General features: G+C 49.8%; 63 protein-coding genes (2 of these 63 cut by a window edge). All 63 read right to left on the minus strand.

The window, feature by feature from the left end; genetic code table 11:
- Nucleotides 1-713: the 5' portion of an RIP metalloprotease RseP gene (gene rseP / locus AC6RNO_RS03130; RefSeq protein ID WP_497104527.1), read on the minus strand. The gene continues 547 nt to the left of window position 1, outside the view; only the first 713 of its 1,260 coding nucleotides appear in the window; the start codon lies at nucleotides 711-713; the stop codon falls past the left edge of the window.
- Between the two features lie 231 nt (nucleotides 714-944).
- Entirely contained in the window at nucleotides 945-2,093 is a 1,149-nt protein-coding gene (locus AC6RNO_RS03135; RefSeq protein ID WP_497104529.1) for a 1-deoxy-D-xylulose-5-phosphate reductoisomerase, read from the minus strand.
- A gap of 19 nt (nucleotides 2,094-2,112) precedes the next feature.
- Nucleotides 2,113-2,910 carry a phosphatidate cytidylyltransferase gene (locus AC6RNO_RS03140; RefSeq protein WP_474683194.1) on the minus strand — a complete coding sequence of 266 codons (798 nt, stop codon included), beginning with the start codon at nucleotides 2,908-2,910 and terminating at the stop codon, nucleotides 2,113-2,115.
- Between the two features lie 80 nt (nucleotides 2,911-2,990).
- Complete coding sequence (gene uppS, locus AC6RNO_RS03145) at nucleotides 2,991-3,767, minus strand: undecaprenyl pyrophosphate synthase (protein WP_497104532.1); 777 nt, start codon at nucleotides 3,765-3,767, stop codon at nucleotides 2,991-2,993.
- A gap of 65 nt (nucleotides 3,768-3,832) precedes the next feature.
- Nucleotides 3,833-4,387, minus strand: a complete 555-nt coding sequence (gene frr, locus AC6RNO_RS03150; protein WP_474683196.1) for a ribosome recycling factor — start codon at nucleotides 4,385-4,387, stop codon at nucleotides 3,833-3,835.
- Between the two features lie 3 nt (nucleotides 4,388-4,390).
- A complete protein-coding gene (pyrH, locus tag AC6RNO_RS03155; RefSeq protein ID WP_497104534.1) occupies nucleotides 4,391-5,116 on the minus strand; it encodes a UMP kinase in 726 nt (241 codons plus the stop codon).
- Between the two features lie 96 nt (nucleotides 5,117-5,212).
- Complete coding sequence (gene tsf / locus AC6RNO_RS03160) at nucleotides 5,213-5,863, minus strand: translation elongation factor Ts (protein ID WP_497104536.1); 651 nt, start codon at nucleotides 5,861-5,863, stop codon at nucleotides 5,213-5,215.
- Between the two features lie 102 nt (nucleotides 5,864-5,965).
- Entirely contained in the window at nucleotides 5,966-6,664 is a 699-nt protein-coding gene (gene rpsB / locus AC6RNO_RS03165) for a 30S ribosomal protein S2 (protein WP_474683199.1), read from the minus strand.
- 240 nt (nucleotides 6,665-6,904) lie between these two features.
- Nucleotides 6,905-7,435 carry a hypothetical protein gene (locus tag AC6RNO_RS03170; RefSeq protein WP_474683200.1) on the minus strand — a complete coding sequence of 177 codons (531 nt, stop codon included), beginning with the start codon at nucleotides 7,433-7,435 and terminating at the stop codon, nucleotides 6,905-6,907.
- Nucleotides 7,428-8,060, minus strand: coding sequence for a hypothetical protein (locus AC6RNO_RS03175; protein ID WP_497104540.1), 633 nt, complete (start codon nucleotides 8,058-8,060; stop codon nucleotides 7,428-7,430). The genes AC6RNO_RS03170 and AC6RNO_RS03175 overlap by 8 nt, the downstream gene beginning before the upstream one ends.
- Nucleotides 8,061-8,124: 64 nt before the next feature.
- Nucleotides 8,125-8,448: a hypothetical protein gene (locus tag AC6RNO_RS03180; protein ID WP_497104542.1), complete on the minus strand. Its 324-nt coding sequence runs from the start codon at nucleotides 8,446-8,448 to the stop codon at nucleotides 8,125-8,127.
- A gap of 24 nt (nucleotides 8,449-8,472) precedes the next feature.
- Entirely contained in the window at nucleotides 8,473-9,882 is a 1,410-nt protein-coding gene (locus AC6RNO_RS03185) for a FapA family protein (RefSeq protein WP_497104544.1), read from the minus strand.
- A gap of 33 nt (nucleotides 9,883-9,915) precedes the next feature.
- Complete coding sequence (locus tag AC6RNO_RS03190; protein ID WP_474683204.1) at nucleotides 9,916-10,704, minus strand: FliA/WhiG family RNA polymerase sigma factor; 789 nt, start codon at nucleotides 10,702-10,704, stop codon at nucleotides 9,916-9,918.
- A 19-nt stretch (nucleotides 10,705-10,723) separates the two neighbouring features.
- Nucleotides 10,724-11,125 (minus strand): hypothetical protein, encoded by a 402-nt coding sequence (locus tag AC6RNO_RS03195; protein ID WP_497104546.1) that lies wholly within the window; start codon nucleotides 11,123-11,125, stop codon nucleotides 10,724-10,726.
- Nucleotides 11,126-11,128: 3 nt separating this feature from the next.
- A complete protein-coding gene (locus tag AC6RNO_RS03200; RefSeq protein WP_497104548.1) occupies nucleotides 11,129-11,623 on the minus strand; it encodes a chemotaxis protein CheD in 495 nt (164 codons plus the stop codon).
- Complete coding sequence (locus AC6RNO_RS03205; protein ID WP_497104641.1) at nucleotides 11,620-12,207, minus strand: chemotaxis protein CheC; 588 nt, start codon at nucleotides 12,205-12,207, stop codon at nucleotides 11,620-11,622. Before AC6RNO_RS03205 ends, AC6RNO_RS03200 begins: the two co-directional genes overlap by 4 nt.
- A 36-nt stretch (nucleotides 12,208-12,243) precedes the next feature.
- Nucleotides 12,244-12,705 carry a chemotaxis protein CheW gene (locus AC6RNO_RS03210; RefSeq protein WP_474683207.1) on the minus strand — a complete coding sequence of 154 codons (462 nt, stop codon included), beginning with the start codon at nucleotides 12,703-12,705 and terminating at the stop codon, nucleotides 12,244-12,246.
- 67 nt (nucleotides 12,706-12,772) lie between these two features.
- Complete coding sequence (locus tag AC6RNO_RS03215; RefSeq protein ID WP_488437568.1) at nucleotides 12,773-14,836, minus strand: chemotaxis protein CheW; 2,064 nt, start codon at nucleotides 14,834-14,836, stop codon at nucleotides 12,773-12,775.
- 52 nt (nucleotides 14,837-14,888) lie between these two features.
- Entirely contained in the window at nucleotides 14,889-15,992 is a 1,104-nt protein-coding gene (locus AC6RNO_RS03220) for a chemotaxis-specific protein-glutamate methyltransferase CheB (protein WP_497104551.1), read from the minus strand.
- 52 nt (nucleotides 15,993-16,044) lie between these two features.
- A complete protein-coding gene (locus AC6RNO_RS03225; protein ID WP_474683210.1) occupies nucleotides 16,045-16,914 on the minus strand; it encodes a MinD/ParA family protein in 870 nt (289 codons plus the stop codon).
- Complete coding sequence (gene flhF / locus AC6RNO_RS03230; RefSeq protein WP_497104553.1) at nucleotides 16,911-18,236, minus strand: flagellar biosynthesis GTPase FlhF; 1,326 nt, start codon at nucleotides 18,234-18,236, stop codon at nucleotides 16,911-16,913. Before flhF ends, AC6RNO_RS03225 begins: the two co-directional genes overlap by 4 nt.
- Nucleotides 18,233-20,266, minus strand: a complete 2,034-nt coding sequence (gene flhA, locus AC6RNO_RS03235) for a flagellar biosynthesis protein FlhA (protein WP_497104555.1) — start codon at nucleotides 20,264-20,266, stop codon at nucleotides 18,233-18,235. Before flhA ends, flhF begins: the two co-directional genes overlap by 4 nt.
- 23 nt (nucleotides 20,267-20,289) lie before the next feature.
- A complete protein-coding gene (gene flhB / locus AC6RNO_RS03240; RefSeq protein ID WP_497104557.1) occupies nucleotides 20,290-21,384 on the minus strand; it encodes a flagellar biosynthesis protein FlhB in 1,095 nt (364 codons plus the stop codon).
- Between the two features lie 15 nt (nucleotides 21,385-21,399).
- The gene (fliR, locus tag AC6RNO_RS03245; protein WP_497104560.1) at nucleotides 21,400-22,197 is read right to left on the minus strand and encodes a flagellar biosynthetic protein FliR; all 798 of its coding nucleotides are present in this window, start codon (nucleotides 22,195-22,197) and stop codon (nucleotides 21,400-21,402) included.
- Between the two features lie 12 nt (nucleotides 22,198-22,209).
- Nucleotides 22,210-22,479, minus strand: a complete 270-nt coding sequence (gene fliQ / locus AC6RNO_RS03250; RefSeq protein ID WP_497104562.1) for a flagellar biosynthesis protein FliQ — start codon at nucleotides 22,477-22,479, stop codon at nucleotides 22,210-22,212.
- A 23-nt stretch (nucleotides 22,480-22,502) separates the two neighbouring features.
- Nucleotides 22,503-23,276, minus strand: coding sequence for a flagellar type III secretion system pore protein FliP (gene fliP, locus AC6RNO_RS03255; RefSeq protein ID WP_497104564.1), 774 nt, complete (start codon nucleotides 23,274-23,276; stop codon nucleotides 22,503-22,505).
- The gene (locus AC6RNO_RS03260) at nucleotides 23,273-23,905 is read right to left on the minus strand and encodes a flagellar biosynthetic protein FliO (protein WP_497104566.1); all 633 of its coding nucleotides are present in this window, start codon (nucleotides 23,903-23,905) and stop codon (nucleotides 23,273-23,275) included. The genes fliP and AC6RNO_RS03260 overlap by 4 nt, the downstream gene beginning before the upstream one ends.
- Before the next feature lie 46 nt (nucleotides 23,906-23,951).
- Nucleotides 23,952-24,314, minus strand: a complete 363-nt coding sequence (locus tag AC6RNO_RS03265; RefSeq protein ID WP_474683218.1) for a response regulator — start codon at nucleotides 24,312-24,314, stop codon at nucleotides 23,952-23,954.
- Nucleotides 24,315-24,342: 28 nt separating this feature from the next.
- Complete coding sequence (gene fliY / locus AC6RNO_RS03270) at nucleotides 24,343-25,644, minus strand: flagellar motor switch phosphatase FliY (protein ID WP_497104568.1); 1,302 nt, start codon at nucleotides 25,642-25,644, stop codon at nucleotides 24,343-24,345.
- Complete coding sequence (gene fliM / locus AC6RNO_RS03275) at nucleotides 25,634-26,632, minus strand: flagellar motor switch protein FliM (RefSeq protein ID WP_474683220.1); 999 nt, start codon at nucleotides 26,630-26,632, stop codon at nucleotides 25,634-25,636. Before fliM ends, fliY begins: the two co-directional genes overlap by 11 nt.
- Before the next feature lie 35 nt (nucleotides 26,633-26,667).
- Nucleotides 26,668-27,150, minus strand: coding sequence for a flagellar basal body-associated FliL family protein (locus tag AC6RNO_RS03280; RefSeq protein WP_474683221.1), 483 nt, complete (start codon nucleotides 27,148-27,150; stop codon nucleotides 26,668-26,670).
- On the minus strand, nucleotides 27,151-27,372 hold the full coding sequence (locus tag AC6RNO_RS03285; protein ID WP_474683222.1) for a flagellar FlbD family protein: 222 nt from the start codon (nucleotides 27,370-27,372) through the stop codon (nucleotides 27,151-27,153).
- An 82-nt stretch (nucleotides 27,373-27,454) separates the two neighbouring features.
- A complete protein-coding gene (gene flgG / locus AC6RNO_RS03290; RefSeq protein ID WP_474683223.1) occupies nucleotides 27,455-28,270 on the minus strand; it encodes a flagellar basal body rod protein FlgG in 816 nt (271 codons plus the stop codon).
- 91 nt (nucleotides 28,271-28,361) lie between these two features.
- A complete protein-coding gene (locus AC6RNO_RS03295; protein ID WP_474683224.1) occupies nucleotides 28,362-28,748 on the minus strand; it encodes a TIGR02530 family flagellar biosynthesis protein in 387 nt (128 codons plus the stop codon).
- Complete coding sequence (locus AC6RNO_RS03300) at nucleotides 28,745-29,188, minus strand: flagellar hook capping FlgD N-terminal domain-containing protein (protein ID WP_497104571.1); 444 nt, start codon at nucleotides 29,186-29,188, stop codon at nucleotides 28,745-28,747. Before AC6RNO_RS03300 ends, AC6RNO_RS03295 begins: the two co-directional genes overlap by 4 nt.
- 34 nt (nucleotides 29,189-29,222) lie before the next feature.
- On the minus strand, nucleotides 29,223-30,653 hold the full coding sequence (locus AC6RNO_RS03305; protein WP_497104573.1) for a flagellar hook-length control protein FliK: 1,431 nt from the start codon (nucleotides 30,651-30,653) through the stop codon (nucleotides 29,223-29,225).
- A 32-nt stretch (nucleotides 30,654-30,685) separates the two neighbouring features.
- On the minus strand, nucleotides 30,686-31,603 hold the full coding sequence (locus tag AC6RNO_RS03310; RefSeq protein ID WP_474683227.1) for a MotE family protein: 918 nt from the start codon (nucleotides 31,601-31,603) through the stop codon (nucleotides 30,686-30,688).
- Between the two features lie 25 nt (nucleotides 31,604-31,628).
- Nucleotides 31,629-32,072, minus strand: a complete 444-nt coding sequence (gene fliJ / locus AC6RNO_RS03315) for a flagellar export protein FliJ (RefSeq protein WP_474683228.1) — start codon at nucleotides 32,070-32,072, stop codon at nucleotides 31,629-31,631.
- Between the two features lie 9 nt (nucleotides 32,073-32,081).
- Complete coding sequence (gene fliI / locus AC6RNO_RS03320; protein WP_497104576.1) at nucleotides 32,082-33,407, minus strand: flagellar protein export ATPase FliI; 1,326 nt, start codon at nucleotides 33,405-33,407, stop codon at nucleotides 32,082-32,084.
- Complete coding sequence (locus AC6RNO_RS03325) at nucleotides 33,404-34,246, minus strand: FliH/SctL family protein (protein ID WP_497104578.1); 843 nt, start codon at nucleotides 34,244-34,246, stop codon at nucleotides 33,404-33,406. The genes fliI and AC6RNO_RS03325 overlap by 4 nt, the downstream gene beginning before the upstream one ends.
- Nucleotides 34,239-35,255, minus strand: a complete 1,017-nt coding sequence (gene fliG, locus AC6RNO_RS03330; protein ID WP_474683231.1) for a flagellar motor switch protein FliG — start codon at nucleotides 35,253-35,255, stop codon at nucleotides 34,239-34,241. Before fliG ends, AC6RNO_RS03325 begins: the two co-directional genes overlap by 8 nt.
- Nucleotides 35,256-35,267: 12 nt before the next feature.
- Nucleotides 35,268-36,851, minus strand: coding sequence for a flagellar basal-body MS-ring/collar protein FliF (gene fliF / locus AC6RNO_RS03335; RefSeq protein ID WP_474683232.1), 1,584 nt, complete (start codon nucleotides 36,849-36,851; stop codon nucleotides 35,268-35,270).
- 54 nt (nucleotides 36,852-36,905) lie between these two features.
- On the minus strand, nucleotides 36,906-37,214 hold the full coding sequence (gene fliE / locus AC6RNO_RS03340; protein ID WP_474683233.1) for a flagellar hook-basal body complex protein FliE: 309 nt from the start codon (nucleotides 37,212-37,214) through the stop codon (nucleotides 36,906-36,908).
- A 25-nt stretch (nucleotides 37,215-37,239) separates the two neighbouring features.
- The gene (gene flgC / locus AC6RNO_RS03345; RefSeq protein WP_474683234.1) at nucleotides 37,240-37,689 is read right to left on the minus strand and encodes a flagellar basal body rod protein FlgC; all 450 of its coding nucleotides are present in this window, start codon (nucleotides 37,687-37,689) and stop codon (nucleotides 37,240-37,242) included.
- A 6-nt stretch (nucleotides 37,690-37,695) separates the two neighbouring features.
- The gene (gene flgB / locus AC6RNO_RS03350) at nucleotides 37,696-38,103 is read right to left on the minus strand and encodes a flagellar basal body rod protein FlgB (protein WP_474683235.1); all 408 of its coding nucleotides are present in this window, start codon (nucleotides 38,101-38,103) and stop codon (nucleotides 37,696-37,698) included.
- A 260-nt stretch (nucleotides 38,104-38,363) separates the two neighbouring features.
- Nucleotides 38,364-39,140 (minus strand): GTP-sensing pleiotropic transcriptional regulator CodY, encoded by a 777-nt coding sequence (gene codY / locus AC6RNO_RS03355; protein ID WP_474683236.1) that lies wholly within the window; start codon nucleotides 39,138-39,140, stop codon nucleotides 38,364-38,366.
- A 33-nt stretch (nucleotides 39,141-39,173) separates the two neighbouring features.
- Nucleotides 39,174-40,571 carry an ATP-dependent protease ATPase subunit HslU gene (gene hslU / locus AC6RNO_RS03360; RefSeq protein ID WP_474683237.1) on the minus strand — a complete coding sequence of 466 codons (1,398 nt, stop codon included), beginning with the start codon at nucleotides 40,569-40,571 and terminating at the stop codon, nucleotides 39,174-39,176.
- 90 nt (nucleotides 40,572-40,661) lie between these two features.
- Nucleotides 40,662-41,216, minus strand: a complete 555-nt coding sequence (gene hslV / locus AC6RNO_RS03365) for an ATP-dependent protease subunit HslV (RefSeq protein WP_474683238.1) — start codon at nucleotides 41,214-41,216, stop codon at nucleotides 40,662-40,664.
- A gap of 140 nt (nucleotides 41,217-41,356) precedes the next feature.
- Complete coding sequence (gene trmFO / locus AC6RNO_RS03370) at nucleotides 41,357-42,673, minus strand: FADH(2)-oxidizing methylenetetrahydrofolate--tRNA-(uracil(54)-C(5))-methyltransferase TrmFO (RefSeq protein ID WP_497104583.1); 1,317 nt, start codon at nucleotides 42,671-42,673, stop codon at nucleotides 41,357-41,359.
- Nucleotides 42,674-42,686: 13 nt separating this feature from the next.
- On the minus strand, nucleotides 42,687-44,789 hold the full coding sequence (gene topA, locus AC6RNO_RS03375; RefSeq protein ID WP_474683240.1) for a type I DNA topoisomerase: 2,103 nt from the start codon (nucleotides 44,787-44,789) through the stop codon (nucleotides 42,687-42,689).
- Nucleotides 44,790-44,859: 70 nt separating this feature from the next.
- Nucleotides 44,860-45,951 (minus strand): DNA-processing protein DprA, encoded by a 1,092-nt coding sequence (gene dprA, locus AC6RNO_RS03380; RefSeq protein ID WP_497104585.1) that lies wholly within the window; start codon nucleotides 45,949-45,951, stop codon nucleotides 44,860-44,862.
- Nucleotides 45,952-46,063: 112 nt separating this feature from the next.
- Entirely contained in the window at nucleotides 46,064-46,996 is a 933-nt protein-coding gene (sucD, locus tag AC6RNO_RS03385; RefSeq protein ID WP_474683242.1) for a succinate--CoA ligase subunit alpha, read from the minus strand.
- Nucleotides 46,997-47,048: 52 nt separating this feature from the next.
- On the minus strand, nucleotides 47,049-48,209 hold the full coding sequence (gene sucC, locus AC6RNO_RS03390; protein ID WP_474683243.1) for an ADP-forming succinate--CoA ligase subunit beta: 1,161 nt from the start codon (nucleotides 48,207-48,209) through the stop codon (nucleotides 47,049-47,051).
- A 319-nt stretch (nucleotides 48,210-48,528) separates the two neighbouring features.
- Entirely contained in the window at nucleotides 48,529-48,792 is a 264-nt protein-coding gene (locus AC6RNO_RS03395) for a hypothetical protein (RefSeq protein WP_474683266.1), read from the minus strand.
- Between the two features lie 201 nt (nucleotides 48,793-48,993).
- Nucleotides 48,994-49,407, minus strand: coding sequence for a hypothetical protein (locus tag AC6RNO_RS03400; RefSeq protein WP_497104588.1), 414 nt, complete (start codon nucleotides 49,405-49,407; stop codon nucleotides 48,994-48,996).
- Nucleotides 49,382-49,915: a MauE/DoxX family redox-associated membrane protein gene (locus AC6RNO_RS03405; RefSeq protein ID WP_497104590.1), complete on the minus strand. Its 534-nt coding sequence runs from the start codon at nucleotides 49,913-49,915 to the stop codon at nucleotides 49,382-49,384. Before AC6RNO_RS03405 ends, AC6RNO_RS03400 begins: the two co-directional genes overlap by 26 nt.
- 37 nt (nucleotides 49,916-49,952) lie before the next feature.
- Nucleotides 49,953-50,348 (minus strand): DUF6941 family protein, encoded by a 396-nt coding sequence (locus AC6RNO_RS03410; RefSeq protein ID WP_488438614.1) that lies wholly within the window; start codon nucleotides 50,346-50,348, stop codon nucleotides 49,953-49,955.
- Between the two features lie 280 nt (nucleotides 50,349-50,628).
- Nucleotides 50,629-51,075, minus strand: a complete 447-nt coding sequence (locus tag AC6RNO_RS03415) for a TlpA family protein disulfide reductase (RefSeq protein ID WP_488438613.1) — start codon at nucleotides 51,073-51,075, stop codon at nucleotides 50,629-50,631.
- Between the two features lie 27 nt (nucleotides 51,076-51,102).
- Nucleotides 51,103-52,872, minus strand: a complete 1,770-nt coding sequence (locus tag AC6RNO_RS03420) for an ATP-binding cassette domain-containing protein (RefSeq protein WP_497104592.1) — start codon at nucleotides 52,870-52,872, stop codon at nucleotides 51,103-51,105.
- Nucleotides 52,869-53,363 carry a hypothetical protein gene (locus AC6RNO_RS03425; RefSeq protein WP_497104594.1) on the minus strand — a complete coding sequence of 165 codons (495 nt, stop codon included), beginning with the start codon at nucleotides 53,361-53,363 and terminating at the stop codon, nucleotides 52,869-52,871. Before AC6RNO_RS03425 ends, AC6RNO_RS03420 begins: the two co-directional genes overlap by 4 nt.
- Before the next feature lie 202 nt (nucleotides 53,364-53,565).
- The gene (locus AC6RNO_RS03430; protein ID WP_497104596.1) at nucleotides 53,566-54,651 is read right to left on the minus strand and encodes a YrpD family protein; all 1,086 of its coding nucleotides are present in this window, start codon (nucleotides 54,649-54,651) and stop codon (nucleotides 53,566-53,568) included.
- Between the two features lie 109 nt (nucleotides 54,652-54,760).
- Nucleotides 54,761-56,362 (minus strand): response regulator, encoded by a 1,602-nt coding sequence (locus tag AC6RNO_RS03435; RefSeq protein WP_497104598.1) that lies wholly within the window; start codon nucleotides 56,360-56,362, stop codon nucleotides 54,761-54,763.
- On the minus strand, nucleotides 56,359-57,671 hold the 3' portion of the coding sequence (locus AC6RNO_RS03440; RefSeq protein ID WP_497104600.1) for a histidine kinase. The gene runs 541 nt beyond the window's last position; only the last 1,313 of its 1,854 coding nucleotides appear in the window; the start codon falls outside the window, past its right edge; the stop codon is at nucleotides 56,359-56,361. Before AC6RNO_RS03440 ends, AC6RNO_RS03435 begins: the two co-directional genes overlap by 4 nt.

Consider the following 57,671-nt stretch of genomic DNA (forward strand, 5'->3'; position numbering starts at 1 on the left):
AGCTTCTCCCGGTCGTCGCCGATAGGCTGATTATCGATCGAGATAATGATATCTCCGTTTTTGAGCCCCGCTTTATCTCCCGCCTTGCCGGCCACAACCGAATCCAGCTTCACATTCGTGAAGACGCCCATCATAATGACCAGGATCAAAAACAGGACAATTGCCAGCACAAAGTTCATCACAGGCCCCATTACGATGGCCAGAGCCCTTTGCCCTACCGTCTTGCTGCCGAACTGGCGGTCATAAGGGGCGATCTGCGTTTCCGTTCCTTTGGTCACGAGCAGCGCTTTCGGGTCGATCGGATACGTGACCGATTCCCCGTCAACGTCCAGCGTAACGCTCAGGCTGCGTTCCAGATCGATTTTGTCAACGACGCCGACGATCACGTTGGAGCGCCGATCCAGTTGATCGAGGTACAACGCGGAGACCTGGTTTTGCTTGTTCAAGTTGACGGCGATCGTCTGCCCGGCATTGATCTGGACAATTTCCGGATCTTCCCCGGCCATCCGCACGAACCCTCCGATCGGAAGCATGCGCAGCGTATACCTGGTTTCTCCTTTTTTATATGAAAAAAGCTTTGGCCCGAAACCGATCGCGAACTCCCTGACCAAAATGCCCGCGCGCTTGGCAAAATAAAAATGGCCCCATTCATGTATCGTCACGAGAACGAAAAACAATAAAATTACTTTTAATCCAACTTCAATGGCTGACAAGTCGTACCTTCCTCCTTAGAGCCTTTGTGCAAAAAGGCTTTCAACGTAAGCATGTGCCTAGCTTCGCAAATGGGCATTATTTTCAGAATAGCATGTTCTTAGATTACCATTATTGAACGACTGAATACAAGCTATCCCTACTTGCACAGTATACGGCAAAAGAGGACGGTTTAGACTCCGGCGTTATTCCAAAAAAGAGCCGAGCCAACGGATTGACCTGAGCTCCCCCGGCTAAAAATGAATCGACGATGCATGAGCCCTTGCCCAGGCATCCTGTTCCTGAATCGTTTCCAGCGACGGCGCGGAGACCGGCTCGTGCTTTCCGACGGTTTCCTCGATCACCCGCTCGATTTGCAAGAACGTGATTTCCCCTTGCAGAAAACGGGCTACCGCCACTTCATTGGCGGCATTGAATACCGTAGTCGACGTGCCGCCCTGCCGGCCGCACTCGTAAGCCATCCGCAGACAAGGAAAACGGTCGAAATCCATTTCGCTAAAATGCAATTTGCCGACGGCCGCCAGATCCAGCTTTTGAGTCGGGGTCGGCAGCCGATGCGGGTACGTAAGCGCATACTGGATCGGTACGCGCATATCCGGGTTGCCAAGCTGGGCGATCAAGCTGTTGTCGGCGAACTCCACGTAAGAATGGATGACGCTTTCGGGATGAATCAGCACGCCGATTTGGTCGTAGGATAATCCGAACAACCAGTGAGCTTCAATGACTTCCAGCCCTTTGTTCACCATTGTCGCGGAGTCGATTGTAATTTTGGCGCCCATGGACCAGTTCGGATGCTGCAGCGCTTGTTCGACCGTAACTCCTTCGAGTTCTTTGCGTGTACGGTCGCGGAACGAGCCCCCGGAGGCGGTCAGCGTGATCTTCGCGACGTCGCTGCGGTTTTCGCCGTTCAGGCATTGAAAAATAGCCGAATGCTCGCTGTCTATCGGCAGCATGTCCACACCGCTGCGCTTGACCGCTTCGGTCACGATATGCCCCGCGCTGACCAGCGTTTCTTTGTTCGCCAGCCCGATATGTTTGCCCGCGGCGATGGCCGCCAGCGTCGGTCTGAGCCCCTGGCTGCCTACCAGCGCGGTAACCACCATCTCGGCTTCCGTCGCCGCGGCGGCTTCCATCAAGCCTTCTTCGCCGTAGACGACTTTCGTTCCGGCCGGAACATGCAGCGCAACTTCGTCGGCCAGATGTTTGGCGGCAACGGACACAAGTTTCGGACGAAACTGCCGGGCTTGTTCGATAATAAGCTTGCTGTTATATCCGCCGGATAAGGCCTCAACCGAAAAACGATCCGGCGCGTGCGCAATAACGTCAAGCGTTTGCGTGCCAACCGATCCGGTCGATCCAAGGATCGCAATGCGTTTTGTCATCAATACACCTCGTAAACGGCTAGGATTGCGGGAGCAACCCTAACAATTGAATGAAAGGAAAAACAATTAGCCAGCTGTCGGTTCGATCGAGCACTCCGCCATGACCCGGAAGCAGGGTACCCGTGTCCTTAATGCCTTTGACCCGTTTGTAAGCAGACTGGATCAAATCGCCGATTTGACCGACCACCGCTATGACAAGGCCCAAATAAATCGCTCTCCCGTAGGAAAGCAGCGACGGAGCGTACCATGCGAACACGAGCGCGGCGATAACCGCAATGACGATGCCGCCGATGGAGCCTTCGATTGATTTTTTCGGACTGATTTGCGGCCATAGCGGATGTTTCCCGATTACGGATCCTACGAAATAGGCCCCGGAATCCGATGCCCAAATGCATACGAACACAAGCACCGCCCAAAACAAGCCATTCTCAGGCATCCGCGCCGAAATCATATAATGAAAGCCGAGGCCGATATAAACCGCACCTAATAAAATGACCGATATTTGATCGATCGTAATTGTATTCTTGGAAGCTACCGTGATGAACAGGAGGACAAACATTGCAAGCCATATGACAGCCGTAAAATTGACGGGAAGCTCCACATGCAGCATTTCCCAAGGAACGGCCAGCAGCAGCATAGCGGCCAAACCAATCAAGGAGGATAGCTTATATTTGCCGTAACCGTTCATTTGGATGTACTCCCGATAGCCGATTATCGAAAGAAGGACAATCAATCCGGCATACCAATAGCCGCCAAGCACTAACAAGGTAATGAATACGAGTCCGGCAATAACTCCTGTGATGATTCGTTGCTTCAAAGTGACTCCTCCTCAGAGTTTTGCGGGCAGGATGAACCGCCTTTGCAAGCATTCGCTGAGTGTTACGGCAGCTGCCAGCATTAAATACCGCCGTATCTTCTTCCGCGGCGTTGGTATTCGGCTACCGCCTGCAAAAACAACGATTCCGTGAATTCCGGCCAGTAAGCATCCGTGAACCAAAGCTCGGAGTAGGCCAACTGCCACAACAGGAAATTGCTCAGCCTCAGTTCCCCGCTCGTTCGAATCAAAAGATCGGGGTCCGGCAAGTCGGAAGTTAACATATAATTGGAAAAACGGGCTTCATCCAGTTCATCCGGGTTTAATTTCCCGCTCTGCACGTCGCGGATAATATCCTTCACGCCGGCGATCATTTCCTTGCGCCCGCCGTAATTCAGAGCAAAGTTAAGGATAAGTCCGGAGTTGTCTTTCGTGCGTTCAATCGCATCTTCGATCGCTTTGAGCGTGTAGTCCGGCAAACCTTCTTTCCAACCGGTCATGCGGATGCGGACATTTTTTTCGATGAGCTCTTCAATCTCCATTGGAAAAAACTCCTGAGGCAGTTTCATCAGAAACTCGACCTCTTCCTTCGGCCTTTTCCAATTCTCGGTTGAAAAAGCGTACATCGTCAGCACCTTCACGCCGATATCGTTAGCCGCCATCGTGATTTTCTTGACATTTTTCATGCCTGAATGATGTCCCGCTACACGTGGCAATCCCCGCTTTTTTGCCCATCGCCCGTTGCCGTCCATAATGATGGCAACGTGCGCAGGCACATTATCCAAATCAATGTCAGGAAATTCTGCCGAGGTCGCATCTCTTGAAGCACTTCCTAGCCATTTCTTTATCGGTTTGAGCATCGTTGTTCCCCCACCTATGGAAAGATGAAAAACCCCCAGCGAATACCCGGGGGGCTGGCTCTATGTTACACTTCCATAATTTCTTTTTCTTTGGCCGCCAATACTTTCTCAACTTCGGCAACGAATTTATCGGTAAATTTCTGAATATCTTCCTGATGCTTGCGGGATTCGTCTTCAGAAATGCCTGCTTTCTCCAGCTTCTTGATTTCGTCGTTGGCATCGCGGCGAATGTTGCGGATGGCAACCTTCGCTTCTTCGCCGTATTTCTTCGTCATTTTCACAAGTTCGGCGCGGCGTTCTTCCGTCAAAGCCGGAATAACGATCCGGATCACACTGCCGTCGTTCGATGGCGTCAGGCCGAGATCGGATTTCATAATCGCTTTCTCAATCGCGCCCATCGAGCTCTTGTCCCACGGCTGAATCAGAAGGGAACGGGAGTCCGGCGTCGTCAGATTGGCAAGCTGATTGACAGGTGTCATGGCACCGTAATATTCGACTTGAATGCGGTCCAATAACGCAGGAGTCGCGCGGCCAGCGCGCAGCGAAGTCAGATCTCTTTTCAAAGCTCCGATCGCTTTTTCCATACGGTCTTCTGCGTTCTTTTTAATAGATTGTGGCATAGGTTAGACACTCCCTTTAACTGTAGTCCCGATTTTTTCGCCAAGGACAACGCGTTTGATATTCCCTTTTTCCGTGATCGAGAACACCACTAATGGGATGTTATTATCCATACAAAGGGAGGAAGCGGTGGAGTCCATGACGCCCAAATTGTTGCTGATAACTTCCATATAGGTCAGCGTTTCAAACTTTTTGGCAGACGCATCCTTGAACGGATCTGCGGAATAGACGCCGTCGACTTTGTTTTTCGCCATTAAAATGACTTCCGCCTCGATCTCGGCGGCTCTGAGTGCCGCCGTCGTATCCGTGGAGAAGTAAGGATTGCCCGTACCCGCCGCGAATATAACGACTCTCCCCTTTTCCAGATGGCGCATCGCTCTTCTTCGGATATACGGCTCAGCGACCTGCTGCATCGTGATCGAAGATTGCACGCGCGTAGGAACGCCGATCGTTTCCAGCGCATCCTGCAGCGCGAGCGAATTCATAACGGTCGCAAGCATGCCCATATAATCGGCCGTCGCCCGGTCAATGCCCTTGGCGCTGCCGGCGATGCCTCTCCAAATGTTGCCGCCGCCAACGACGATAGCAACTTCTACCTTTAAATCGACAACTTCCTTCACCTGTTCTGCGATGGAGGTAATGACTTCAGAATCAATGCCGTACCCCTGTTGTCCAGCTAAAGCTTCCCCGCTTAATTTTAGTACGACCCTCTTATAATAAGGTTGCTCCAACTTGTATAACCTCCGTTTCAATAGGTGAGCAGGATACCCGAAATTCACTAAAAAAGAAGGAACACCAAGTGTTCCATTCTTTTAGGGAATTGCGTATTAGAGTTTTACTTGGGACATAACTTCTTCGGCAAAGTTTTCTTGCTTTTTCTCAAGTCCTTCACCCAGCCCGAAGCGAGCGAAACGACGGATTGTAATGTTTTCGCCGATGGTTGCGATTTTTTCTTTCAGCAGTTGCTCGATCGTTTTGTCCGGATCTTTAACGAATGGCTGTTCCATCAAGCAGAACTCTTCGTAGTATTTGCCGATGCGGCCTTCAACCATTTTATCAACGATTTTTTCCGGTTTACCTTCGTTCAAAGCTTGGTTGCGAAGAATTTCTTTTTCTTTTTCCAGCGCTTCGGCAGGAACTTCTTCGCGGCGAACGTAAGTAGGGCTTGCTGCAGCGATGTGCATTGCGATGTCTTTGCAGAATGCTTTGAATTGATCGGTTTTACCTACGAAGTCGGTTTCACAGTTGATTTCCACGAGTACGCCAACTTTACCGCCGGCATGAATATAGGACTCGACAGCGCCTTCGGTTGCAATGCGTCCCGCTTTGTTTGCAGCGGCAGAAAGACCTTTCTCGCGAAGAATTTCGCCAGCTTTCGTCAGATCGCCATTTGCCTCTTCAAGCGCTTTTTTGCAGTCCAGCATGCCTGCACCAGTTTTTTCGCGTAATTCTTTTACCATTCCAGCTGTAATAGCCATTGAAAGGTACCTCCCGATTGTAATTATGTAGATATTCTTTAAAAAAAGGGTGATGACAGGCTGTTACACCTTCCAACCACCCTTTTTTCTCATTCCTATTAATTAAGCTGTCGTTTGCTCGCCTTGGTGAGCTTCGATAACAGCATCCGCAATTTTGGCAGTCAGCAATTTCACAGCGCGAATCGCATCGTCGTTACCAGGAATAACGTAGTCGATTTCGTCCGGATCGCAGTTCGTATCAACGATACCAACGATTGGGATACCCAATTTGCGAGCTTCCGCAACTGCGATGCGCTCTTTGCGAGGGTCGATAACGAACAAAGCGCTAGGAAGACCTCTCATGTTTTTGATTCCGCCCAGGAACTTCTCAAGGCGATCTTTCTCTTTGCGGAGAATGATAACTTCTTTCTTAGGAAGCACGTCGAATGTGCCGTCTTCTTCCCATCTTTCGAGCTCTTTCAAGCGATCGATACGTTTTTGAATCGTTTGGAAGTTTGTCAGCGTACCGCCCAACCAACGTTGGTTGATGTAGTACATGCCGCAGCGTTCCGCTTCTTCAGCAACGGAATCTTGAGCTTGTTTTTTCGTACCTACGAAAAGAATCGTTCCGTTCTCTTCGGAAACGGATTTCACAAAGTTGTAAGCTTCCTCAACTTTTTTAACCGTTTTTTGCAGGTCGATAATGTAAATGCCGTTTCTTTCGGTGAAGATGTATTTGTCCATCTTTGGGTTCCAACGGCGTGTTTGGTGACCGAAGTGTACCCCAGCTTCTAAAAGCTGTTTCATGGAGATAACTGCCATCTCCAATCCCTCCTCTGATTTGGTTTTTGTGGTATCCTCCGCATGTCGCATCTTCGGGCAAAACTTACGAAAGTAAGCACCATTGCGCGAATTGACGTGCGTGCGTTTTTAACACCGAGAATAAATATACCATATCTCATATAAGCTTTGCAACCTTTTATCCTGTCCCATGCATTCCCTATAGAAAGGGCCGGCGGGAGACGACGGCAAACGCAAAAACAGACCTCACAAAGACCTTGTTCAGCCTGTTTGCTGTTTGCTGATTAAGTTTTTGACGATTTGCTCCATCGTGAGGACGCCCTGAAATTCGTGAAAGCCGATTTGAATTTTGTATGCCCCGCCCTGCTTGTCCAGCTCTGCGGCAAACGCCTTTTGATCGGTAATAACGCCCGATTGCATAAGCAGCTCGCTGACGGCCGTCGCATCCAGATGCGGCTGCACATAAAGAACGGTGCGGCTGGGCGCCGGAGGACTCGTCTGCTCAGCGGGTTTGTCGGACGGAATGGCGGCGGCAAGCTTGTCCGTCTCTTCCTTGGCTTTCTTTTGCACGCCGGCGTCGAATTCATCCTGCGTGTACACCTTCACGTTTTTCTCATACACTTGATAAAACTTCGCGGCTTGTTCCTTCAGCTTCTGGGGCTCCATCTCCTCGATCGGAGTACCGGCGGGGGCCGCAGCCGGCCTCTGGGCTGCCAGCATAACCTGCAGCAGCAGCGCTCCGACAATGATGCCTGTCCCTATCCCGTATACGTAAGAGCGGTTTCTAAACACGAGTCCGTTCCTCCTGTCTGGAGAGCTGCAGTATCAGGTTGACCTCTCCTTTATTCATGCCCAGCTTCCTGGCTATAGCTTCGACGCCTTTGCCTTGATCGTACAAAGCGAACAGCTCCGCATATCTGCTTTTCATGCTGAGACCTGTGTATGCGGGCGTCTCCGCAGCCGCTTCGGCAGCCGTCTCCGCCGGCGCGGGACCCGCTTCAGGCGTTTGCTGCGCCGGGGTCGGCGCTGTTCGCTCAACGTGCCGAACGAGTTCATCGGAAGCGCTGCCTGCTTCTTCAGCAGCCTGGAACGCGCTCATCGCTTTCAAATTCAGCTGCTGGTTTACATGCGCTTTGTTAAGCTCGTGCGACAGCTCGTTTCGCTGCTTTTCCAACGACTCCAGCCTGCCGGACAACTTGGCCAACTCGACCTCGTAATCCTGCTTCGTCTTGGAAAACAGATTGAGAATAGCCTGGTTCTGCTCGTCCATTTCGGACGCGAAGTGTTCAATCGTCTCTTCGATCTCCTGAACGACGTTGGCCTTGGAAGCGGACGTCTCTTTTTTCGGTAAAAATCGTGCATAAACAATGAGGAACAAACCTAAAAGCACGACGTACATCCAAGGATGCAAAGTCAAAAGGCATCACCTTTTTCAATATACTTTTTCGAAATATTTTCGATATATAATAAGGAAAGCTTTTTCACAGCGTCAAGTCAATATGATGACCTTTGTACGGATGCTCGTGCGAGGAAGCGGACTGGGAGACACCTTTCTCCGGCTCCTGCCTCTCCTTCGCGCTTCCGCCTTCCTCCCGCTGCTGCCGGTGGCCCTGGTCCCTGATCTCCGCTCCTGCGCTCTCCTCAACCTTCGCGCTTCGCTGCCTGTCTCTCTCCGTCGTTTGCGAAGCTTGGTTTTCCAACACAGCCTCATCCTGCCGCGGCTTCTGCATAAGTTGATTTTGCCGTATGCCCGCTTCATCGTTCTTATGAACCGCAAACTGCATATCTATCGCTTTCAGACTCATACGCGGCATCTCCTTCTCGGCTTGTTATACGTAAGCGATCATCGCGATATCGCCGCCGCTCAAGCGGAACGTCACTCGGCTCGTAGGGTCCTTAATGAATTTCGTATACCGGCCGATGACGATTTTCGCTCCGCCGTAAATGGTCGAAAGGATTTCGATTTTCGCCTGCTCGGAGTCTTCCAACGACTTCTCGATGTCCAAAATCCGCTCTTTAATGCCGTTCTGCTCTTCCAAAGCTTGTCTTTTCGTATGGTTCAGCTTGACCCGCATCGCCACTTTATCCGGTCCGAGCTGTCCGGCAGCAGCCAGTTGGTCCAACAAAGTCAGCGCTTTTTCGGTTTTATCCATATTTTCCATATGAACCTTCAATTGGCTGCGCAGCTGAAGCATTTCGTTTCTGAGCTCGGGCAGCACGCCGACTTCAATAACCGTTGTGGTCGACATGGAATTGCCGACGGTTCTGGCCGTAACCCGTTCCCCGGCTTGTATCGTGCCTCCGACGATCAACCCTTTGGCCCCGTTGCAATTGACGGCTTTCGCCGCCCTGATCGTCGAATGCATAATGCTCTGAGCTACGTGCAGTTCCTCGCCGACTTCCACGGTCGCATCCTGGATGAACGCGCTTTTGACGTCTTTCCCCGCTTTGACGAAAGCTTTGCTCTGCCCTACGATTCCGGCGTTGATTTCAATGGAACCGTCGGCTTCAAGCTCAGCGGCTTCGACGCCTCCTGTGACGCGGATGTCGCCGGCCGCGCGGATTTTAAAACCGGGCAGTACATTGCCGCGAATGACCACCGTTCCGATAAAATCGATGTTGCCGATGTTGTAATCGACATCCCCGTTAACTTCATAGACAGGGAAAACATTGACTTTGTCGCGGTCGGTTTTGACGACCATGCCGTCAATAGCGGCATAAAGGGCTAACTGTTCGGCATCTGCAATCACGTTTTTGCCGATTTTGAACCGCGCGTCTTTTCCCGCTTTGGCGAAAAGCGTTTCGCCTGTCACGGCTCTGCCCGGAGTTCCTTCCGTCGCGGCAAATCGCTGGCCGATCAATTGCCCCTTTTTCACATTGTTCAGCGAAATCACTTCTTTATAGTCTACCTTGCCGTCTTCCAGCTCCAGCGGTTTTTTTTCCGATTTATCGAGGTTGTAAATATATTTAATATAGCCGTTCTGACCTTCGATCGCTTTGGTCCCTTTGGCAATAACAACCTTTTGAAACAAAAAAGGGTTGGGATTAGCGGCAATCTGTACAAGCTGTACGTGATCCAATCCGTGTACGATATGATGGGCGTTCAACAGTTCTTCCAATTGATTCACACTGACTGTAAAGCCGTCTTCCACATTGCTAATTTCCATAAATGCCGATAGTTTATCATCGGAGACGGAGATCGTGATATAGAAGTCTAAAGGCATGTTCCTCTCACCCATTGACCTTACCACCTTTCGTTCTCTCTCATTAAATTATGTATCTTGAAAAAGCTGCGACTTAAAGCGGCCAAGCGCGCCTTTCAGACGAAGAATCGCCTTGGAGTGCAGCTGGGAAATCCTTGATGGAGACAGGCTCATCACTTCCGCGATTTCGCTAAGGGACAACTCTTCGTAATAAAATAAAGAAACTACAGTTCTTTCTTTTTCCGTCAAACGTTCAATCGCTCGCGCCAAAGATTCTTTGAGAAAAAATTCATTTACTTTTGATTCGGGATTTTTCGCCTTCTCATCGATCAGCAGCGATAGACGGGTTTCGGCATCTTCCTCGCGGATCGGGTCATCGATCGAACATATCGACGTAATCGAGATATCTTGAAGCATCTGCTGAAACTCTCCCACAGAAACCTGGAGGTAGCTGCTGATCTCCGAATCCGTTACAGACCGAAGATATTGCTGTTCCAGCTTTTGGTAAGCATCCTCCACTTTTTTGGCTTTTTCCCTTACGGAACGGGGCACCCAATCCCCTTGTCTGAGCCCGTCGATAATAGCCCCCCGGATGCGCCACGACGCATAGGTCTCGAATTGCAGACCTCGCGAGTAATCGAACTTCTCCACGGCATCGATAAGACCCATGACTCCATAACTCGACAGATCTTCTTTGTAAACATTTTTCGGCAGCCCTATGGCAAGACGTCCTGAAACATAATCAACCAAAGGTAGGTAGTTCTCGATGAGCGCTTGCTTCGCAGGTACCCAACCTTGCTCTTTCCACTGCTGCCAGAGCTCGATATTAGCCAGCTGAGGTTGCTTTTGTACGATCATGGATTACGTTTCACCATCCTTAATCTTCTGACATTCGCCTTAATGCACCAGCCAGTTGTTCAGGGTCCAAATTAGTTTTGGTAGCGAGCTTGGGCGGATTCAGCGGTGCGAACTGCAGCTCGTTCGGATCCGCCGGCCTGCCGGCCGCCTCGTCTTCTGGAGTTGACAAATCGAGATTGTTGCCAATGTGCGATTCCGACGACGCTACATCATCATGCGGGAAAACGGTTTTGGATTGTTCGAACTGGACCAACAGGCCAAGCACCCATCTGAATCCGAAAGTCAGGACAAACAGGATTACAAAACTGTACAAGCTTTTTAAACAAGTTGTCAGCAGCAAATTATTCGCAATAGACAATGCAAAAGTTACAACGGCCGCTGCGGCAGCGACGATCAGATTGATTCGAATTGTTCCTACCATGGCTTAAATTTCCTTTACTCCTTGTTGGACACTGCGGATCAGCAAAATGCCGGACTCGCAATTGAACTCAATCGTGCGTCCGAAATTTGCACCCGTGTCCTCAGCTTTAATAGGAATTGCGAACTTCTTCAACATTTCTTTGCAAGATTCTACATTTCTCGGCCCGATTCTCATCGTGTCGTTATTGCCCGCAAACGCGAACATTTGAGCGCCCCCGGCCAGCTTGGCTTCAAGCCGGCTAATGCTTGCGCCGAGCTTCTCCATTCTGGCAATGAGTTCCGGAATGGCGGTGTCCGCATATTTAGCGATGTTGACGGAGCCTTCGCGGGCGATTTCCGATGATGGAAGCATGACGTGAGCCATGCCTGCGACCTTGACGCGGTTGTCGAACAGGGTAACGCCCACGCAAGACCCAAGCCCTGTCGTCTTCAATACGCCCGTCAGGTGCGCGACGTTCAGGTCAGCCATTCCTACTTTGATCATATTGTCTTGAGTCATGGAGAGTCTACCCCTAAAGCTACGAATATTTTCCCAAACGATTCCGGATCAGGGATTAGGAAAAAATGTCCCTGTACTTCATTTTCCCCTTCCAAAAATTTAGTATCGATTAATAAAGCCTGATCCCCCATTTCGCCAAACTGCAACAAGCCGTAACTCAGTATAGCTCCAGCCATATCGATAGCGAGCGAAGGTACGGTCGGCTGCATGTTCAGATGCGTGAAATCCGCCAGCGAAGACAAGTAAGAGCCGGCCAAAATGTTTCCTATTTCGTTCAAAGCGGAAAGTTCCAATTCGGAATATTCGTCCTCATTTTGAATCTCGAGCCCCACCAGGTCTCTCAAAATATTTTTAGCTGATTCCAAATGGAGGATGAAGAACATATTTCCCGGCGCATCGCCTTCGACACGCAAAAAGATGGCCAAAACGGCAGTCTCCGCTCCACCGACGCTTTCGCAAATTTCCTCAAAGGGCAGCATTCTCACCTTTGGCACCAACATATCGATCGGCTTGTCCAGAAGAGTGGAAAGCGCGGTAGCGGCATGCCCCGCGCCAATGTTCCCCACTTCTTTAAGCACGTCCATTTGAAAATCGGCTAGATCCTTAAACACATCCACTTGTTATTCCTCAACTCTTTCCAATTGTTGGATTTCGTGGCGATCCAGAACCTGCTCCAAATTAAGCAAAACGAGCAGCCGTTGCTCGCCGACGCGCGCGATGCCGTCCAAATATTTGGCTTTGATGCCGCCGACGATTTCAGGCGGGTTATCGATGTTGTCCGTATCGATATCGATAACGTCGTTCGCGGAATCAACAATCAGCCCGACTTCAAACTCGCCCTGGGATACGATAATAATGCGCGTCGCATCCGAATAATCCTGCGTTTCAAGTCCGAACCTGGATCTAAGATCGATAATCGGAATAACGACGCCGCGCAAATTGATGACGCCTTTAATAAACTCCGGCGCTTTGGGAACGCGGGTCATGGGCTGCATTCTTTCAATCGTACGTACCTTCTCTACTTCAACGCCATACTCTTCCGTGCCAAGAGCAAATACGATAACTTTCTTTTCTTCTCCCATTGTGAAACCCTCCTTAGAGTTTACCGGCTCTATTCCGGCTAATTGATCTACTTGATCTAATTGATCTCTACTTGATCAATGCATTCGGATCGATGATCAAGGCAACCTGCCCGTCTCCCAAAATCGTTGCGCCCGAAATTGCGAACAGCCCTGTCAAATATTTGCCCATCGTCTTCAACACGATTTCCTGCTGACCGATAAATTCGTCCACCATTAAGGCAACCTGCTTGTCTCCCTTGCGGACTACGACAATTTCGGTTTCCTCTTCCTGTTCCTCCAGGAAATCGGGAACTTCGAACAACTTGCTGAGCGATACTAACGGAATGACGGAATTGCGGTAGTCGATCATTTTGTTCCCGTGGATGTTGCGAATCTGGCTTCTTTGAATCGCCGCCGTTTCAACGATAGATGAGAGCGGAATCGCGTACTTCTCGCTGCCCAGACGGACCAGCATCGCCGAAATGATCGACAGCGTCAGCGGAAGCTGTACGGAAAATTTGCTGCCCAGACCCGGACGCGAATCAACCTGTACGTGGCCGCCGAGCATCTGGATCTTCGTTTTTACGACATCAAGACCTACCCCGCGTCCGGAAATGTCGGAAATTTTATCGGCCGTGCTGAAACCTGACTCGAACAGCAGGTTGTAAACTTCTTTGTCACTCAGCTTCGCCGCCTGGTCTTGTGTAATCAGGCCGTTTTTCAGCGCCGTTTTCAATACCTTCTCGCGGTTGATGCCTCTTCCGTCGTCTTCGATTTCAATAAATACGTGGTTTCCGCTGTGGAACGCGCGCAATTGAACCGTGCCCTGTTCGCTTTTGCGACTGGCCAAGCGGTCGTTAATCGGCTCTATGCCGTGGTCGATCGAGTTGCGGAGCAGATGCACGAGCGGATCGCCGATCTCGTCAATGACCGTGCGGTCAAGCTCCGTCTCGGCTCCGGTAATGACCAGATCGACCTTTTTGTTTAACGATTTGGCCAAATCCCGGATCATGCGCGGGAACCGGTTGAATACCGAATCTACCGGAACCATGCGCAGTTTCAGGACGATATTTTGCAAATCGCTGCTTACCCTCGACATATGCTCGACGGTTTCCGTCAAATCGTTGCGTTTCACTTCGCTCGCCAACTGCTCCAATCGAACCCGGTCGATCAGCAGTTCGCTGAACAAGTTCATCAGCGCGTCCAACCGCTCGATGTCCACGCGGATCGTCCGATTGGCGACGGGAGCTCCTCCAGCCGCAGCCGGCTTCGCTGGCGCCGCAGGACCCGGCTTGGCCGCCGGCGTCTCGGAAGCCGCCGGAACTGCCGCCGCTACCGCAGCCGCAATCTCCTGTGTGGCGGCTTCCACCTCGCTGATCGGACGCGACATCTCGGCCAGCGACTCCGAATCGACGGTAATGATGACGGCCGATTCGATCTCGGAAACTTTCAAAATCTCTTGTTCCAGCGAAGCCTGATCGATTTTCGAAATGTAGTAAACCGAAAAAGAACGGTCGAATTTCTCTTGTTCGATATCTTGAACCGAAGGCGTCGCTTTGACAATTTCGCCGTTTCTTTCCAAAGTATCGAATACCATATAAGCGCGGGCCGCTTTTAGAACGCAATCCTCGCGCACGCTGACCTCGATATAAAAGACGAGGAATCCGGCATCGATCGACTGCTGCAAAATGGAGTATTGATACTCATCGACCTCAATCCCTTTGGCTCCCTCTTTCTTCGGCGCAGCCGCCGCAGCTTGCGGCTTTTCGTAATCGCCCGTGACTATGGAACGGAGCGAAGCTACGATTTGGGTCACGTCCGCTTTGCCTGTCCCGCCCTGAATGATGTCTTCCACCATGGACTCCAGGGAATCCAGACTTTTGAAAATACAGTCAAAAATGAACGAATTCATCGCCAGCTTGCTGTTGCGCACCAAATCAAGGACGTTTTCCATTTCGTGAGTCAGAGAAGCGATATCCTCAAATCCCATCGTAGCGGACATGCCTTTCAACGTATGGGCGGAGCGGAAAATATTGTGCACGATGCTGATGTCCTGCGGGTTGCTTTCCAGACTGAGCAAGTTCTCGTTCATCGCTTGCAAGTGTTCTCTCGATTCATCGATAAACATAGATAAATATTGACTAAGTTCCAAACACACACACCTCCGGGTAGGATCAATAAGTAACCTGCTTGTCACAGCCTTCTCAAGTCAGCACGGCTTGGGACAGCTTCAATGCAATATCCTGTTGAGGCAGCACGTGCATCGCGGCCTTCAATTCGACAGCCGATCTCGGCATGCCGTAGACTACACAAGTTTCTTCACACTCTGCGATCGTGGTAACCGCTCCATGCTGCCGCAGAGCGAGCATCGCCTTCGCTCCGTCGCTTCCCATGCCGGTCATCAGGACGATGTGCCTCCTCAACTCGTTGAAAGCGAGCAGGGATTCAAACATGACATCCACCGAAGGCCGGTGGCCGGAACGGGGATCTTCCTTCGTCAAGCGGATTTTGTAAGTTTTGGACGTATCCCGGTATGCTGTCATGTGCCAGCCTCCCGGAGCTACATAAGCAGTAGCGGTCTGGAGCACTTCGCCTTCCTGGGCCTCTACGACCTTGATCTGCGAAATGTCGTTCAGCCGCTGCGCGAGCGATTTCGTAAAGTTGGGAGGCATGTGCTGAACGATTAGAATCGGCGCCGGAAAGCCGGCAGGAATTTGCGAAAGCACCTGATGCAAAGCCCGCGGTCCTCCCGTTGAAGTTCCGATCGCCACCAGATGCTCGAACTGGCTTACCCCCGCTGCGGGAGCTGCGCCGCCTTTCTGGTCAGGGGGCTTCATCATCGTCAAGCCGCTTTTTATCGCGGGAGGATGCATCACCCTGGTCGCAAGCGGTTGTATCGCCCGCAGCTTTGAGCGGACCGCGATTTGCAGCTTCTCGTGCAGCAGCTGCTTCACTTTGTACAAGTCGAGAGAAATCGAGCCCGACGGCTTTCGGATAAAATCGACGGCGCCCAATTCGAGCGCACGGATCGTTTCGGCGGCGCCTTCCTGCGTTAACGAGCTTAGCATGATAACCGGTGTCGGCTGTTCCGCCATAATCCGCTGAAGCGCGTCAAGACCGTTCATCTCGGGCATTTCCACATCCATCGTTACGGCGTCGGGACGCAGCAGCTTCACCTGCTCGATGGCTTCTTTGCCGTTTTTGGCGGTGCCGATAATGCGATACTGCGGGTTTTCAGAAATAAGATCGCTTATTATTCTGCGCATAAAGACGGAGTCGTCTACTACAAGTATGTTATAAGACGCCATGCTGCTTCCCTCCCTTTATGGGCTTCTTTGAAATTTGCCTCTCTAAGAATCCCTATTTCATAAGCCTTATCATTTTGTTCAAAAAGCCTCTCACACCTGTTGCCCCAAATTCGCCGGCCTGGGAGCCGCTGATAAACCGCTCGGCCAAAGCGTGGACGCTTTTGGAAGCTGCAGAGTTTGGAAAAGCGACCGTAAAAGGAATTTGCTTTTTCACGGCTTTGGATACCGAACTGTCGTCATCTACGAATCCCAGCGTAGGAATATCGAGCTGTAAAAATTGTTTGGCGACCATACTTATTTTATCGGCAGTTTGCTTGCCTTCTTTGAAATCCGTTACGCGGTTGATCACCAGTTTGAACGAAACCTTGTGGCCCATCGCATTCACCATTTTAATAATCGCATATGCATCGGTAATCGAAGTCGGCTCGGGAGTTGTAACAACGATCGTTTCTTCGGCGGCAAGAATGAATCTCAGTGTCTCCTTCGACAAGCCTGCGCCGGTATCGAATATGATAAAGTCGACATATCCGTTCAACTGGGCTACCTGCTCCGCGAAGTAATCCAGTTCCTCTTCCGTCAAACGAAGCAAATCGTTAAAACCCGATCCTCCGGCAATAAACTCAAGGCCGCCGGCGCCTTTTTGAATAATGTCCCAAATGCTTTTTTCCTTCTTCAACAGATGATACAAGCTGAATTTGGAAGAAACGCCCATCAGCACATCGATGTTGGCAAGTCCGATATCCGCGTCAAAAACTAGAACCTTGTAACCCAGAGACTGCAGCGTTAGAGCGAAGTTAAGCGTAAAATTCGATTTTCCGACGCCGCCCTTACCGCTTGTCACAGTGATAATCCTGGTTGCTCTGGTGCCTTTTTCATTTTGTATTTGTACCAGGTTCCGCAGCTCTTCTGCTTGGTCAGTCATGCTCCCGGTTCCTCCAGTAACAGATCGATGATTTGCTCTTCACTTATTTCCGATATATCGTCAGGAACGCTTTGACCGTTAGTCACGTAGGAGAGCTGCAGCGAAAATTCATGGACGAGGTTGAGGATCGCGCCAAAGGAGTCGGTCTCGTCCAGCTTAGTAAACAGAACTTTGTCCAGCTTGAATTTATTAAAATTAGTAGTAATTGCTTTCATATCCCGATACTTCGTCGTCATGCTGAGAACAAGGATCGTTTCGCTGTTTCCCTGTGTTTTGAGCAAGGCGTTCAATTCCGATACATACATTTCATTTCTGAAATTCCGGCCTGCCGTATCCATAAAAATAACGTCGCAGCCTTCCAGGTTTTGAAATGCTTTTGCCAAATCCTGCGGGGAAAATACGACTTCTATTGGAACGTTGAGAATCGTTGCATACGTCTTTAACTGCTCGATCGCCGCGATCCGATACGTATCTGAAGTAATGAAGCCGACTTTCCTTTGGTATTTCAACACCTGTTCGGCGGCAAGCTTGGCTATCGTCGTCGTCTTCCCCACGCCCGTCGGCCCTACGAAATGAACGACCCGGGTATCCGAAGAAATCCGCTTGCACTCGCCGGATCGAAGGATACCGTCAAGCTGCAAACGCATCAGCCGGAAGGCGGATTCCTCCGTCACCGTCTCGCCGCTTTGCTGCGCATCGAGCATGACTTGTTCGGTCAATTGCTTCGCCAGCAAAGGATCCACTTCCTGGTCGAGCAGCCTTTGCTCGAGTACTTGCAGCGGCTCGGGCAGCACCTCCGCCGCAGCCGAGGAAACCGTGAGCTTGCGCATCATTTCCTTCATCTGCTTGATTTCATCGAGCAGCAGCTCTTCCTTCTCCTTGACGCTTGCGGCCGCCGGCGCGCTGTGCGGCGCATAAGTTTGCTGCACAGCAGAAAAAACCGGAGCAGCCTTGGCAGGGACGGCTACAGCTTCTCTCCGTGCCGGAACGGCTGCAGCCAGAACGTCAGGTACTTCCGGGAAGTCGGAACGATAGACCGGCTCTTTCGCCGGAGCAGACGCCGCCGCCGGCATCGATGGAACGGCCAAAGGCTGCGGCGGTCTGGCAGGTTGAATTTTAGGCTGAGGCACGGCTGAACCCGTGCCGCCGGCATTCACATCGATCGCAGCGATGACCTCGATTCTTTTCTTGCCGAACATGCCGAGAAAACCGCCGGTTCGAATTTCTTTCGTATTCAATATGACGGCATCCTTGCCCAAATCGGAACGAATCTTTTGCAGCGCATCAGGCATGGAATCTACGACATATCTTTTTACTCTCATAAATTGACAACTCCCATGCTCTGAATTTCAACGCTCGGTTCAAGCTCGCTATAAGACAGGACAGGAATATCCTGCAGCGTGCGTTCCAGCATCTGCCGCAAATACATTCTGATCGTAGGCGAAGTCAGGATGACCGGCTGTTGGCCGGATTGAATCAGCTTGGACACTTGTTCGCTGACTCTGTGAAAAATAATTTGCGACGAAGACGGATCAAGCGCCAAATAACTGCCGTGCTCGGACTGCTGAACCGAATCGGCGATCTTTTTCTCAACGGAAGGGCCTACCGTAATCACTTTGAGCGAATCTCCGGAAGTTGTATATTGCTGGGTGATCTGCCTGGACAGCGCCTGCCTTACATATTCCGTCAATATTTCCGGGTCTTTCGAATACGAGCCGTAATCGGCAAGCGTTTCTAAAATCGTGACCAGATCGCGAACGGAAATTTTTTCTCTCAGCAGCTTGGCCAGCACTTTTTGCACGTCCCCGATCGACAGAACGGCAGGAATCAAATCGTCGACAAGCGCAGGATAAGATTCTCTGACATTTTCGATGAGCGCTTTCGTTTCTTGACGGCCCAGCAGCTCATACGAATGTTTCTTAATAATTTCCGTGAGATGCGTCGCCACGACGGAAGGCGGATCCACTACGGTGTAACCCGACAATTCGGCCCGTTCTTTGGCGGCTTCGTCGATCCATAAAGCCGGCAGGCCGAACGCCGGTTCTGTCGTTTCAATGCCCGAGATGGAATCGTCGTCAATTCCCGGACTCATGGCCAAATAATGGTTAAGGAGCAGTTCGCCCCGCGCAACCGTATTCCCTTTAATTTTGATGATATACTCGTTAGGTCGGAGCTGAATGTTGTCGCGTATCCGAATGACCGGTACGACAATCCCGAGCTCCAGCGCGCATTGGCGCCTGATCAGGATGATCCGGTCAAGCAAATCGCCGCCCTGCCCCGTGTCCGCCAGCGGAATTAGACCGTAGCCGAACTCGAACTCGATCGGATCGACCTGCAGCAAGCCGATAACGCTTTCCGGGCTGCGCACTTCCTCGATCTGCTGTTCTTCGACCATCTGCTCTTCCTTGATCGCTTTTTGATCGAGGTTCTTCTGCATCTTCATCGCTGAATAAACCAATACGCCGGCAACCGGGAACGTCGTGTACCAATGAATCGGCGTGAAAATGCCGAGCAGTACCAGCGTCCCAGCAACGATATATAGAAGCTTGGGCTGTGAAGTGATTTGGGAAGTGATGTCGTGGCCCAGGTTGCCTTCGGAAGAAGCCCGCGTCACAATAAGACCGGCAGCGGTAGAAATGAGCAGCGCTGGAATTTGGCTGACCAGACCGTCGCCGATCGTCAAAATCGAAAATGTTTGCAGCGCTTCCTGAAAAGACATCCCTTTCATCGTCATTCCGATAATAAAACCGCCGATCAGGTTGATGATGAGAATGATGATGCCTGCGATGGCATCCCCTTTTACGAATTTGGTGGCACCGTCCATCGCTCCGTAGAAATCGGCTTCGCGTTCAATCTTTTGCCTGCGCTCGCGCGCCTGCGTTTCGTTAATCAATCCTGCATTCAAGTCGGCATCGATACTCATCTGTTTCCCCGGCATCGCATCGAGCGTAAACCTCGCCGCAACTTCGGCAACACGCTCAGAACCTTTGGTAATAACGATAAATTGAACCAGGACAAGAATGAGGAATACGACGAATCCAACGACAATGTTGCCCTCGGCTACGAAAGAACCAAAAGTTCGGACCACGTTACCTGCTTCGGCGTGCGCCAAAATGTTCCGCGTAGTAGAAACGTTCAGCGCCAACCGGAACAAGGTCGTAATCAACAACAAGGAAGGAAATATCGAAAACTGGAGGGCCTCCTGTGTGTTCATGGCCACCAAAATGATCATTAATGCGACTGAAATATTAATAATCAGCAAAAAATCCAACAAAGGAATAGGAATCGGTACAACCATCATTAGAATGATTCCGATGATTCCTACCAGGACGATTAAATCTTTGATTCTCAACAGTATGTACCTCCATTCCTTGTTTATCTAGTCTTGCCTTTCATTCTGTATACGTAAGCCAGCACTTCGGCAACGGCTTGGAACAATTCGGCGGGAATCGCCTCGCCGATCTCTACCTGCGCGTGAAGCGCGCGTGCCAGCGGCTTGTTTTCCATCGTTAAAATTCCGTTTTGCTTCGCGACTTCCCTAATTTTTAGAGCGATATGATCGGTGCCTTTGGCAATGACGGTCGGCGCCTGCATATTGCTCGAATCATATTTCAGCGCTACGGCAAAGTGCGTAGGGTTCGTAATAATAACATCGGCTTTAGGCACCTCCTGCATCATCCGCTGCATCGCCATCTGGCGCTGCTTGGCGCGGATTTTTCCTTTAATGAAAGGATCGCCCTCGCTTTTCTTGTACTCATCCTTGATGTCCTGCTTCGACATCCTGATGCTTTTTTCAAATTCATATTTTTGATATATGTAGTCGAGTATGGCCAGCACGACAAGAATGGCGCCGATCTTGATTCCCAGCTTAATCGTAATCGAAGCGATGAACGAAAACGCGGTTTCGATCGGTGCATGCCCGAGCCCGAGCAGCTTCACTTTCTCAGCCATCAATGTGGAATACACGACATACCCGATGATGCTCATCTTCAAGCTGGATTTCAAAAATTCGACGATGCTGCGAAGCGAAAAAATCCGTTTAAATCCGGAGAACGGATTGATTTTATTAAACTTCATCATCAGCGGCTCGCCGATAAACATAAATCCGATCTGCAAATAATTTCCCATAACCGCGATCACCAACGCCAATATGAACAGCGGGGCCAAAATGATCAGACCTTGCGTGACAAGTTCGGCAAACATCACTTGCACATTGCCTTTCGTGACGTCCATCGTCAGCTGATGCTCAAATATGTTGCGGCAAATGCCGACAATCCGTTCTTTCATAAACCCGCCGAACATGAGAAAAGAAACAAAAGAAAACAGTAAGATGAGGGCCGCGGGCAGTTCCATCGACTTGGCGACTTGCCCCTGCTTTCGCACTTCCTGTCTTTTCTTCGGTGTCCCGGGTTCCGTCTTTTCTCCAGCAAACCATTGCAAATCCAACTGCAAACGAAGTTTGTGAGACACAGCTTTCCTCCTGGCTTACGGCGCTTGCTTCTGTGAGCCCGCAATGAGCTGAAGCATTTTCTCCATAGACTCGAACATGGCAGAAAACAATCCCTGAAACTGCGAGATCAGCTCCGGAAACAACAGAACTAGCAGTATAAAACCCAACATCATCTTAAGCGGTGCCCCAATGACGAAAATATTGAACTGAGGCGCAACCCGGGTTAAGAGACCGAGCCCTAAATCGGTTAAAAAAAGCGCAGCGACGATCGGCGCCGCAAGTTGAAAAGCCAGGTAAAACATTTTACTGAAAGATTGGAACAAAAAATCCGAAATTTGTCCGCCATAAATTCTGTCAAACAATTGGTTATCCAGCGGAACCCATCGATAGCTTTCCATGATCGCTTTCAAGAAATAATGATGCCCGTCGAAAGACAGGAACAACAGAATGGCAACCATGTACTTCAAATTCCCCAGCATCGGGGAAGACGTCCCGGACAATGGATCAATCACATTCGCCATGCTGAAGCCGATTTGCATATCCATGAAAGAACCTGCCGTTTGAACGACCGTAAAAAATATGTGAGCAAGAAACCCCAGAAGAATGCCGATCAGCATTTCCCTAATAATTAACAGTATGTACTGCCCGTCGATCGCTACCGAATGATCCATCCCCATGCCAGAGAAAACAATCAATGAGATAAAGATGGATAACCCGATTTTGAATACCGTAGGCACATTGCGTGAGGATAGGACCGGCACCACGACAAAGAATGATGTAATTCGACAAAAAATAAGCATAAAGCTAGGCAAAAGCTGAAAAAAGAGTCCCATTTCCCTCACAACCTATCCAACAAATTTGTAAAGGTTGTTCAGCAAATTATAGGTAAAGTCGACCAAAGTATTCATAATCCACGGACCGAAGATGAGTATCGACAGCAGCACGGCTACGATCTTTGGCACAAAAGCAAGGGTCTGCTCTTGAATCTGTGTTGTCGCCTGAAAAATACTGACGATCAAACCTACCACCAGACCGATTACCAGCATGGGGGCGCTCGCTTTGAGAACCGTATACACGGCTTCGCCCGCTATGCGTATTATGAATTCCGAACCCATTTAAAAGACCTCCGTCATCTTGATCATGTGCTGTAGCTGAGCAGTAACGATTTCACAACAAGATACCAGCCATCTACTAAGATGAACAGCAAAATCTTAAACGGCAGCGATATCATGACCGGAGGCAGCATCATCATCCCCATTGCCATCAGGGTGCTTGATACGACCATGTCGATGACTAAAAACGGAATAAAGATCATAAAGCCCATCTGAAAAGCAGACTTCAATTCGCTGATTGCATACGCAGGAACCAAAGCCGTAATGGGAATGTCGTCTACGCCCGTAGGCTTCGGCGCTTTGGTGTAATCAAGAAACAGCTTGAGATCCTTTTGACGCGTATGGTCAAACATAAACTTCTTCATCGGGCCCGCAGCTTTTTGAAAGGCCTCTGTCTGATTGATCTGGCCGTTCAAATAAGGCTGCAGTGCCGTTTTGTTCACCTCGCTGAGCGTAGGCGACATGATAAAGAAAGTTAAAAATAAGGCTAGCCCGATGATCACCTGGTTCGGCGGCATCGATTGTGTGCCTAGCGACGTACGGACAAAACCGAGTACGATGACAATCCGAGTAAAGCTCGTCATCAAGATGAGAATGGACGGAGCCAGACTCAAAACGGTCAGCAATAGCAAAAGTGTAACTGTACTGGACGATCCGCCGGCACTGCTTGTTCCGATGTTCAAGTTAATTCCGGGGATCGGATTGTTGGGATCAGGGTCCGCAGCAGCGGCTGTCAACGAGCATGCAAAAACGGACACTACAGCAATAAGTACAATGAGTGCTAATTTGTTTCTTTTCATTCGCCATTCAACCGATCTTTTTGTTTTTGATCCGACATCCATTCTTCCACGCTTTTGTTGCGGGTCGTCACACGCTGCAGCTTATCCTGAAATACCTGATGGAAGGAAGCGGGAATCTCCTCTTCCTCTTCGACCGCTTTCTTGCCGAGCGGAAGCTTGCTTAACCATTTGCCTACAGGAATGAAACCTTGCTGCTGAGCTTGCGACGAAGTAAGCAGTTCCGTTATGTAAGCCACTTCATCGGCGTCATTGATTTTATCCAGCAGCTGGATATTGTCACCGACGCCAACTACAAAGAGCGAATGACCGATTTCGACGATTTGAATCGATTTGTTTTGTCCAAGCGGCACACCGCCGAGAGAACGAATCGAATTTCCGAAGAAAGAGCCCTTGTTTTTTTTGGCTAAGTATTTAATAAGAACCAAGAACAGCAAAATAATGAATATGAGAAAAAATATGACCTTGCCGATCATTTTAAACGAATCCAACGTACTGCTTCCCGCCGTAAAATCAGGCTCAGGCAAGCTTTGGCCCGGCTCGATTTCGGCAAAACATACAGTTTGGACGTACAGCATGAGGACAAGTCCGAATATCGCGGCTAACGGCAGTTTGGCTAGGAGTCTCCTCATGGTCACATCCCTTTCGGTTTACGTAAGACTCTACCGAACGAGAACGTTATCCGAGAGTCTTTTTGATCGCTTCAATAACGCGGTCCGCCTGGAACGGTTTCACGATGAAATCTTTAGCGCCGGCTTGAATTGCGTCAATAACCATCGCTTGCTGGCCCATCGCGGAGCACATGATGACTTTCGCGTTAGGTTCCATTTTTTTAATCTCTTTTAATGCTTGAATACCGTCCATTTCAGGCATCGTAATATCCATCGTGATCAGGTCCGGCTTCAATTCCTTGAACTTCTCGATCGCTTGCGCTCCGTCATTCGCTTCCCCGCATACTTCATATCCGTTTTTGGATAAAATATCCCGAATCATCATTCTCATAAAAGCAGCATCATCCACGATAAGAATTCGGTTAGCCATTAGTAAACAGTCCCCCTAGGAAATTAAGTTATTGTAACTTTTGGATTCTTTCCCACTGATTCACGATGTCAGTGACGCGAACCCCAAAGTTTTCATCGATGACGACGACTTCGCCTTTGGCAATTAGCTTATTGTTCACCAAAATATCTACAGGCTCCCCGGCCAGTTTGTCCAATTCGATAATCGAACCTTGAGACAGTTCCAGAATATCCTTGATCACCTTATGGGTTCTACCCAACTCAACGGTTACTTTAAGCGGAATATCGAGCAGCAAATTAAGATTCGTATCATCCGCAAGCGCCATGGAACCGGATTGCAAGTTGCCGAATTGAACCGGCTGCACGTTTACATTGCGATTCGGCATTCCGCCGTATGCAGCTGCCGGAGGTTGTCCGTACATCGGTTGTTGAGGCGGATACATCGGCTGTTGAGGCGGGTATGTCGGATGCCCCATTGGCGGCTGCTGATACATCGGCTGCTCATACGCAGGCGGTTGTTGATACATCGGCTGATTATGCTGCGGAGCAGCGGGTGCCGTCGGCGGCGTTTGAACTTCTTGCCGTGCTGGAGCGCTAGGCTCAGCAGGAACGTGCGTCGGCGCAGAAGCCTGTGCCGCAGGTGCCGCTTCCATGGCCGAATCGGAGCCTCCGCCCATAAGAGTGGATACCATTTCTTTGGCAAACGGCACTGGAAGGAGCTGCATAATATTGGAATCGATCAAATCGCCAATCGTCAGTCGGAACGATATTTTAATAAATACGTCCTCATCCGGTAATTTTCCTTCTCCTTTCGACAAATTTAATATGTCGATTCCAGGAGGAGAGATATTGACAAACCGGTTGAATATGGTAGACATCGAAGTTGCCGACGAACCCATCATTTGATTCATCGCTTCCTGCACGGCGCTAATATGAATCTCGCTCAGATTCTCATCTCCGCCGGTGCCGTCCCCGCCCATCATCAAGTCGGCGATAACTTGGGCATCCCTTACTTTAATAACAAGCAAGTTAATGCCGTCGAATCCGTCCACATAATTAACGTGAACGGCAACATGCGGTTTTGGAAACTGTTCTTCCAATTGCTCTTTCGAGATGACCGACACTAGCGGAGTCGTAATGTCCACTTTTTTACCTAACAAAGTCGAAAGCGCAGTCGCAGCACTGCCAAACGTAATGTTTCCGATCTCCCCAAGGGCGTCCTTCTCAAGTGAAGACAAATATTCTTCAATTTTGGGAGCTGTATGAATGGAAGCGTCAGAACTGTCATCCGAAGTCTGCCTTAACAAAGCATCAATCTCTTCTTGAGACAAATAATCTTTATTATTCGTCATGATCTTCTTCTCCTTCATTCACGATATCCGTGACTTGCACGGCCATTTTTCCTCTAACGGTACCAGGGCTTCCAAGATATTTGAGCTTCTCGCCCACTTTCACTTGGAGCGGAGCGTCAACAGTTTTTTGCAGCGGGATGACGTCCCCGATCGCCAGGTTCAGGAAATCCCGAACCGAAATTTCCGATGTTCCCAGCTCTGCAATCAAGGGCAGCTTGGCTTTCTCCAAACGTGACTGAAGTGCTTCGACTTCTTCGGGAGCTCTCGATTTCTTTTGCGAGACGAACCAGTGATGCACGGATAGTCGAGGCATGATCGGTTCGATGACGACGTGCGGAATACACAGGTTAATCATCCCTGTCGTATCGCCGATTTTGGTGCTTAGCGAAATTAACGCGATCGTTTCATTGGGCGAGACGATTTGCATAAATTGCGGATTCGTTTCCAGAGCTTCCAGTCTTGGCGATATGTCAATAACCGTTTTCCAAGCCTCTTGAAGGCTATCGAAAGCTCTGCTGAAAATTCGCTCCATGACAATCGTTTCGATCTCCGTCAACGTATTGATTTTTGTGGGGGATGTACCTGCTCCGCCCAGCAAACGGTCCAACATGGCAAAAGCTACATTGGGATGCACTTCAAGCACCATTCGACCCTCTAAAGGTTCTGCTTCAAAGATGTTCAAAATGGTCATTTTAGGGATCGAACGAATAAATTCATCGTAAGGCAGCTGTTCAACCTGCACCACGTTAATTTGCACGAACGTACGAAGCTGAGCGGAAAAATACGTCGTTAAAAAGCGCGCAAAGTTCTCGTGAATACGGGTTAAGCTTCGAATATGATCTTTGGAAAAGCGCACTGCGCGCTTAAAGTCATAAGCCCTAACCTTCTTTTGCGTCTCCTCTTTCTTGAGCTCTTCCGCATCCATTTCTCCGGAGGATAGAGCGGCAAGCAAGGCGTCGATCTCATTTTGCGACAACACATCAACCATAGAGTCACCCCCTTAGAGCCAAGTTCATATGCGAGCTATTGAAGCACTTTATCGGTGATCCAAATCTGCTTGATTTTACCTTCTTGCAATGACGGATTCAGTTTATTCATCAAGTTGGAAGTCAGAAGATCGTTTCCTTTGCTTCCTTGAACCTGTTCGGTGGTCATGTCGGCGAGCGTTTGAACAATCGTTCCTTTCACCGCAGAATCAAGCAAATTATCGAATTCGGCTTTCCCCTTGCTGTTTTCGAGTTCAAAAGCCAAGGTCATTTTAATGAAGCCGCCGCCTGAAAGGTTCGTCAAAATATCTTTCACGTAAGCGGTATTGGCCTTAACTTGTTCAGCCGTCGGCGGTTTCGTCGGTTTGACCGATGCAACTGCCGCTTGAGCTTGTCCGGACGGATCTTTTGATTCGTTATTTTTTTCCATGTAATTCCACAGTACAAAGGCAGCTGTCAAAATCAGCGTAATGGCGATAAGTATGGAAACGATAAGTATAAAAATTTTATTCTTGAACACCTACGAACCCTCCGCATCCCTGGACAATATTGTCGCTCGAATCGAACCAATTTCCTGCATGTAGGTTCGCACTAAGCTTACCACAACCTCGGCCTTTTCGAGAACCGTGATTTTCTTGCCTGTTGTCAAGGTAATCATGGTATCCGGGGTTTCTTCAACCATTTCTATCAAGAGTGCATTGATGATTACGAGCTTGCCGTTTAACCGAGTGAGAGAAATCATTATTCTCCTCCTGCACAAGTATGGGGGGAGGCTGCTTGTAAAGGCCGCTCCTCCCCGCCCTATCTTACATTCAAGCTAAAGCCTATCGTTTCAGGTTGACGACCTCTTGAAGCACTTCGTCAGAAGTTGTAATAATTCTTGAATTCGCCTGAAAACCGCGCTGCGCAACGATCATTTCCGTGAATTCGCCCGTTAAATCTACGTTCGACATTTCAAGCTGGCCTGAAATCAGCGAACCTGCCCCCGAACTCCCTGGCGCTATCGGAGCTATTTCCGTCGTTGCGTTGGCGTTCGCGGTCATCTGGTACAAGTTCCCGCCTACTTTTTGAAGACCGGCAGGGTTCGTTACTTTCATAACCCCGATAGTCGCTACGGTTGAAGTCGCACCGGCCGCATCCACGCCGATAATGTCGCCGTTCTTGGCGATCGAGAACGAAAGGATGGTGGCAGGATCGATGTTAATCGGCGCGCCACTGGTATCGAAAACATGAAGGCCGTCGGCCGTAACAAGATTGCCGTTAGCATCCAAAGAAAAGTTGCCCGCTCTTGTCAAGTAAGTTTGCTCACTTGTGCCCGCAGCGTTTCCGACAAGGAAAAATCCGTCCCCGTCAATCCGCAAATCCGTGGCCACATTGGTTGTTTGCGCACTGCCTGCCGTATGAACCGTATCGATGGCCGCCAGGCTAACACCAAGACCTACCTGCTGGGCGTTCACTCCACCGCGAGTATCGTTCGGAGCGCTGACACCTGCGACCGTCTGGCTTAAAATATCTTTGAACATAACCCGGCTCTCTTTGAAGCCGATCGTGTTCACGTTAGCGATGTTATTGCCGATAACGTCTAATTTTGTTTGAAAACCACGCATACCAGAAACGCCTGAATATAATGACCTTAGCATGTAGCAGCCTCCTATTGTTCTTGCAAATATTGATGCGAGCCGCTTCTATCGTTCGGCGGCTCCAGGCCTCCTAAACGGTCCGGCCTGACTGTCAGGAAATAATTACAGCACTATCGATTTGCGTAAAAACATGTTCATTCATCGAATTGCCGTCCAGCGCCGTCACAACAGTCCGGTTCGGCACATTCACAATGAGAGCATTGCCATTCAGCAGCATCAACGCATCTTTGGCCCCTTTTGCTGCGGCCTTGTCAATCGCCGAGCTAAGCTGATCCAGCTGTTCGGGCTTTAATTGAATACCCCGTTCTTTAAGCCTGACTTCGGCATGATGGCTAAAATGCACCATCTGATCCTGAAGAAGCTGCTGAAACGTAGGCTTGCCGGAAGTAGACGCCTGCTGCTGTACCGGCACTCGCTTAGCTGACGCCGGTGGAAGCGCATTGGGATACAGCTGTCCAATGGATATCCGCTCCGTCATTTGGTTTCTCCGGCATTCTCGATTTTACTGAGCTTGTCCAGAGAAATTTCCTCTCCTTTCACGTTGGCATATTGATTGCCGTCTTTCATCGTGATGGAGTCGACAATACCCGTTTTTTGAGTGGAGGAGCCCGAGGAATCGGTGCTTGTCCAGGTGACGGATTTGCCGATCAGACCGGAAACAAATCCAATCGACTGCCTCATTAATTTCATTTCCCCGGCCATGTTGGTCAACTGTTCGACGGAAGTAAACTGCGCCATTTGCGCAATGAACTCCTTATCCTGCAGCGGTTGGGTCGGGTCCTGATTTTGAAGCTGTGTAATCAAAATTTTGAGAAAATCGTCTTTTCCAAGAGTGCCTGTATTTTTATCTGTCGTCTGCTTGTTCTGCCCGGCGCTTATGATGTCCTTAACATTGCCCGAAACTGGATTCGTAGCCATAATTCACCTCCGTATGCCTGGCATTCATCACTGTTTAGGCAATTACATCGAAGGAATTCCCATAGACAGTGGTACGAGTTTGACCCGTGCTGGCTATTTCCTGATTAAAATCGACCGCATCCTGCTCGTAATTTCCGGAGCGGTTTTTGTTTTGACGAAACGTTTGATTGGGTGACTGCTGCTGGCGCTGATCCTGGAACATGCCGGATTGCATGCCCGGGCTTTGCGTCACTTCCAGCTTCTCAACCTGCAGACCTTGAGATTGCAGTGCTTGACGAAGCTGTGGAAGCTGGCTTTCCAGCATTTGTCGGCCTGCTGCGGTATCAGCGGCAAACTGTGCGATCAACTGCCCTTCGTGCATTGTGATTTTCACGTCAACATGCCCGAGGTTTTTCGGGAACAGGGATAGCTTGGCTTCGGAGATTCCTTCGGCAAGCGTGATTTTCATGTTTTTCATCACATGATCCGTCATCTCTTCGGCAAAATTAGCTGCATGCAAAGTTTGCGTAACTAATTTCTCGGCAGGCGCCGTTCCGAACTGGCTCTTTTGCACGTCAGCCAAATTAATGAAAGGGTTCGCATGCTCTTCTGTTTCTGTCGGAAGCGGCTGTAAAACATCGGCCAAATCGTCGGTTTCGGTTTTAGCCTGGAATATAGGCGCGATCATCGCATTTTTGACCGCCAGCAATTCAAGCTTCGACTTGGCAGTCTGTACCGTCTGCACAGTTTCTTCTTTACTTGCCGGTTTTACTTCGGCATGCTTCGCTGCGGTGCGCTTGTTCTGCGCATGAAGGGGCGCAACCGGAACGGCCGGCGCTTCTTCACTCGCTGCGGCTTCCGCGACGGCCGGCTGTTGAGCTGCTGCCTGCTGTGCTTTCAACTGCGGCTGCTGCCCGGCGACAATCGCAGGCAAGATCGGTTGAATGACGTCCTGCAACTGCTGGTTCACATATTGCAAAATCGGATTGTCCGGCTGCTGCTTGGTCAAAGTGGCCAAGGTCAACAGCGTATTTTGCGCCTGCAGGTTGACTGAGCTTACCGCTTGTCCCCCGCTTGCAGCAGGCAAAGACGCCGTTTTACCAGCCTGGTTCTCGGTTAGCGCGCCCAGAATTTGCTCTGCTTGCTCAAACCACTGCTTCATCTTCGGATCCTGCAAAAGCTGCTGCGCCAAACCCGGATTGCTGTTCATCGCTTGAACCAGCGTTTCGGGCAAAGTTTCCGACTGTTCGTTCGGGCTTTGCACCACATTTTGCACCGGCATGATCAAGCTTTGCAGCATTTGCAAAAGTCCTGCCAATGCAACGGCCGGATCAGTCGGGTTGGTCGAATCAGCCTGGCTCCCTTGCACAAGCTGCCCATCCAGGACTTGGGTAAAAGCGCCCGCGCTGCTGCCTGCTGCCGTTTTGCCTCCGGAAGCGGAAGTTTTCGTGCCGGCAGACGGTGTAATCGACATCTGTACGTCCATTTATTTTCACCTCCCTTCATGGAGTCTGAAGGTTACTGGGCAAGCTTCGCTGTAATCGAAGCAGCCATTTCCTTGTTGGCATCAGACAGAGCAGACATGACTTTGGAACGCGACGCGTTGTCCATCCCGCTCAAAATGGCCAGCACTTTGTCAGAGTTGGACTTGTTCATTTCAATCAGCACATTGGCTGCGCTTTTCGGAGTCATATTCGCAAAGGTTTGACCCAAGTCGGTTTTGCTGACCGAAGTCGCGGACTTCGCGGCATCGGCTCCGTTCAGCTTCAGTCTCTCTTGAAGAGCGGCGATTTCTTTGTCCTTGACAGTCGTTACGTCTTTAAGTCCGATTGAAGCGTCTGCGGCTTTCTTCGGATCCATTTTTTCAAGAATAGCTCCCCGGGCGTCAGGCTTCATCATCGAGAAGACGAGCACCATTTCTTTGGGTGTCAAATTTTCCATAATCGGCGCCGCCTTGCCTGGCGTCATCTTCCCATAAAGATTGGCGAGCTGTGTAATCTGGTTGTTGTATTCTTCTTCGGTTTGCGTCTTATCCTTCAGCTTCTCCTCCAGATCGGCCGCCTTGGCCTCCGAATCCTTCAAAGACTGATCCTTTTGCGCGGAGGCGGTATCCGACTTCTGCAAAGCTGCTTCCAGTTCTGCAACTCTGGCATTCAGCTTCGCAATCTCATCGTCCTTCGACTTCGCGCTTTGGTCCGACGTCGGCGTTTTGCCGGAGCCTGCCGTTGCAGCCGCCTTTTCTTTCGGCGCAGGAACGATACTGCCAATTACCGGTGTATTATGCAGTGCTTTCTGGATGCTGCTCTTGATGTCGTAATCGAAGATAGACAGCAATACGAAGAGCAGAACCGCCGTAAATACAAACGGAATGACAAACCATATCAGAAATCGTTCCAACGCACTGTAGGAAGTGCCCTCCGTGGTCGTATCGGCCATCTTCTCTCTCCCTCTCTAAGGCATTTCAATACGATAATCGCTTAAAGCGGTTGGTAGCCATCTCATCAAGAGCTTCCTGCTCTTTCTTCGCAACGAACGATTGAAATTGATGGAAGGCCTTCTCTCTTGCTTTCGTCCACACTTTTTCATCTATCATGCGTTCCGTCAAATGCTCCTGTTTCTTTTCGACGACCCGCTGCGCGGCTGCAATATCCTGGTGCTTGCGCACGATTTGCTGATCCAGATGATTCATATAATTTTGCAAAAGCAGCACTTCGGAAATGGAAACCGACTGGCCGGAAGCGTCTGCAATTTGATGCTGAAGCTGGTCTTTTTGCACAAACAATTCATTCAAGCTCGTTTCCACATTCCGCAATTCGCCGATCGCTTCCGACAATCCCCATTCTGCCTGGGATCGCTCGCTATTTTTCAAATCTACAATTTGCTGAAAGGAATACCTGAACTTCATTCAGCTCCCTCATCCCTTGTAAAATTCTTGAATCAATCGCTGCTGCGCTTCGTCAAATGTAAGCTTTTCTGACGTTTTTTGTTTCGTAAAATCCCATATCGTTTGAATATTATCGATCGCGATGTCAATATCCGGGTTGGAACCTTTCTGGTACGCCCCGATATTAATGAGGTCTTCCGAATCTTTATAAATGGAAAGAAGACGCTTCAACTGGTCAGCCGCTTCCATATGTTCCTGCGGTACGATTTCTTTCATGACGCGGCTTACGCTTGATAACACATCGATAGCCGGATAATGGCCCTTGTTCGCGATGCTGCGGTTCAACACGATGTGGCCGTCCAAAATACCGCGAACTGCGTCCGCGATCGGCTCATTCATGTCGTCGCCGTCTACCAGCACCGTATAAAATGCGGTGATCGAGCCTTTGGGCCCCGTTCCCGAACGTTCCAGCAAGCGGGGAAGCATCGCAAAGACGGAAGGCGTATAACCGCGGGTCGCAGGCGGTTCGCCGACGGCCAGTCCAACCTCCCTTTGCGCCATCGCAAAGCGGGTGACGGAGTCCATCATCATCATGACATTAAGACCGCGATCGCGAAAATATTCGGCAATGCTGGTGGCGATCATCGCCCCTTTGATCCGGATCAATGCCGGCTGGTCGGACGTCGCTACGATGACTACCGAACGGGCGAGCCCTTCCGGACCTAAGTCTCTTTCGATAAAATCGAGCACCTCGCGGCCCCGCTCGCCTATAAGCGCGATGACGTTCACATCGGCAGAGGTGTTGCGGGCAATCATGCCCATCAGCGTGCTCTTGCCGACGCCGGAGCCGGCGAAAATACCGACGCGCTGCCCTTTGCCGATCGTCAACAATCCGTCGATGCAGCGCACTCCGACGCTGATCGGATTCAATACGCGCGGGCGAATCAACGGGTTGCTCGGCGCGTTGTTCGTCGAGTACTGGGTCATTCTCGACGGCAAAAACGAACCGTCCAGCGGCTGTCCCAATCCGTCCAGCACTTTGCCCAGCAGTTCATGGCCGACCTGTATGGTAAGCGGCTTGCCGGTGCCGACAACATCGCAGCCCGGACCGATGGCATCCAGCTCGCCCAGCGGCATCAGTATCACTTTATTGCTGCGAAATCCGACCACTTCCGCTTTGAGCGGCTTGTTGGATTTCAAAGGATAGATGTAGCAAAGATCGCCGATGCTGACATCCGGACCTTCCGACTCAACGGTAAGGCCGATCACTTGCGTAACTTTGCCGTTCACGCGAATCGGATCGATTTGGGGCAAATGTTCTATGTATTTGGCGGCAGAAGGTATACTGTAGCTCATGAATCCGATCCCTCGCTGCGAATGGCCATTTCCTGCAGGGCCGTCTTAATTTCTTTAAGCTGTGTATCGATTCTGGCGTCGATGCTGCCGAATGAAGAACGTATGACGCAGCCGTGATCCTGAACCGTAGAATCAGGAATAATTTCCAACTCGGCCTGCGAATCAATGGATGTCAGCAGCTCTTCGCGCGCCTCCTGAATGTAGGCAAATTGTGACGGTGAGACACAAAGCGTGATAATGCCTTTTTCCCGTCTGCGCGACAATACTTTTCGGATCAGATCTACGCTCCATTGCGGCTCCATGCTCAACTGCCGGGCGATCACCTTCTCGGCGATCGATGTGCTGAGCTCGATCAAGAACGGCTCCGATTCCTGAATGATCTGCTGTTTTAGCGTATAGGCTTGCTCCAAAATGGAACGTGCATCCGCCAGCATTCCGGTATACTCCTGACGAAGCGCTTCTTCGGCCTGCATGACGCCTTGCTGGTAACCGGCCTCGAATCCGGCCTGCTGAGCTTCAGCCACATGCGCTTCATCCTGGGCCCTGCGTTCCGACCACCATGAATTAATTTCAGCGTTAACTTGTTCGCGGAGCGCAGCGCATTCCTGCATCGCCAACTGAATTTGTTCTTCGGCGAAAGTCTCGGCATCCTGGATGATTTGGTTTTTCATGCTATTAGCGTCATGAAGCTCCTGCAGTTGTTCCGGTGTCAGTTGCTGTTTGGCCGATTCTTCGTCATCAAGCAGACCGGCGCGCAGCAATTGAACGGGAGTGATCACTTCCAACTGCTTTTTATCATCTAAAGACACGTATGCAAAAGATTTAATGACATTAGACAATAATATCATCTCCTCCGCCGCGAGCGATGATAATTTCACCGGATTCTTCTAGGCGGCGAATCGTGGCGACAATTCGCGTTTGAGCTTCTTCAACATCGCGCAAACGCACTGGACCCATATATTCCATTTCTTCTTTGAATGTCTCGGCCATACGTTTGGACATGTTTTTGAACAAGGCGTCGCGAACTTCTTCGCTCGCCACTTTAAGCGCAAGCTGCATGTCTGAATTTTCGATATCGCGGATAATTCTTTGGATCGAACGGTTGTCGATATTGACGATATCCTCGAAGACGAACATCCGCTTTTTGATCTCTTCCGCAAGCTCGGGATCTTGAATCTCCAGAGAGTCGAGAATCGTACGCTCCGTTCCGCGGTCGACGCCGTTCAGAATCTGAACGATCGATGCGATACCGCCTGCATTTGTGTAATCCTGGGTCACAGTAGATGAAAGCTTTTGTTCAAGCACGCGCTCCACCTGACTGATAACTTCAGGAGAAGTGCTGTCCATTAACGCGATCCGTTTAGCAACATCGGCCTGCTTCTCTTGGGGAAGCGACGATAAAATAATTGAAGCTTGATCGGCTTCCAAATACGAAAGAACGAGCGCAATCGTTTGTGAATTCTCATTTTGAATAAAATTGAGAATTTGTGCCGGTTCCGCCTTGCGAGCGAAATCGAACGGCCGAACCTGCAGCGTGGCGGTCAAACGATTAATAATATCCAGCGCCTTTTGAGAACCGAGCGCCTTCTCCAAAATATCCTTAGCGTAAGCGATACCGCCCTGAGAGATAAACTCCTGCGCTAAGCAAATTTGATGAAATTCCGCCAAAATGGATTCTTTTTCGAGCGAATCCACTTTTCTAACGTTTGCAATTTCCAGTGTTAACTGTTCAATTTCTTCTTCCCGCAAGTGTTTGAAGATTTGAGCAGAAACTTCAGGGCCTAGACTGATCAAAAGAATAGCGGCCTTTTGTCTTCCCGTTAACCCTTGCAGAGCTGTTCTCGCCAAAAAAGTGCACCTCTATTCGTCTGCTAACCAAGTACGCAACAGATTGACGAAATCCTCCGGTCGCTTTTTCGCAAGAGTTTCCAATTGTTTGCGCACTTGACTATCATTAGATACAGTTTCTAAATCGACTGTAGGAAGCTCCGCTTTCGTCGCCGCCGGCATAGCTAGTTCTTCCTCCAGCTGAGCTGCTTTCCTACGCTTTCTGATAATAAGTCCGGCAACAAGCCCTAACGCTAAAGCGGCAAGAGCCAAACCGCCGTAAGTCAGGTAAGTTGTTGTTTTGGATGCGGCCGTATCGGCTTGTGTTACAAAAGAATGTGGAATAATTTTAACTTTATTTTTCAATTCAACGTCAGTATAAGTAATTTTATTATCAGCCAGCGCAGCTCTGACAATATTCACCAAAGCATCCTGGATGGCATCCTTCGTTTCCTGCGTCAAAGACTTCGGATCATCCTTAACCGGAGGCTCGATGCCTACGTTAATGCTCAAATCTTTGACAACATAAGGAGACGAAACGATATCGTTGGTAATCCGGTTCACTTCGTAATTTACAGTCTTGCTGTTTTCTTCGGAAGTAGATTTGCCGGCACCGGAACTTCCAGGGTAGCCGGGCACATCGGTTGTCCCTGTTCCCGGGACTCCTCCGTTTTGCGCAGCTCCATCGCTTTGATACGATTTGGATGCTTCCTGCAACGAAATTTCCAAACCTTTTTGGTCCACTTGATTCGGAGCCGTTACAAGCTTCTCTTGGCTTTTCTTCTGATCGAAGTTCATCGTCGAGAACACGCTGACGATGACTTTGTCTTGACCGAGCATCCGGCCTAGCATGCTGCTAATGTTTTTTTGCAAATCGTTGCGGAATTGATTATTGATATCGAACTGGTTCGCAACCAAGCTGGCCGACGATTGCCCGCCGAGTTTGGAAGAAACCAGGCTTTCGCCGTATTGATCGGAAATCGTTATGTTTTCCAGCGGCAAATTTTTCACACTGTGCGAGACCAGGTTGTAGATCGTATCCACTTTGGCCTGATCAAGCCTGTATCCCGGTTTGATCTGCAGCACGACGGAGGCGGATGCCTTTTCTTGCTGCTGCTGCAAAAACGGTCCTTCCTCAGGAAGGGAAATCAATACTTTGGAACTGCTGATCGCTTGATTCGAGTTAATCAGCTGCTGCAGTTCGCCTTGCACTGCGTTTATGTACTTGACTTTGAATTCGTTGTCCGTAATGCCGAAAGAACTGTTTTGGCTGAATGAGCCGAATCCTAACGAACCGTTCTTGTTCAGCCCTTGCGACTCGACTGCAAGCTTCACGTTAGCCACCTGATTGCTCGGCACTTCGATGCTTTTGCCGTCAGCGCTAAGGTTGTAAGGGATCTTGGCCGTATCCAGGTAGCCTTTTATGGAAGCTGCATCGCTGGGCTGCAAGTCTGTAAAAGCTAACGAGTATTCGGTTTTGGATAAGTTATAGCTAATTATTGCCGCAGTAAGAACTAGAAGGAAAACCGTGGCTATGAAAGTGATTTTCGTCGTTCTACTGTATCGATTCCAATATTGTTTGACTTTGTCCCAATACTGGAGCAGGTTCTCGTTCACTTTCTCACCTCATTGAAACTTGGTTTCATTTTTCAACTTTTAGTCGTATATGTATTACAACTGCATCCTCATAACTTCCTGATACGATTCAAGAATCTTATTTCTCACTTGAACCGTAAGTTCCAGTCCCAGAGACGCTTTCTCTGAAGCTATCGTCAATTGATGCACATCCGAAAGTTCGCCTTTAATGAAGCTTTGGTTCAATTGGTCGACTTGCTGCTGCTGATTGTTCAGGTTTGTAATCGCATCGTTCAGGAACGTTCCAAACTGCTTTCCCAAGTCCGCCGCACCTTCGCCCGAACGGTCTTTCGGCTGAACAGTGCTCATAACATTCATCGGACTGTAACTAATTTTGTCGATCATGAAGCCGTTTCCTCCCTATTCTGAATTATCTACCGATTTCCAAAGCTTTCGTAATCATCGATTTGCTGGCATTCAGCGCTGTGACGTTAGCCTCATAAGATCTCGTTGCCGAAATCATGTCGACCATCTCTTTCAGCACATCTACGTTAGGCATGTAGACGAATCCGTTCTCGTCCGCATCGGGATGGGTCGGATTATATACTTGCTTGAGCGGCGACGTATCATCAAAAATTTTGTTGGCCCGGACCCCTTCGCCTGTTCCGTCAGCCATAGCTGAATTCAGCGTTTGCGCGAATGTCGGCTGCGGTTTCGTTTCAAAGGATACCAGCTTCCTTTGATACGGGACCCATTTGCCGTTGACCATTTTAGCGCGGGTCGTATCGGCGTTGGCGATGTTGGAAGAAATAACATCCATCCGCAATCGCTGTGCAGTAAGTGCAGACGAACTAATGTCAAATCCGTTTGTCAGTCTCATCGTTTATTATCTTCCCCCCAGTACGGTTCGCATTTTTTTGAACTCGCTGTTCATTTGCTGAATCAACGTATTATATTTAAGCTGGTTTTTTGCCATCAGTGACATTTCATAATCCATGTCGACGTTGTTCATATTGTTGTTGATCGCTGTCGTTTCGTCGACTTTTATTTCCGGAGTTATCCCATTGGTCGATTTACCTATAAAAAAATGTCTCCTATCTGTCCGATATCCTTCTATAGGGGGGGTAGCGGGACTCATTTGACCTTCCAGTATTTCCTCGAAAACGACGTCGGATCGCTTGAAAAACGGCGTGTCGACATTTGCGACATTATTTGCTATCACTTTCTGTCGAAGCGCTGAAGAATCCAGAGTTCTCTCCATCAGATTCCAGCTTGGCTTATCCAAGAAAGACATCCTTAATACCCACTTTCACTAGAATGTTTTTGTTCTTATTCAACAAGTGAAACATTGATTCCTTCTTAAATCGACATTATCCTGCATTGCTTTATTCGAAGCAGAACCTCAATGTAGAAATATGTAAAATTGGTTATCACAGTTCTAATGATGGAAGATAATGACCTAACTTACAATAAGAAAAAAGCCCTATCTTTTTTCAAAAGACAGGACTTTCGTATTTATGCCGTAGTTCTGTGAAAAAACTCACACTTTTCAAGCTACAGCTTTGTTTTCAACTGTTCGATACTTTGTATCAACTGGTCATTCAAAATGCGAATGTATGTGCCTTTCATGCCAAGGGAACGCGTCTCAATGACTCCGGCGCTTTCCAGTTTGCGGAGCGCATTGACAATAACGGAACGTGTGATGCCAACCCGGTCGGCAATTTTGCTGGCAACCAAAAGCCCTTCTCTGCCTTCTAACTCCTCGAAAATATGCTCAACGGCCTCCAATTCACTGAAAGACAACGATCCGATTGCTACCTGCACAACCGCCTTGCTCCTTGCTTCCTCCTCAATCTCTTCAGCGCGTTCCCGTAAAATTTCCATTGCTACGACGGTTGAACCATATTCTGCCAAAATCAAATCATCATCCACAAATGCGGCATCGTTGCGCGTGAGCACCAACGTCCCCAATCGGTCCCCCCCGCCAATAATTGGGACTATTGTCGTGTATGCATACCGGAAAATCGAAACCATCTGCTTCGAGTATGGGGTGTCTGGACCGATATTGGAAGAGGTTTCATCGATTTTCAAAAGAAGGCTGTTAAACTCCGATCCGAACCGGCGCTCCGACAAAATCGTTTGATCCATTTCGGATGGCCCGGAATCAAGCCTTAACGCATAGCCAAGAATTTTGCCCTTCCGGCTGATGACAAAAATGTTGGCGCTGACGATATCCCGCAATACGTCAGCCATATCCATAAAGCTGACCGCATTGCCCGCTTCCTTTTGCAGCAGCCGGTTCAGACTTCTTGTCTTGTTTAATAAAGTCATCTTGCTTCCTCCTACTAATGTGACGGCGCTATCTTATAAAATATATTGGCTTAAATCGCGATTTTGCACAATGTCGCTCAATTTGTCCCGCACATATTCCGGCGTGATCTCGATGCGCTCCAAAGTAATTTCGGGAGCTTCAAACGATAAATCCTCCAGCAGCTTCTCCAGGATCGTATGCAATCTGCGCGCCCCGATATTTTCCGTGTTCTGGTTCACTTCAACGGCGATCTGGGCAATTTCCCGGACGGCTTCATCCGAAAAATCCACCTCGATGCCTTCGGTTTGCAGCAGCGCCGTATATTGTTTGGTAAGCGCATTTTTCGGCTCTTTCAAAATGGAAACGAAGTCGTCCAGCGTCAAGTTGCTCAGCTCTACGCGGATCGGGAACCGCCCCTGCAGCTCCGGGATGAGATCCGACGGCTTGGCGATGTGAAACGCTCCGGCGCCGATGAACAGGACGTAGTCCGTTTTGACGGGACCGTATTTGGTTACGACAGTCGAACCTTCCACGATCGGCAAAATATCCCGCTGCACGCCTTCTCTGGAAACATCCGGGCCTCCGCCGCGGCTGCTGCTTGCAATTTTATCGATCTCGTCTATAAAAATAATGCCCGACTGCTCCGCGCGGCCGATCGATTCCTGAATGACTTCGTCCATATCGATCAGGCGCTGCGCTTCTTCCTGCGTCAAAATTTTACGTGCTTCCTTGACGGACAGCTTGCGCTTTTTCGTTCGCTTCGGCATGAGGCTGCCGAACATCTCCTGCATGTTCATGCCCATTTGCTCGTTTCCTTGCCCGGAAAGCATATCCAGCATCGTCGGAGAGCTGTCCTCCACTTCGATCTCGATCGTTTCCTGCTCCAATTGACCCGAGGCTAATTGCTCGGCGATTTGCGCTCTGCGCGAAGCCAGGGAAGGATCGGCAGGAGCCGCTTCCTCTTGATTCTCCTGGTTCTGGCCGCCGAACAGCATCTCCAGCGGATTGCGCTGCGTCTTGGCGCGAGCGGGGCTGGGCGCAAGCAACTGGACGATGCGTTCGTTAGCCAATTTTTCCGCGCGGTCTTTCACCTTCTCCGTACGTTCGGCCTTCACCATTCGAATCGCGGTTTCAACAAGGTCGCGCACCATCGATTCCACATCACGGCCGACATAACCGACCTCGGTAAACTTCGTCGCTTCAACCTTTATGAACGGAGCTCCGACAAGTTTGGCCAATCTCCGGGCAATTTCCGTTTTGCCGACGCCGGTAGGACCGATCATCAAAATATTTTTCGGCACGATTTCATCGCGCAGCGATTCCTCCAGCAAACTTCGCCGATACCGGTTTCTCAGGGCGATGGCTACGGATTTCTTCGCTTTCTTTTGTCCGACAATATATCGATCCAACTCCTGTACAATCTGCTTGGGCGTCAGGGAACTGTTTTTCATGTGGAATCCTCCTAAGAGCTTTCCGGCGGGAAAGCCAACTTTCGTATTCATCGGTATGAATGCGGTTCATGCACCAATGTATGCAGCGGATTATTCAATCTCTTCTACTATAATATTATGATTCGTAAACACGCATATTTCAGCGGCTGTAGTTAATGCAGCGTGAGCGATTTCCTTGGCGCTGAGATGCGCGGCATGACGGTGCAGCGCGCGTCCTGCGGCCAATGCGAAGCTTCCCCCCGAACCGATGGCCAAAATGCCGTCGTCCGGCTCAATAATCTCGCCGTTGCCGGAAAGGAGCAGCAGCCCGGATGCGTCCATGACGATCATCATCGCCTCCAGCCTTCGCAGCACGCGGTCCTGACGCCAGTCCTTGGTCATTTCCACCGCAGCCCTTTGCAAATTGCCGTGGTGCTCCTCCAGCTTTCCTTCAAACTTTTCAAAAAGCGTAATCGCGTCCGCAACGGAACCGGCGAAACCGGCCACTACTTTGCCCCTATATAAACGCCTGACTTTTTTGGCGCTGCCTTTCATAATCATGCTGTTGCCGAAAGTGACCTGACCGTCCCCGGCAATAGCGCCTTTTCCTTGATGACGAATCGCAAAAATCGTTGTCGCATGAAACGCTGCATGCTGCGGATCCATCCGTCTCACCTCTTTAGTGGAATCTTGATTTCTCGACAAATAAGAAACAGCACCAAAAACAGTGGTTTTGCTGCTGCTTCGAGAGGTCTATTCAATAAAAACATATTAATAGTAACACAGGCGCAACTTTACTTACAAGTTCATTGACGCTCAATTTGTGAAAAATTCTGAATACTTTCCAATGCGCGGTTTGCCAGCATCTCGTTCTTTTCCTTTTTGTTGCGGATGCGCTGCGAAAGCGGCGGAAGCAGACCGAAATTGGCATTCATCGGTTGGAAATGTTTGAAATCCGCGGTCGTGATGTAATTCGCCATGCTGCCGAGGGTCGTATCCTCCGGGAAAACGAGGCATTGCTCTCCTTTGGCAAACCGCCCTGCGTTAATGCCTGCGATCAGACCGGAAGCCGCGGATTCTACGTAGCCCTCAACGCCCGTCATTTGACCGGCAAAGAACAGATCCGCTCTGCGTTTGAATTGGTATGTAGGCTCAAGCAGCTTCGGAGAGTTGATGAATGTATTGCGGTGCATAACGCCATACCGTACGAACTCGGCATTCTCCAGTCCCGGGATCAGCGACAGCACCCGTTTTTGCTCGCCCCACTTTAGATGAGTCTGGAAGCCGACCAGATTGTAAAGCGTGCCGGCGGCATTATCCTGGCGAAGCTGGACGACCGCATGCGGCATTTTGCCGGTGTGGGGGTTAATCAGACCGACCGGCTTCATCGGACCGAACAGCACGGTTTGCTTGCCTCGCTTAGCCATCACTTCGAGCGGCATGCAGCCCTCGAAATAAATTTCTTTTTCGAACTCTTTAAGCTCGGCTACTTCCGCGGTAATCAGCGCCTCGTAGAAGACGTCGAACTCTTCCTCCGTCATCGGGCAATTCAGATAAGCCGCTTCGCCTTTATCGTACCGCGATGCCAGATACACCTTGCTCATATCGATGGAGTCCTTCTCCACGATAGGCGCCGCGGCGTCGTAGAAGTAGAGATACTCTTCGCCCATCAGCTCCTTGAGCTCGGCGGAAAGCGACGGGGACGTCAGCGGTCCGGATGCGACGATCGTAATCCCTTCCGGCAGCGTTTGCGCCTCCTCATTGCGCACTTCAATGAGCGGATGGTTCCGCAGCGTAGAAGTCACTTCCTGCGAAAAGCCGTCGCGGTCGACGGCCAAGGCGCCACCCGCAGGAACGGCATGCTTGTCGGCGCACGCTAAAATGAGCGAATCCATGCGCCGCATCTCTTCTTTCAGAACGCCTACCGCGTTGGACAAACCGTTGGCGCGGAGCGAATTGCTGCACACGAGCTCGGCGAATTGATCGGTAATATGCGCCGGCGTTTTGCGCACCGGCCTCATTTCATATAACGTGACGGGCACGCCTTGACGAGCGATCTGCCATGCGGCTTCACTCCCGGCAAGACCTGCGCCGATAACGGTTACTCTAGGGAAATCGGACAAAATCGGCACACCTCTAATCCTTCAGTTCATCGTTGTTTTCTTCGTTTGCTTCTTCTTTGTAATCGCACTGTATGCATTGATGGGTAACGCCGCTCTTGCTTCTTTTTTCAATCAGCATGGAACCGCACTGCGGACACGGCTTGCTGACGGGTTTATCCCACGAGACGAAATCGCAGTCCGGATAACGGTCGCAACCGTAAAAGACGCGGCCTTTTTTGCTGCGGCGCTCAACGATTTTGCCTTGATGGCAAGTCGGGCACGTCACGCCGATATCTTTGACGATCGGCTTCGTGTTGCGGCAGTCGGGGAAACCGGAGCAAGCCAGAAATTTGCCGAAGCGGCCCATTTTATACACGAGCGGCTTGCCGCATTTTTCGCAAAGCTCATCGGAAACTTCGTCCTGGATCTCGATTTCCTTCATTTCTTCTTCCGCAACCTCGAGCCTCTTCTCGAACGAAGCGTAGAAGGAGTCCAGTACCTTGACCCAATCTTCTTTGCCCTCTTCGACGAAGTCAAGCTCTTCTTCCATGTGGGCGGTAAATTCGACGTCAAGTATTTCCGGGAAAAACTCCTGCATCAGCTGAATAACTAGCTCGCCCAGCTCGGTCGGCACGAATTTCTTTTCCTCAATGGCGACGTAACCGCGCTTTTGAATCGTCTCCAGCGTCGGCGCATAAGTACTCGGACGTCCGATGCCCATCTCTTCAAGCGCCCGAACGAGGCGTGCTTCCGTATATCTCGGAGGCGGCTGGGTGAAATGCTGCTTCGGATCGACGTTTTGCCGTTTCAGCTGATCACCTTGCGTGAGCGGCGGCAACAGCTTATCCTCTTCGGTCGTGCCGTCGTCATTGCTCTCCACATACACTTTCATGAAGCCGGGAAACTTCATTTTGGAACCCGCTGCGCGGAATAGGGTCTCGCCTGCTGCCAGATCGACAGTCATCGTATCCAGCACGGCCGATGCCATCTGGCTGGCGACAAAACGCTCCCAGACAAGCTTGTATAGGCGGTACTGGTCTTTGCTCAGGAACTCCTTCACTTGTTCAGGCTCGCGCATCACCGATGTAGGCCGGATGCCTTCGTGAGCGTCCTGTGCGTTGGCATTCTTTCTCACATATTGGCGAGGCGTTTCCGGGTAATAAGCAGCCCCGTATTTGCCCAAAATGAACTCTTTCGCTTCTTCCTGCGCTACAGGCGAGATCCGGGTGGAGTCGGTACGCATATAAGTGATTAAACCTACGGTGCCTTCCTTTCCCAAATCGATCCCTTCGTAAATCTGCTGGGCTACGGACATCGTTTTGGAAGCCCGGAAATTCAGCTTGCGCGCCGCCTCCTGCTGCAAGGAGCTCGTAATAAAAGGCGGGGACGGATTGCGTTGACGCTCTTTCTCCTTGATCTCCTGAACGGTAAACAGCCCGCTGCCCATAGCTTCTAACACAAGTTTAACTTCGTCTTCGGAATGAAGCTCTTTCTTCTCGCCGTTGATGCTGTGGTATTTGGCTTCGAAAACGCTCTTGCCCGATTCCAGTTGGACCGTGATCGACCAATATTCTTCCGGCTCGAACGCTTTAATTTCATTCTCGCGGTCCATAATCAGCTTGACGGCTACGGATTGCACCCGCCCTGCGGAAAGGCCTTTCTTGACCTTCTTCCACAGCAAAGGACTGATTTTGTAACCGACGAGACGGTCCAAAATGCGTCTTGCCTGCTGCGCGTTCACCAGGTCCTGATTGATACGGCGCGGCGTTTTGAATGCGTCTTTAACCGCGTCCTTCGTAATTTCGTTAAATACGACACGGCACGCTTCATCGGCTCTGACGTCCAAATAATGCGCCAGATGCCATGCAATCGCTTCCCCTTCACGATCCGGGTCAGCCGCGAGATATATTTTTTTAACCTTTTTACTGGCATCCTTCAGCTCTTTGAGGACAGAGCCTTTGCCGCGAATCGTAATGTATTTGGGCTCAAAGTTGCGTTCCACTTCTACGCCAATTTGGCTTTTCGGAAGGTCGCGAATATGACCCATCGAGGCTTTAACGATATATTTGCTGCCCAGATATTTACCGATGGTTTTGGCTTTTGCTGGTGATTCGACGATGACTAAAGAATCCGCCATGGATCGTCCTTCCTCCCCTCATGGTCTCCGAATATAGTCTATTGGCGAGATGAATAGCTTCTTGAGCAGCCTATACTAATATGTAAGAAGATCCAGGAAGCTGTTTAATCGCCTTTTTCAATAGTAAAGATAACAGAACTGCATGCAAATGTCCAAACGTAAATTGACTGCGTTCCAAAAGCTCGTCAATGCCGACCGGGCTGTTCGACAGCAATTGAGTAATTTTACGCTCCTCATCGCTCAGTTCGATGCTTGTCGAAGGCTGCTGCAGCCCCCTTAATTCGGCACTGCTCAGCAAATAACGATAATCCTCTATAATATCCTCAACGCGTGTGACTATTCTCGCGCCTGTGCGCAGCAACTCGTACACGCCCTGGCTTTGATGCGACGTAATCAGCCCCGGGACGGCAAAAACGTCCCGCGATTCATCCGCCGCAAAATTCGCGGTAATGAGCGAACCGCTGTCGGCTGCCGCCTCCACGACGATAACGCCGAGCGACAAGCCGGCGATGATCCGGTTCCGCTGCGGAAACATGCCCGGATGCATGCGCGTGCCGACGGGATATTCCGAAACGATAATGCCTTCCTTCTCGATAATGCGGTACAAATGCGCATGTTCCCGCGGATATATTTGATTAATGGCGCAGCCGAGCACCGCCACTGTCTTAGCTTTCCCAAGAAGCGCTCCTTGATGAGCCTGGCTGTCGATTCCCCGAGCCAAGCCGCTTACGATGCCGAAGCCTGCCCTGGACAAAGCGGTGGACATTTCCACGGCCACCTTGCTCCCGTAAAGAGTCGGCTTGCGTGAGCCGACCATGCCGAGCAGCCGCTGATGCAGGCAAGAGACGTTTCCTTTGTAATAAATAATCCAAGGGGGTTGGGCGATTTCTTTGAGGGCGGGAGGGTACCCTTCATCCAGCAGGGTCATGAATTGAATGGAATGCTTCATATACATCTGAAGCCTTTGTTCGATAAAGATCGGAGTAAATTGCTTAGCGATTTGTTCGGCGATCTGCCGTCTGATGCCGAACGATGCGATCGCTCCCGCCGAAAGCCCGAACAATTCCCCGGGTTCCGGAAAACTGTTCAAAAGCTTGTAAATCGTTTGCCAGCCAACGCCTTCCATCTCGTGAAGACCGAATATAATGAGACGATTATCCATTAGTATATCACTCCTTGACCATCTGACAAATGTTAAAGCCTTAGGAAAAGAAAAAAACCTTTCAAATCCCTGTCCGGGAAATGAAAGGTTGCTTACCTTTACGCAAAAAAACTTATTTTTTTGTGATGCATTTTTCAAGGATGCCTTTTTCTTCGAGGACGCTTACCAAAGTGGAGCCCATCTCGGATGGAGTTGCCGCCACCTTGATGCCGCATCTCTCCATTGTCGCCACTTTCTCGGAAGCCGTTCCTTTGCCGCCGGAAATGATCGCACCGGCATGACCCATACGTTTGCCCGGAGGCGCCGTTTTGCCGCCAATAAAGCCTACGACAGGCTTTTTCATGTTGGCTGCGATCCATTCGGCCGCTTCTTCTTCAGCCGTTCCGCCGATTTCACCGATCATGATAACGGCATAAGTGTCCGGATCTTCATTGAACAATTTGAGAATATCGATGAACTCGGAGCCTTTAACCGGGTCGCCGCCGATACCGACTGCGGAGGATTGTCCGATTCCACGGGTCGTCAGCTGGTGCACCGCTTCGTAAGTCAGGGTTCCGGAGCGGGAAACGACGCCGACGTGTCCAGGAGTGTGAATGTATCCCGGCATGATGCCGATTTTGCACTCGCCAGGAGTGATAACGCCTGGGCAGTTCGGCCCGATCAGGACGGTTCTTTTGCCTTCCATGTAACGGCTCACTTTGACCATGTCCAGAACCGGAATGCCTTCCGTGATGCAAATAACGAGATCAAGATCGGCGTCTACCGCTTCCATGATCGCATCGGCCGCAAATGCAGGCGGTACGTAAATAACGGATGCGTTCGCGTCCGTCGCTTTTTTCGCTTCAGCGACTGTGTTGAAAACAGGCAGTTGAACGGTCGTGCCGTTTTCCAGCGTAATATCCAGATTCGTGCCGCCTTTGCCCGGTGTGACGCCGCCAACCATTTGCGTGCCGTAATCCAGCCCGCCTTTGGTATGGAACATGCCCGTAGCACCAGTGATCCCTTGAGTGATAACTCTTGTATTTTTATTGACCAAAATACTCATGATCTATGGTTCACATCCTCATATATGATTTAAGAAACCGCGCGGGTTCCGATTATTTCACAAGTGCAACGATTTTTTGCGCACCGTCGGCCATGGAATCAGCCGCAACGATGTTCAAGCCGGACTCGTTAAGAATCTTTTTGCCTAGCTCCACATTCGTTCCTTCAAGACGCACAACGAGCGGACGGGAAAGTCCGAGCTCTCTTGCTGCCGCGACAACGCCTTCGGCGATAACGTCACAGCGCATAATGCCGCCGAAAATGTTAACGAAAATCCCTTTAACCTGCTCGTCGGACAAAATGATTTTGAAAGCTTCCGTAACTTTGTCTTTCGTAGCGCCGCCCCCTACATCGAGGAAGTTCGCAGGCTCGCCGCCGTAGTGCTTGATGATGTCCATGGTAGCCATGGCAAGACCGGCTCCGTTCACCATGCAGCCGATGTTTCCGTCCAATGCGATGTAGCTCAGGTCGAATTTGGACGCTTGAATTTCTTTTTCGTCTTCTTCCGCAAGGTCCCGCAGCTCTTGAATATCTTTGTGGCGATACAACGCGTTCGAGTCAAAATTCAGCTTCGCATCCAGCGCCATTACGTCTCCGTCCCCTGTAACTACGAGCGGATTGATTTCGGCGATTGAGCAGTCTTTGTCGACGAAAGCAGAATACAATGCTGTCATAAATTTAACCGCTTTGTTAACGAGCTCAGCAGGGATGTTGATGGCATAAGCCAATTTACGCGCCTGGAACGCTTGCAATCCGATGGCAGGATCGACCACTTCTTTGAAAATTTTCTCGGGAGAATGCTCGGCCACTTCTTCAATCTCCGTGCCGCCCTCTTCCGATGCCATCATGACGACGCGGCCCGTACCACGGTCAACGACGACGCCGACATAATATTCTTTTTTAATGTCACAGCCCTGCTCGATCAAAAGGCGCTTAACTTCCTTGCCTTCCGGACCGGTTTGGTGCGTGACGAGCACTTTTCCTAATATTTCGCTAGCGTATGTACGCACTTCATCGAGGTTTTTGGCTACTTTAACACCGCCAGCTTTACCGCGGCCTCCGGCATGAATTTGCGCCTTTACGACAACTACGCTCGTTCCGAGTTCTTTTGCCGCTTCAACCGCTTCGTCAACGGTAAAAGCAACTTTACCTTTAGGAACGCTGACTCCGTACTGTCTCAGGACTTCTTTGCCTTGGTACTCATGGATATTCATTTCCTAAAATCCTCCTATCAGTATGGACTTTCTTTACATGCTATACATGGGGAAAAGTGCGATTCCCATTCCGCGCCGCACAGGAGGAAACCCTGGCAGCACCCACTAGTATCACACTTCTTCACAGGCCCTAACCATTGTATCATTTTTTTTCGACAGTTTCCTTAATTTTTTCTGCAAATCAGTAGAAGTTTCCTTTCACAGTGAAAAACATATGCTATCACCGCACGCGCAAAAAGACGCATATTCCGATTGGGAAAAATGCGCCCTTCAGACCGGCCGGGATGCCAAACCCGCCGCCAAATTTCGTCGGCACCGCTCAATAAAATGTCGTGGCCGACGTATTCATTCGCGGTTCTCTTTCCGCTTGTTTAATAAAACGAAGCTCATTCCCGACAAAATTGCACACCAGGCATTGAATCGTAGGCTCCGGTTCCGCGATGGCATCCGGCTCCTTGAACTCCTTGATGCTTCCGGAAAGAGCATCTTTCACAAACGATTGCGTGTAGCTCGTAATTACGCTGAATTTGACCCGGTTGGAACGGCAGTTCGGGCAAAAATACGGCTTCTCCTGCATCATCATCACCTCTGTTTTCCAGTATGTGCACATTGGCGCGATTTTATAATGCAGCCGATTGCAAGTTCCGTCGATTTCCCGGATTTTTATTTAATGATATTAATTATTCGCCTCATTAAAAATCTACAAAATCCGACGAAACCCGCCTATACCGTATGAGCTCCGAGCAATTTTCGATCAACCGAACCTTTCTGACTTCACTCCTTCTTATGAATAAGCGGCCGAAAATTTCATAAAAGAGACGATGTCGTCATATACCTCATATTTTCCTTCACGGGTCACGATGATCGTGTTTTTTCTCCGGAAATTAAACTTTTCGGCGTCGATAACCTGATGACCCTTCCACTTCTTTTCCTTAGTGATAATCAACCAGGCAGGGGCGCGAAACACAACGATGAATCGCCCGATAGTATCCGAGGCCAGCAGGGTATCGGTTTCCTTAAACGCCGGATCCGAATAATCGACAAACACGATTCTCATCTCCTCCTGCCCATTGAACAGCCGCCTTACTTGATCGACCTCTGCTGCTATTTCCCGGCTATCTTTTCTTCTTTTGACGACCAGGGCGGTCAGACAAACAAAGAACCAGAGCAAGTTACACAGCATTAGCAGATTGCTCACGCTTCTCCCTCCCTTTCCTTTTGCCCCATACGGATTGCAAAATCTCGATCGCAAACGAAGCCGCCATTACAAAAATAAGCGAGTTAAACATCGTGTATAGGTCACGCGCATCGGAGCGCAAAAAAAGACCTGGCAGAAGCAGCACGATCAGCACCAAATTCCGGATAACGGGCGATCGATTAAGGAAACCGATCTCCCCGTAGCAGGAGCAAGCATCGACGCCGGTAAGCTTTGTCTTCCGCCAGGAAAAGAAAGCAAACACGGCGAGCAGAAGTATAGCGGCAAGCTCCTTCCAACCGTCGAGCAGGCCGGCAGCAAACAAAAGGAAAAGCGCGAATTCCGCTGCCATCACACCTATCCCCGCTAATGTAATCAGGGAAGCCGGCAGGACGCCATAGGCGTAAATGTCAATCCGGAAGCTTGAAAAACGCAACAATTTGTTGTAAAACGGAATGAAAAATAATATCGACATCGTGATGTCCAGCATATAGGCCAACCAATGAAACATTAAATATCACCCATTTCGTCGTCGTAACCATTATCGTTCAGGAGACTCGGCATTCCTGCAACCGGACCGTTAGAGGGTACCAAGCGGCCTCTTCTCCGTTCACTTTACACCGGATATGAAGAATACCCGCCTCCGTGATAACCAGCGTGAGGGTCATATTTTGATCTACGCCCGGAACTTGATCTTCCGACCTGTAATTCCGAAGCACGCTTACCGGAGTTTGTCCGATGACCTCGCCGTTAGCATGCGTAATCGTCAACGACGTATCGACAAATGCCTCGCGAGGCAAATCAAACAGTTTGACCAGAACGTGCAATTCTATGACATAAGGCAGCGCCGGGACGGTCAGGTGGTTCAATACGGTTCCCAAAACGTGGCCTTTCATTTCTGCGTTATGCGCAATTCGATCGCAAATGATCAATTGGGCGTTCAATGCCGTTCACTCCCCCATAAATGGATAAAAGAGAAGGGGCTGTCCCCTTCTCTTGGTTTTTGCTTAGGTGCAGCAGCCGGCAGTAATTTGGCAAACTTCAGTGCTTCCATCCGGGCAGCCTACCGTTTTGGTTACCGACAGGATTTTGGGATAGATTTTTCCGCTATAAGTGCAAGTTCCTACAAGACAAACCAATGGGGACTGATCCAGTACAACTCCATCCGGGCATTTTGTGCAAGCCATCTTTTTCACCTCCTTTCGTAAGCAATTCGTTTTAGACTCAAAGCTCGACAAACTTCATTAATTGATCAAAATCATCCGCATTATAGATAACTCCTTTGGCCGCCACCGCTCCGGATTGATTTACGAGCATCATAAAAGGCAGGAACGTGACTTCAAAGTAGGCCTCCATATCGCTTTGATCCATGGAATAAACGCCGAAATTCCACCCGAAATATTCGGACATACTCCGATGATCCTCCTCGTCTCCTGTAGAGAACAGGTGAAAAGAGAAAGAAGGGTAGTTCTCGAACATCGTCTGAATGTGCGGCAGCAGGTCAATACAATGAACGCAGTGCACGGATGTGAACAAAAGCACGCGAACCTTACCGGCTTGGGCGCAAATATCCGTCTCAATTTCTTGCATATAATCCGGCAGTTTAGGCATTGCCGCACCCAAAGGTAAGCCGCTATCGGAAGATCGCGTTGGTTTCGTTAACGTCGACACAAGCATTCCCTCCTCAATGATGTTGTTTTAGACATACCATTGCTTTTGCTGATTCCAGATTTCGCTGTATAATCCCTGCCGAGAGAGCAGTTCGTCATGAGCCCCGCATTCGGCGATTCGTCCATGCTCCATAACGATAATCCGGTCGGCATTCCGGGCGACTCCTACCCGATGGGAAATAAGCAGGACGGTTTTGCCTTTAAAATAGCCGAGAATGTCATTCATCAATCGGACTTCGCTAAGCGGGTCAAGCGCAGCGGTCGGCTCGTCGAAGACGACAAGCTCATCATCATCGCGGACAAACGCCCGGGACAGAGCAAGTCTTTGCCACTGCCCGCCCGACAGATTCACCGCGTCATCTTCCAGAAAGCCAAGCGGATTGTCCAAGCCATGCTTAAATGTATCCTCCAGGCCCACTCTGGCCAGCAGCAGATTCAGCTTTTCCGAATTGTTAATTTCGTCGATGTTACCGGCGGCTATGTTATCTCTTACGTGAGTCATGTACCGGATAAAATCTTGGAAAACCGCGCTGCTTTTTTTCCACATTTGCAACCGGTCGATCCGGTTCAGGCTGACTCCATCATAGAAAATAGCGTCTTCATCGCTGCGGTACAGACCGAGAAGCAGCTTGATCAATGTCGATTTGCCCGACCCGTTCTCTCCCAGGATGGCAACAACTTCTCCTTTTTTGATTTGCACATTAATTCCCGCAAGCGCCGGTTGAGCCTGGTTCGGATATCGAAAGGTCAGATTCCGAATCTGAATTTCATTTTCGAAAATAAACGGTCTGGCCTGAATCTGCTTTTCCTCGCTAACAGCCACCTGCGTCCTGCCCTCAATGAGCTTAAGCCGCTCAATATGCGTGCAGTATTCCGTCAACCGCGAAAAAGACGAAAACATGAAGCTTATATTGCTTTCTGTCATATTAAGGGCCATAATAATAGCCACGTAATCCCCGATACTTAGAGAACCCTTATAAATCAAATAAGCGGTTATTACGGTGACCAATCCGGTGTTTAATATCGAAAGAAGCTCGCCCCGAAAAGACCTCTGATGGTTGATCTTGTCGACTTTGATTTGAAGTTCCACCGATTCCCGCTTCTTGATCCCCCACCATTTCCTGAAATAAGGATACAATTGAAACAGCATCATCTCTTTCTGGGTCTCGGAGGTTGTCAGCAGCTCGTAGTAATAATGGTGACTTCTGGCATTTCTCATTAGCTGCTCATCAATCTCGACGCGGCTGCGAACGGCTCGCAGATCGTAAAGCCCTCTCCATGTTCCGACCAAAAGAGCGAGCAGCCCGGTCACCCAATAGGAATGAAGCAGGTAAAACATGCTTAAACCGGCGATGACGATCTGCTTGACCAGACTAATCGCAATACTGTAAGTATCGTAATACTTGCTATTGCTGTATGACCAATAAGAGAAATCGCCTCTAAATTTAGGGTGCTCCTTTTCGATCAAATCTGTCTTGGCCACCAGATCGATGAGTTTCTCTTCACACTGCATAGAGAACTCCAAGCTCATCTTTCGGCTCTTCAGTTGAGCGTACGAGTCCAATACGGCGCGGGACAGTTGAAATAATATAAGAAGGACGATGCCGCCTATCAGCATGCTTAAATTTTTAATCGTTAACTGATCGACGATGAATTTACTCACATACACGCTGAAATTCGTTTGCAAGGCGGATACGACATAAGCAAAAAGCGACAGCAATACGACAGCCTTGTTAAATACGTAAACCTTGGTAAAAGCTTCCCATGTCGTTTGGGCGGTTCGAACTAGCAATTTCATGTCTGAACTTTTCCATTTTGATAAACACGGATCAAGGGTGAGGCCACCTTTTGCAATTTAGCAAGATCGTGAAAAATATCCGCGCCTACAGCTTGTCCTACTTTATTAAGCACAATGACGTATGGTACTACATTTACTTTGAGCCGGGCTTGCAATTTAGTCGTCTCGCATCGATACATCGCTACCTTGGGAGCAAGTTGGCTGCGCTGCTCTTCACAGGCCTCCAGGCTTCCTTCGAAAAGAAGACAGTAGTCGAAATCGGGATAGAGGTCCATAAAGGATATCGCCGGTTCCATCTTGCATGCCGTACACGTCGCACTCATTAAAAATACGATCGTTCCGTGTTCCGTGCGCCTCAGCCATTCGAAGCAAACGGGATCCGTTTTTGCAAGCAAGACGAGATTTTCGGGAAAAAAGGCCCCTAACTTGTAATGTTCAATGGTTTGTTTCAGAAACCGTCTGTGATCCTTTTCCTCTTGTACCGCCTCCACGTTCTTCCCTCCCGGTAAAATGGATTCATGATCCTTGAATTAAGGATACCTTTTATTCAAAATGAATTTAAGAAGGCAATGATTACTTTTTTTGGTAATTTAATGACTTGCTGCCGGAACCTTGTGTCGTCGCAACAACAAAAAATCGAACAAGCCGGCTAACCATGCTTGTTCGATCTTTATACGAAGCTTATTCCCGCTACTATCTGGAAACGTTAATTTTCACTGTGCTTCCCGAAATCGTTACCGTTGCGTAATCTTCGGCTGCTTTCGTAGGGGTTTGAGTTGCTCCGTCTACATTCACACTTTTAAATTCGGCATAGTTGTGACCCGTCACGCTTTCCGAACCTGCGATCGTGGCCAGCATTTTCCAGCTGCTTACGCTCGTAACGCTCGTATTAGCCACCTCAAGTATAGACGTCAAATAAGTATCGGCTGTCTGCGTGCAGGCCGAATCCGGGCAAACCGCATACCCGCTTATGGAAAGTCTGGTATTGCCGTTCAAGTTCCGATAAGCGGTCAGATTTACGTCCGTTCCGCCCTTGAATCCGTTTTTGTACTGCACCTTATCATAGCCTGACAAAACGGATCCATTGCTCTTGACGCCATTATAGAAACCCAAGATAGGCGTCCATTTTACATAACCGTAGGCATTGCTGTACTGCAGCCCCATATCCGCCTCTACCGGAAAACTGTTATTGGTTCCGTCATATTTCCGGCCGGTGCCACTGAATCCTGAATAAATGTAGGTTGCGCCCGACGGAGCGCCCGTAAGCTGACTTTGCGTAGCTAACGTCACCGTTGCATTAAGATAGGAACCGTTTTTGCTTACAACAGCCTTCCCGCCGATACCATCAGGGAGATTCGTCGCCACCGCTGCTGCGGCCGCGTTCACAGCTGCGGTATTTTCGGAAGAAGAAGCTTGTACTTCATAGATGTACACCTTCTCTTTGTCAAGAACAGGGCTCTTCTCATAAAAATATCCGGTATTGCCGTCAATGTAAACGTAATTCACTGCCGATGTGTCCGCCGCCAAGCCTCTCGCTCCCTGAGCGATCCGGGTTGAACCGCTTTCCGCCGCCGCTTGACGCGCTTTGCTCAGAACGGCTTCCACTTGCCCAGGATTTTGCGATTTCGTGTAATCCGTCACTTCCGCTCCGCTTGCTTCATAGAAGGTCGCTTTAGTCCCTTCCAACGATGGAACCGCGGACGTATCCGCAGCCGTAGCTGTCGATATGGACGACAAGAGCGCTGACGCTGCCACAAGTAATGCAAATTTCTTTTTCATAGATACATTCTCCCTTATATTGGATTGTCTATACATCTTCTTCAGTATACAAGGGGGTGTTAAACAAAGTTACCCTACAATCAATCCTTCTTATGGTAATTTGATGACTTTATAGCTTGCAGCTTCCTGGCGTAACGCCCCAATATTTGCGGAACACCTTAGTAAAATAGCTGACATCCCGGTATCCGACTGCCATAGCGGCATGATAGACTTTGGCTCCCTCCAATAAAACGGATCGGGCCCGCTCCATTTTTCTTTCCAACACATAGGTCGAGAACGGCTTGCCAATCTCCTGTTTAAATAGCCGGCTTAAATAAGAGGCGTTCACATAGAGTCTCTCCGCGATTGTGTGGAGAGTAAATTCGGTGTCAAGCTCCTGCTCCACAAGATCGAGAATCTGCTTGACAGTTTGATGAATAACCGTCTGCCTTTGTGCGCGAGCGTAAGCCAACATGTTGCGTATCGAATTTTGCAGCCAGTTATAAATTTGTTCGGCCGTATTGAGCAGGTGGATGTTTTGAAAAAAGACGAAGTCTTCGCCCGTCACTTCTTTGACAGGCCAGCCCTGCTTTCTGATCAAACGGATCAAACAACTGCTTAAATGAAGGACATATTCATGCATATCATCCAGGGTTATCAACGCGCTCTGTCCCTCTTGCCACATTGATCTCAAAGCTACAAGCGCTTTGTTCTCGTCCCCTGTCTGCAAAGCCATTTCCAAATCTCTCTCGTAGGCAAGCTCCGGATAAAGAACCGGTTCATGCCGCTGTATGGATTCGCGATAGGGGATAGCTATGCCGCCTCCCAGCAGCTTGCGGTTTAACAGAGCCGTACAGGCCTCGCCGTACAAGACGGGAATCTCCCTCGCTTCGCCGGCTCCCCCACTGATCCCGGCACTCGTCGTATGATCCATATGTTCCTGGATGAGAGCAAGCACTTTGGCTGCCGTCGTATGAACGCGCAGCACGGCTTCCTGGTCCTGTTCCCTGTCCCTAACGGCAAATAAAACGACGGAAAACCCCTGAATATCGCTGAACAGCCGGAATTCGGAAGCGCAGAACCTGTCCTGCAAGTAGCCGGCTAACGTGTAATGCAGCAATGAAGCATCCTTTACGTATGAAATGCCCTCCTGCTCCGGCGGATTGTCCATATCAAAGACCGCTATGACATAACGTTCGTCAGGCTTGAGATTCAACTGCAGTTCCCTGCTTATGCGCGTAATTTCATCGGCCTGGTACCGGCCCCTTAACAAATGGTTGTAAAACTGGTTTTGCAGGTGCGGCAAATGTTGTTCCCACTTGTATTTAAGCAACATACGTTCATGCCGTTCCTTCAATTCCTCGCGCAGCTGTTCGGCCGCTCCGAGAACGGCTTGCAATATGTCCGAATCGCCTGCCGGCTTGAGCAAATATTTGTATACGCCAAGCTCCACCGACGTTTGGGCATACGCAAAGTTATCGTGTCCGCTTAGAATGACCGTTTTGATGAAAGGGTCGCTTTCCTTCACCCGGCGCACCAACGTCAACCCGTCCATCAGAGGCATCTGAATGTCAGCAAGCAGCAGATTCGGCTTTGTCCGTTCGATCAATGCAAGTGCCTCAATCCCGTTAGATGCGGTCCCGACAATTTCGATGCCATGGTCTTCCCACGGAATATGAAGGGCCAAGCTGCTGCACAGCCGGACCTCATCCTCGACAATCAATAGATTCAAGATGACATTTCCTCCATTCTATCTGCTCTGTCTGCAGGCTGTGCCGTTGATTCCAGATGAAATTCCGCCGTACACCGGCTAAGCGGAAGCCGGACGGTTACAGTTGTGCCTTCTCCTTCTCTGCTGCCGATCCATAACCCGGCCTCGCTGCCGTAAAGCATACGGATTCTCGAAAGCACATTTCTCAGCCCGTACACATCCGTCCAGGCGCCATCCCCCTGGTCCGGCAGGAACCGGTCCCGGGCCGCTGTCTGCGCAAGCAGCTGTTGAATATAAGCAAGCCTTTCTTTAGCTATGCCGGATCCATTGTCCTGCACGGAAAGCAGCAGAGCGTCCTCCAGCACCTTGCTTTCAATAATGAGCTCGCCGCCGTCAAGACCGGCCTCAAATCCGTGCACAATGGCATTCTCAACCAAAGGCTGCAAGAGCAGTTTGAGAATCGGGATCTGCTTGCTTTCCTCTTGAATCCGATAGACCACGGCAAAACTGTCCATAAAGCGAATTTGCTGCACACGAATGTAATAATCCAAATGGGAGATCGTTTCCTCCACGCTGAACGACTCTTTCCCCTTGTTTAAGCTAAGCCGGAAAAAGCGTGAAAGGTTCAGCACCATCTCGCTGATTTCGTCCGCATCGTAATTCTTCGCCATCCAGTAGATGGAATCGAGCGTATTATACAGAAAATGGGGGTTGATCTGCGCCTGGAGAAATTTCAATTCCGTATGCGCAAGCCGCAGCCGCTGCTCGTAATGATGTTCAATCAAATGTTTTTGACGTTCCGCCATCCGGTTATAAGCCTTCATTAAATAGCCGAACTCGTCCTCGCGGTCAATGTCCAGCCGGATATCCAGGTTGCCGTCGCTCAACTTCTTCATGGCATGAGTCAATTTGTATAGCGGAGAAACGATGCGGGTATAAATCCCCCATGCAATCCCAATGGCCAGAAACACGCTGACTCCGATAATGATATACGTATAGCTTCTGATTTGCATGGTCTTCCCGTAAATCTCTTCTTCCGGCTGATGCAAAACAAGAGACCATCCGTAATACCGCGTATTTTTCACCATCTTTAGATAGCCCTCGGACTCCACGGGATCATGATCCGCTTTGACGCCGGCCGTACCAGCTACCAGCTTCCCGTCGCTTGTATACAAAGCAAGGCTCGCATTGGCGGACGGAATGACGGATTGCATCAATTGAACGAGCCTGGTACGACTTAAGGTGATAATAAGCAAATTGGACTGTTTCCTGCTGTTATGAAGATCCATTGTCCTCACTAGGGACACGGAATCCGCCCCGATTAATTCGC

This window comes from Paenibacillus sp. sgz302190, from assembly GCF_059820445.1.

Bases quoted from the DNA above. Each gene is read 5' to 3' on its own strand.
- AC6RNO_RS03135 (WP_497104529.1), bottom strand. From the start codon at position 2,093: ATGACAAAACGCATTGCGATCCTTGGATCGACCGGATCGGTTGGCACG.
- uppS (WP_497104532.1), bottom strand. From the start codon at position 3,767: ATGCTCAAACCGATAAAGAAATGGCTAGGAAGTGCTTCAAGAGATGCG.
- frr (WP_474683196.1), bottom strand. From the start codon at position 4,387: ATGCCACAATCTATTAAAAAGAACGCAGAAGACCGTATGGAAAAAGCG.
- tsf (WP_497104536.1), bottom strand. From the start codon at position 5,863: ATGGCTATTACAGCTGGAATGGTAAAAGAATTACGCGAAAAAACTGGT.
- rpsB (WP_474683199.1), bottom strand. From the start codon at position 6,664: ATGGCAGTTATCTCCATGAAACAGCTTTTAGAAGCTGGGGTACACTTC.
- AC6RNO_RS03180 (WP_497104542.1), bottom strand. From the start codon at position 8,448: ATGAGTCTGAAAGCGATAGATATGCAGTTTGCGGTTCATAAGAACGAT.
- AC6RNO_RS03185 (WP_497104544.1), bottom strand. From the start codon at position 9,882: ATGGGTGAGAGGAACATGCCTTTAGACTTCTATATCACGATCTCCGTC.
- AC6RNO_RS03190 (WP_474683204.1), bottom strand. From the start codon at position 10,704: ATGATCGTACAAAAGCAACCTCAGCTGGCTAATATCGAGCTCTGGCAG.
- AC6RNO_RS03195 (WP_497104546.1), bottom strand. From the start codon at position 11,125: ATGGTAGGAACAATTCGAATCAATCTGATCGTCGCTGCCGCAGCGGCC.
- AC6RNO_RS03200 (WP_497104548.1), bottom strand. From the start codon at position 11,623: ATGACTCAAGACAATATGATCAAAGTAGGAATGGCTGACCTGAACGTC.
- AC6RNO_RS03205 (WP_497104641.1), bottom strand. From the start codon at position 12,207: ATGGACGTGCTTAAAGAAGTGGGGAACATTGGCGCGGGGCATGCCGCT.
- AC6RNO_RS03210 (WP_474683207.1), bottom strand. From the start codon at position 12,705: ATGGGAGAAGAAAAGAAAGTTATCGTATTTGCTCTTGGCACGGAAGAG.
- AC6RNO_RS03220 (WP_497104551.1), bottom strand. From the start codon at position 15,992: ATGGCGTCTTATAACATACTTGTAGTAGACGACTCCGTCTTTATGCGC.
- AC6RNO_RS03225 (WP_474683210.1), bottom strand. From the start codon at position 16,914: ATGACTGACCAAGCAGAAGAGCTGCGGAACCTGGTACAAATACAAAAT.
- flhF (WP_497104553.1), bottom strand. From the start codon at position 18,236: ATGAGAGTAAAAAGATATGTCGTAGATTCCATGCCTGATGCGCTGCAA.
- fliR (WP_497104560.1), bottom strand. From the start codon at position 22,197: ATGGGACTCTTTTTTCAGCTTTTGCCTAGCTTTATGCTTATTTTTTGT.
- fliQ (WP_497104562.1), bottom strand. From the start codon at position 22,479: ATGGGTTCGGAATTCATAATACGCATAGCGGGCGAAGCCGTGTATACG.
- fliP (WP_497104564.1), bottom strand. From the start codon at position 23,276: ATGAAAAGAAACAAATTAGCACTCATTGTACTTATTGCTGTAGTGTCC.
- AC6RNO_RS03260 (WP_497104566.1), bottom strand. From the start codon at position 23,905: ATGAGGAGACTCCTAGCCAAACTGCCGTTAGCCGCGATATTCGGACTT.
- AC6RNO_RS03265 (WP_474683218.1), bottom strand. From the start codon at position 24,314: ATGGCTAACCGAATTCTTATCGTGGATGATGCTGCTTTTATGAGAATG.
- fliY (WP_497104568.1), bottom strand. From the start codon at position 25,644: ATGACGAATAATAAAGATTATTTGTCTCAAGAAGAGATTGATGCTTTG.
- fliM (WP_474683220.1), bottom strand. From the start codon at position 26,632: ATGGTTGATGTGTTGTCGCAAAATGAGATCGACGCCTTGCTTGCCGCT.
- AC6RNO_RS03285 (WP_474683222.1), bottom strand. From the start codon at position 27,372: ATGATTTCTCTCACTCGGTTAAACGGCAAGCTCGTAATCATCAATGCA.
- flgG (WP_474683223.1), bottom strand. From the start codon at position 28,270: ATGCTAAGGTCATTATATTCAGGCGTTTCTGGTATGCGTGGTTTTCAA.
- AC6RNO_RS03295 (WP_474683224.1), bottom strand. From the start codon at position 28,748: ATGACGGAGCGGATATCCATTGGACAGCTGTATCCCAATGCGCTTCCA.
- AC6RNO_RS03300 (WP_497104571.1), bottom strand. From the start codon at position 29,188: ATGGCTACGAATCCAGTTTCGGGCAATGTTAAGGACATCATAAGCGCC.
- AC6RNO_RS03305 (WP_497104573.1), bottom strand. From the start codon at position 30,653: ATGGACGTACAGATGTCGATTACACCGTCTGCCGGCACGAAAACTTCC.
- AC6RNO_RS03310 (WP_474683227.1), bottom strand. From the start codon at position 31,603: ATGGCCGATACGACCACGGAGGGCACTTCCTACAGTGCGTTGGAACGA.
- fliJ (WP_474683228.1), bottom strand. From the start codon at position 32,072: ATGAAGTTCAGGTATTCCTTTCAGCAAATTGTAGATTTGAAAAATAGC.
- fliI (WP_497104576.1), bottom strand. From the start codon at position 33,407: ATGAGCTACAGTATACCTTCTGCCGCCAAATACATAGAACATTTGCCC.
- fliE (WP_474683233.1), bottom strand. From the start codon at position 37,214: ATGATCGACAAAATTAGTTACAGTCCGATGAATGTTATGAGCACTGTT.
- flgC (WP_474683234.1), bottom strand. From the start codon at position 37,689: ATGAGACTGACAAACGGATTTGACATTAGTTCGTCTGCACTTACTGCA.
- flgB (WP_474683235.1), bottom strand. From the start codon at position 38,103: ATGTCTTTCTTGGATAAGCCAAGCTGGAATCTGATGGAGAGAACTCTG.
- codY (WP_474683236.1), bottom strand. From the start codon at position 39,140: ATGACTTTATTAAACAAGACAAGAAGTCTGAACCGGCTGCTGCAAAAG.
- hslU (WP_474683237.1), bottom strand. From the start codon at position 40,571: ATGAAAAACAGTTCCCTGACGCCCAAGCAGATTGTACAGGAGTTGGAT.
- hslV (WP_474683238.1), bottom strand. From the start codon at position 41,216: ATGGATCCGCAGCATGCAGCGTTTCATGCGACAACGATTTTTGCGATT.
- topA (WP_474683240.1), bottom strand. From the start codon at position 44,789: ATGGCGGATTCTTTAGTCATCGTCGAATCACCAGCAAAAGCCAAAACC.
- dprA (WP_497104585.1), bottom strand. From the start codon at position 45,951: ATGGATAATCGTCTCATTATATTCGGTCTTCACGAGATGGAAGGCGTT.
- sucD (WP_474683242.1), bottom strand. From the start codon at position 46,996: ATGAGTATTTTGGTCAATAAAAATACAAGAGTTATCACTCAAGGGATC.
- sucC (WP_474683243.1), bottom strand. From the start codon at position 48,209: ATGAATATCCATGAGTACCAAGGCAAAGAAGTCCTGAGACAGTACGGA.
- AC6RNO_RS03395 (WP_474683266.1), bottom strand. From the start codon at position 48,792: ATGATGATGCAGGAGAAGCCGTATTTTTGCCCGAACTGCCGTTCCAAC.
- AC6RNO_RS03405 (WP_497104590.1), bottom strand. From the start codon at position 49,915: ATGTTTCATTGGTTGGCCTATATGCTGGACATCACGATGTCGATATTA.
- AC6RNO_RS03420 (WP_497104592.1), bottom strand. From the start codon at position 52,872: ATGAAATTGCTAGTTCGAACCGCCCAAACGACATGGGAAGCTTTTACC.
- AC6RNO_RS03430 (WP_497104596.1), bottom strand. From the start codon at position 54,651: ATGAAAAAGAAATTTGCATTACTTGTGGCAGCGTCAGCGCTCTTGTCG.